This is a genomic window from Helicobacter sp. T3_23-1059, assembly GCF_053654515.1.
This window is the reverse complement of sequence record NZ_JBSIUV010000018.1, coordinates 1-51,408: the sequence shown is the minus strand read 5'-3', so window position 1 is coordinate 51,408 and position 51,408 is coordinate 1. Positions and strand designations below refer to the sequence as shown.

The 51,408-nt window shown below is 37.9% G+C and carries 49 protein-coding genes and 4 pseudogenes; 33 read left to right on the top strand and 20 right to left on the bottom strand.

What is annotated here, in order from left to right; genetic code table 11:
- The 11 genes and pseudogenes from ACWIX0_RS06785 to carA all read left to right on the top strand — a co-directional run.
- The coding region (locus ACWIX0_RS06785; RefSeq protein ID WP_454173048.1) for an MBOAT family O-acyltransferase at nt 1-906 on the top strand (906 nt) is incomplete at its 5' end.
- An 11-nt stretch (nt 907-917) separates the two neighbouring features.
- Nucleotides 918-2,543 (top strand): hypothetical protein, encoded by a 1,626-nt coding sequence (locus tag ACWIX0_RS06780; protein ID WP_454173046.1) that lies wholly within the window; start codon nt 918-920, stop codon nt 2,541-2,543.
- Between the two features lie 57 nt (nt 2,544-2,600).
- Nucleotides 2,601-2,849 carry a hypothetical protein gene (locus ACWIX0_RS06775; protein WP_454173044.1) on the top strand — a complete coding sequence of 83 codons (249 nt, stop codon included), beginning with the start codon at nt 2,601-2,603 and terminating at the stop codon, nt 2,847-2,849.
- Nucleotides 2,839-3,108 (top strand): type II toxin-antitoxin system RelE family toxin, encoded by a 270-nt coding sequence (locus ACWIX0_RS06770; RefSeq protein ID WP_454173043.1) that lies wholly within the window; start codon nt 2,839-2,841, stop codon nt 3,106-3,108. Before ACWIX0_RS06775 ends, ACWIX0_RS06770 begins: the two co-directional genes overlap by 11 nt.
- Nucleotides 3,109-3,632: 524 nt before the next feature.
- A pseudogene (gene carB / locus ACWIX0_RS06765) lies at nt 3,633-5,273 on the top strand (carbamoyl-phosphate synthase large subunit); the annotation flags it as partial.
- A 234-nt stretch (nt 5,274-5,507) separates the two neighbouring features.
- Nucleotides 5,508-7,154: pseudogene (carB, locus tag ACWIX0_RS06760) on the top strand (carbamoyl-phosphate synthase large subunit); the annotation flags it as partial.
- A 322-nt stretch (nt 7,155-7,476) separates the two neighbouring features.
- Nucleotides 7,477-8,787: a radical SAM protein gene (locus ACWIX0_RS06755; RefSeq protein ID WP_454173042.1), complete on the top strand. Its 1,311-nt coding sequence runs from the start codon at nt 7,477-7,479 to the stop codon at nt 8,785-8,787.
- The gene (locus ACWIX0_RS06750; RefSeq protein WP_454173041.1) at nt 8,777-10,993 is read left to right on the top strand and encodes a DEAD/DEAH box helicase; all 2,217 of its coding nucleotides are present in this window, start codon (nt 8,777-8,779) and stop codon (nt 10,991-10,993) included. The genes ACWIX0_RS06755 and ACWIX0_RS06750 overlap by 11 nt, the downstream gene beginning before the upstream one ends.
- Before the next feature lie 244 nt (nt 10,994-11,237).
- The gene (locus ACWIX0_RS06745) at nt 11,238-12,464 is read left to right on the top strand and encodes an NAD(P)/FAD-dependent oxidoreductase (protein WP_454173039.1); all 1,227 of its coding nucleotides are present in this window, start codon (nt 11,238-11,240) and stop codon (nt 12,462-12,464) included.
- A 192-nt stretch (nt 12,465-12,656) separates the two neighbouring features.
- Nucleotides 12,657-13,208, top strand: a complete 552-nt coding sequence (locus ACWIX0_RS06740) for a DUF507 family protein (RefSeq protein ID WP_454173037.1) — start codon at nt 12,657-12,659, stop codon at nt 13,206-13,208.
- Between the two features lie 27 nt (nt 13,209-13,235).
- The gene (gene carA, locus ACWIX0_RS06735; protein ID WP_454173036.1) at nt 13,236-14,414 is read left to right on the top strand and encodes a glutamine-hydrolyzing carbamoyl-phosphate synthase small subunit; all 1,179 of its coding nucleotides are present in this window, start codon (nt 13,236-13,238) and stop codon (nt 14,412-14,414) included.
- Between the two features lie 55 nt (nt 14,415-14,469).
- Here the strand turns inward: carA and argB are convergent, their stop codons facing one another.
- The 3 genes from argB to ACWIX0_RS06720 all read right to left on the bottom strand — a co-directional run bounded on the left by argB (nt 14,470) and on the right by ACWIX0_RS06720 (nt 16,398).
- On the bottom strand, nt 14,470-15,330 hold the full coding sequence (gene argB, locus ACWIX0_RS06730; protein ID WP_454173034.1) for an acetylglutamate kinase: 861 nt from the start codon (nt 15,328-15,330) through the stop codon (nt 14,470-14,472).
- A 118-nt stretch (nt 15,331-15,448) separates the two neighbouring features.
- The gene (locus ACWIX0_RS06725; protein ID WP_454173032.1) at nt 15,449-15,781 is read right to left on the bottom strand and encodes a histidine triad nucleotide-binding protein; all 333 of its coding nucleotides are present in this window, start codon (nt 15,779-15,781) and stop codon (nt 15,449-15,451) included.
- A gap of 149 nt (nt 15,782-15,930) precedes the next feature.
- Nucleotides 15,931-16,398, bottom strand: a complete 468-nt coding sequence (locus ACWIX0_RS06720) for a hypothetical protein (RefSeq protein WP_454173030.1) — start codon at nt 16,396-16,398, stop codon at nt 15,931-15,933.
- 156 nt (nt 16,399-16,554) lie between these two features.
- On the opposite strand from ACWIX0_RS06720, the gene ACWIX0_RS06715 reads away from it, so the two are divergent.
- The 12 genes from ACWIX0_RS06715 to ACWIX0_RS06660 all read left to right on the top strand — a co-directional run bounded on the left by ACWIX0_RS06715 (nt 16,555) and on the right by ACWIX0_RS06660 (nt 24,451).
- Entirely contained in the window at nt 16,555-16,701 is a 147-nt protein-coding gene (locus ACWIX0_RS06715) for a hypothetical protein (RefSeq protein ID WP_454173028.1), read from the top strand.
- A gap of 118 nt (nt 16,702-16,819) precedes the next feature.
- Nucleotides 16,820-17,731, top strand: coding sequence for a beta-ketoacyl synthase chain length factor (locus ACWIX0_RS06710; RefSeq protein WP_454173026.1), 912 nt, complete (start codon nt 16,820-16,822; stop codon nt 17,729-17,731).
- Between the two features lie 22 nt (nt 17,732-17,753).
- Nucleotides 17,754-18,611: a lysophospholipid acyltransferase family protein gene (locus tag ACWIX0_RS06705; RefSeq protein WP_454173024.1), complete on the top strand. Its 858-nt coding sequence runs from the start codon at nt 17,754-17,756 to the stop codon at nt 18,609-18,611.
- Between the two features lie 17 nt (nt 18,612-18,628).
- Nucleotides 18,629-18,910: a phosphopantetheine-binding protein gene (locus ACWIX0_RS06700; protein ID WP_454173022.1), complete on the top strand. Its 282-nt coding sequence runs from the start codon at nt 18,629-18,631 to the stop codon at nt 18,908-18,910.
- A gap of 40 nt (nt 18,911-18,950) precedes the next feature.
- Nucleotides 18,951-19,208: an acyl carrier protein gene (locus ACWIX0_RS06695; RefSeq protein WP_454173020.1), complete on the top strand. Its 258-nt coding sequence runs from the start codon at nt 18,951-18,953 to the stop codon at nt 19,206-19,208.
- A 27-nt stretch (nt 19,209-19,235) separates the two neighbouring features.
- A complete protein-coding gene (locus tag ACWIX0_RS06690) occupies nt 19,236-19,880 on the top strand; it encodes a hypothetical protein (RefSeq protein ID WP_454173019.1) in 645 nt (214 codons plus the stop codon).
- Entirely contained in the window at nt 19,873-20,184 is a 312-nt protein-coding gene (locus ACWIX0_RS06685) for a hypothetical protein (protein WP_454173017.1), read from the top strand. Before ACWIX0_RS06690 ends, ACWIX0_RS06685 begins: the two co-directional genes overlap by 8 nt.
- Nucleotides 20,157-21,734: an AMP-binding protein gene (locus ACWIX0_RS06680; RefSeq protein ID WP_454173015.1), complete on the top strand. Its 1,578-nt coding sequence runs from the start codon at nt 20,157-20,159 to the stop codon at nt 21,732-21,734. Before ACWIX0_RS06685 ends, ACWIX0_RS06680 begins: the two co-directional genes overlap by 28 nt.
- A 1-nt stretch (nt 21,735) precedes the next feature.
- Complete coding sequence (locus ACWIX0_RS06675; protein ID WP_454173013.1) at nt 21,736-22,914, top strand: hypothetical protein; 1,179 nt, start codon at nt 21,736-21,738, stop codon at nt 22,912-22,914.
- A 58-nt stretch (nt 22,915-22,972) separates the two neighbouring features.
- On the top strand, nt 22,973-23,443 hold the full coding sequence (locus tag ACWIX0_RS06670; protein ID WP_454173011.1) for a hypothetical protein: 471 nt from the start codon (nt 22,973-22,975) through the stop codon (nt 23,441-23,443).
- 31 nt (nt 23,444-23,474) lie between these two features.
- Entirely contained in the window at nt 23,475-23,984 is a 510-nt protein-coding gene (locus ACWIX0_RS06665; protein WP_454173010.1) for a hypothetical protein, read from the top strand.
- A gap of 47 nt (nt 23,985-24,031) precedes the next feature.
- Nucleotides 24,032-24,451 carry an acyl-CoA thioesterase gene (locus ACWIX0_RS06660; protein ID WP_454173008.1) on the top strand — a complete coding sequence of 140 codons (420 nt, stop codon included), beginning with the start codon at nt 24,032-24,034 and terminating at the stop codon, nt 24,449-24,451.
- Between the two features lie 567 nt (nt 24,452-25,018).
- Here ACWIX0_RS06660 and ACWIX0_RS06655 read toward each other — a convergent pair.
- Both ACWIX0_RS06655 and ACWIX0_RS06650 read right to left on the bottom strand, forming a co-directional pair.
- Nucleotides 25,019-25,144 (bottom strand): hypothetical protein, encoded by a 126-nt coding sequence (locus ACWIX0_RS06655; RefSeq protein ID WP_454173006.1) that lies wholly within the window; start codon nt 25,142-25,144, stop codon nt 25,019-25,021.
- A 332-nt stretch (nt 25,145-25,476) separates the two neighbouring features.
- Nucleotides 25,477-25,620, bottom strand: a pseudogene (locus ACWIX0_RS06650) (IS1595 family transposase); the annotation flags it as partial.
- A 401-nt stretch (nt 25,621-26,021) separates the two neighbouring features.
- On the opposite strand from ACWIX0_RS06650, the gene ACWIX0_RS06645 reads away from it, so the two are divergent.
- The 3 genes from ACWIX0_RS06645 to ACWIX0_RS06635 all read left to right on the top strand — a co-directional run bounded on the left by ACWIX0_RS06645 (nt 26,022) and on the right by ACWIX0_RS06635 (nt 28,623).
- Entirely contained in the window at nt 26,022-26,552 is a 531-nt protein-coding gene (locus ACWIX0_RS06645) for a hypothetical protein (protein ID WP_454173004.1), read from the top strand.
- 79 nt (nt 26,553-26,631) lie between these two features.
- Entirely contained in the window at nt 26,632-27,720 is a 1,089-nt protein-coding gene (locus tag ACWIX0_RS06640) for a hypothetical protein (RefSeq protein WP_454173002.1), read from the top strand.
- 303 nt (nt 27,721-28,023) lie between these two features.
- Entirely contained in the window at nt 28,024-28,623 is a 600-nt protein-coding gene (locus ACWIX0_RS06635) for an ion transporter (protein ID WP_454173000.1), read from the top strand.
- A gap of 286 nt (nt 28,624-28,909) precedes the next feature.
- Here ACWIX0_RS06635 and ACWIX0_RS06630 read toward each other — a convergent pair whose 3' ends face one another.
- The 4 genes from ACWIX0_RS06630 to ACWIX0_RS06615 all read right to left on the bottom strand — a co-directional run bounded on the left by ACWIX0_RS06630 (nt 28,910) and on the right by ACWIX0_RS06615 (nt 33,098).
- The gene (locus ACWIX0_RS06630) at nt 28,910-29,362 is read right to left on the bottom strand and encodes a pseudoazurin (protein WP_454172998.1); all 453 of its coding nucleotides are present in this window, start codon (nt 29,360-29,362) and stop codon (nt 28,910-28,912) included.
- A 398-nt stretch (nt 29,363-29,760) separates the two neighbouring features.
- Nucleotides 29,761-30,453: a uracil-DNA glycosylase family protein gene (locus tag ACWIX0_RS06625; RefSeq protein WP_454172996.1), complete on the bottom strand. Its 693-nt coding sequence runs from the start codon at nt 30,451-30,453 to the stop codon at nt 29,761-29,763.
- Nucleotides 30,454-32,028 (bottom strand): NAD(P)H-hydrate epimerase, encoded by a 1,575-nt coding sequence (locus ACWIX0_RS06620; protein WP_454172995.1) that lies wholly within the window; start codon nt 32,026-32,028, stop codon nt 30,454-30,456.
- A gap of 116 nt (nt 32,029-32,144) precedes the next feature.
- Nucleotides 32,145-33,098, bottom strand: coding sequence for a D-2-hydroxyacid dehydrogenase (locus tag ACWIX0_RS06615; RefSeq protein WP_454172994.1), 954 nt, complete (start codon nt 33,096-33,098; stop codon nt 32,145-32,147).
- Nucleotides 33,099-33,333: 235 nt separating this feature from the next.
- On the opposite strand from ACWIX0_RS06615, the gene ACWIX0_RS06610 reads away from it, so the two are divergent.
- Nucleotides 33,334-33,561 (top strand): hypothetical protein, encoded by a 228-nt coding sequence (locus tag ACWIX0_RS06610; RefSeq protein ID WP_454172992.1) that lies wholly within the window; start codon nt 33,334-33,336, stop codon nt 33,559-33,561.
- A 231-nt stretch (nt 33,562-33,792) separates the two neighbouring features.
- Here the strand turns inward: ACWIX0_RS06610 and ACWIX0_RS06605 are convergent, their stop codons facing one another.
- Entirely contained in the window at nt 33,793-34,284 is a 492-nt protein-coding gene (locus ACWIX0_RS06605; protein WP_454172990.1) for a peptidylprolyl isomerase, read from the bottom strand.
- A gap of 248 nt (nt 34,285-34,532) precedes the next feature.
- Here ACWIX0_RS06605 and ACWIX0_RS06600 point away from each other — a divergent pair, with 248 nt between their 5' ends.
- Nucleotides 34,533-35,765 carry a hypothetical protein gene (locus ACWIX0_RS06600; protein ID WP_454172988.1) on the top strand — a complete coding sequence of 411 codons (1,233 nt, stop codon included), beginning with the start codon at nt 34,533-34,535 and terminating at the stop codon, nt 35,763-35,765.
- Nucleotides 35,766-35,986: 221 nt separating this feature from the next.
- Here ACWIX0_RS06600 and ACWIX0_RS06595 read toward each other — a convergent pair whose 3' ends face one another.
- The gene (locus ACWIX0_RS06595; RefSeq protein ID WP_454172986.1) at nt 35,987-36,487 is read right to left on the bottom strand and encodes a hypothetical protein; all 501 of its coding nucleotides are present in this window, start codon (nt 36,485-36,487) and stop codon (nt 35,987-35,989) included.
- 47 nt (nt 36,488-36,534) lie between these two features.
- Nucleotides 36,535-37,119, bottom strand: a complete 585-nt coding sequence (locus ACWIX0_RS06590; RefSeq protein ID WP_454172985.1) for a hypothetical protein — start codon at nt 37,117-37,119, stop codon at nt 36,535-36,537.
- A 112-nt stretch (nt 37,120-37,231) separates the two neighbouring features.
- Here ACWIX0_RS06590 and ACWIX0_RS06585 point away from each other — a divergent pair, with 112 nt between their 5' ends.
- From ACWIX0_RS06585 to ACWIX0_RS06570, 4 genes are all read left to right on the top strand, one after another.
- On the top strand, nt 37,232-37,495 hold the full coding sequence (locus ACWIX0_RS06585) for a helix-turn-helix domain-containing protein (RefSeq protein ID WP_454172983.1): 264 nt from the start codon (nt 37,232-37,234) through the stop codon (nt 37,493-37,495).
- A 407-nt stretch (nt 37,496-37,902) separates the two neighbouring features.
- Entirely contained in the window at nt 37,903-39,126 is a 1,224-nt protein-coding gene (locus ACWIX0_RS06580; protein ID WP_454172981.1) for a hypothetical protein, read from the top strand.
- Between the two features lie 179 nt (nt 39,127-39,305).
- Nucleotides 39,306-39,686, top strand: coding sequence for a ClbS/DfsB family four-helix bundle protein (locus ACWIX0_RS06575; RefSeq protein ID WP_454172979.1), 381 nt, complete (start codon nt 39,306-39,308; stop codon nt 39,684-39,686).
- The gene (locus ACWIX0_RS06570; RefSeq protein WP_454173049.1) at nt 39,652-39,828 is read left to right on the top strand and encodes a ClbS/DfsB family four-helix bundle protein; all 177 of its coding nucleotides are present in this window, start codon (nt 39,652-39,654) and stop codon (nt 39,826-39,828) included. Before ACWIX0_RS06575 ends, ACWIX0_RS06570 begins: the two co-directional genes overlap by 35 nt.
- Before the next feature lie 364 nt (nt 39,829-40,192).
- Here ACWIX0_RS06570 and ACWIX0_RS06565 read toward each other — a convergent pair whose 3' ends face one another.
- The 5 genes and pseudogenes from ACWIX0_RS06565 to ACWIX0_RS06545 form a co-directional block, all read right to left on the bottom strand.
- The gene (locus tag ACWIX0_RS06565) at nt 40,193-41,437 is read right to left on the bottom strand and encodes a sodium/glutamate symporter (protein WP_454172977.1); all 1,245 of its coding nucleotides are present in this window, start codon (nt 41,435-41,437) and stop codon (nt 40,193-40,195) included.
- Nucleotides 41,438-41,614: 177 nt separating this feature from the next.
- Nucleotides 41,615-41,789: pseudogene (locus ACWIX0_RS06560) on the bottom strand (IS1595 family transposase); the annotation flags it as partial.
- Nucleotides 41,790-42,046: 257 nt separating this feature from the next.
- A complete protein-coding gene (locus ACWIX0_RS06555) occupies nt 42,047-43,177 on the bottom strand; it encodes a hypothetical protein (RefSeq protein ID WP_454172975.1) in 1,131 nt (376 codons plus the stop codon).
- A 46-nt stretch (nt 43,178-43,223) separates the two neighbouring features.
- On the bottom strand, nt 43,224-44,231 hold the full coding sequence (locus ACWIX0_RS06550) for an HAD family hydrolase (protein WP_454172973.1): 1,008 nt from the start codon (nt 44,229-44,231) through the stop codon (nt 43,224-43,226).
- Nucleotides 44,224-45,711 carry an MATE family efflux transporter gene (locus ACWIX0_RS06545; protein WP_454172971.1) on the bottom strand — a complete coding sequence of 496 codons (1,488 nt, stop codon included), beginning with the start codon at nt 45,709-45,711 and terminating at the stop codon, nt 44,224-44,226. The genes ACWIX0_RS06550 and ACWIX0_RS06545 overlap by 8 nt, the downstream gene beginning before the upstream one ends.
- 267 nt (nt 45,712-45,978) lie before the next feature.
- Between ACWIX0_RS06545 and ACWIX0_RS06540 the strand changes: the two genes are divergently transcribed.
- Nucleotides 45,979-47,097 (top strand): Gfo/Idh/MocA family protein, encoded by a 1,119-nt coding sequence (locus ACWIX0_RS06540; protein ID WP_454172970.1) that lies wholly within the window; start codon nt 45,979-45,981, stop codon nt 47,095-47,097.
- 8 nt (nt 47,098-47,105) lie between these two features.
- Here ACWIX0_RS06540 and tcuB read toward each other — a convergent pair whose 3' ends face one another.
- From tcuB to tcuC, 3 genes are all read right to left on the bottom strand, one after another.
- Nucleotides 47,106-48,287 carry a tricarballylate utilization 4Fe-4S protein TcuB gene (gene tcuB, locus ACWIX0_RS06535; protein ID WP_454172968.1) on the bottom strand — a complete coding sequence of 394 codons (1,182 nt, stop codon included), beginning with the start codon at nt 48,285-48,287 and terminating at the stop codon, nt 47,106-47,108.
- Nucleotides 48,288-48,317: 30 nt separating this feature from the next.
- Nucleotides 48,318-49,754: an FAD-dependent tricarballylate dehydrogenase TcuA gene (gene tcuA / locus ACWIX0_RS06530; protein ID WP_454172966.1), complete on the bottom strand. Its 1,437-nt coding sequence runs from the start codon at nt 49,752-49,754 to the stop codon at nt 48,318-48,320.
- Between the two features lie 151 nt (nt 49,755-49,905).
- Nucleotides 49,906-51,216 (bottom strand): tricarballylate/proton symporter TcuC, encoded by a 1,311-nt coding sequence (tcuC, locus tag ACWIX0_RS06525; protein WP_454172964.1) that lies wholly within the window; start codon nt 51,214-51,216, stop codon nt 49,906-49,908.
- Between the last annotated feature and the right edge of the window lie 192 nt (nt 51,217-51,408).

Sequence of the window (51,408 nt, the reverse complement as noted above, 5' to 3'; positions counted from 1 at the left end):
CATTTAAACATATTAGAATCTTGGGCGACTTCGCTATCTTACACATTTCAACATTATTTTGATTTCAGTGGATACGCAGATATGGCAATAGGATTAGGGTTAATGTTTGGGATAATGTTGCCTTGTAATTTTAATTCTCCATACAAAGCCTTAAATATCGCAGAATTTTGGCGCAGGTGGCATATCACTTTGGGTAGATTTCTAAAAGAATGCGTGTATATCCCGCTAGGTGGTAGTCGTGTTGGCAAGATTCTAAATTTGCGTAATCTCTTTATTGTATTTTTTTTAAGCGGTATTTGGCACGGCGCAGGGTGGGGATTTGTGATATATGGGATTTTGCACGGCATCGCAATTATAATATATAAAATCTATGGTTGGATTTATAAAAGTTTGGATAAAGCAAATATATTTTTACGATTTATGCAAACAGGTTTTTATGTTTTTTTATGTTGGTTTATTACATTTAACTTTGTAAATATAACTCGAATATTTTTTAGGGCAGATAGTCCAAGCGGAGCGGTAAATCTACTCAAAGGTATGTTTGGGATTGTGTGGGTGGATTTGCCACAAAAATGGAGCAAAATTTGTGGAAATCTAAACGCCCAACTAGCCCAAACAGGACAAAATAGCGTTGGGACAAATGAAATCATTATTTGGATTTTATGTGCGTTTATCGTGTGCCTTGCGTGTAAAAATAGCTTTGAAATGCTAAAAAATTTCGACACCAAAATCCTAAAATTTAGCATTTCAGCGCGAATTTTTGGCAAAAAGATTTGGCTAAAAGGTGGCGCGGTATTCACGCGATTTGCGCTCACTCTTGCGCTGTTTTATGTAAGCATTTGGATAATGGTGCAAAATCTACTTAATGCAAATACATATCAAGCATTTATTTATTTTAATTTTTAGGGAGGTTTAGCGTGAAAAAAGATGATTTTAGCCCGTCATTGAGAGATGAATCGCAAGATTTGTCGAAGCAATCAAAGGATTCCCCCTCCCTTGCGAAAGACACCCCACCCCAAACCCCTCGGCTAAGGGGGGCTTACATAACTTCCCCCTCCCTTGCGGAGGGGGATACAGGGGGTGGGTTAAAAGTGCAAAAAAATGTTAGCGCACAATTTTTAAATAATAAATCTACCCACCCCCTAACCCCCTCCGCAAGGGAGGGGGTAGATTTGGGATTGCCCTCCGCAATGGATGGGGGACAAAATGTAAAAATCTCCGCAAGGGAGGGGGAACAAGAGATTGGCAACTCTGCAAGGGATGGGGAATTTTTGAAGTTGCTATCAGCAATGGAGGGGGAATTTTTGGATTCAAACTTTGCAAGGGAGGGGGGACAGGTTAGCAAGCCTCGCAATGACGATAAAAACTACAAAAATTTCTCCATTTTCTTTGCGATAATCTTATGCGTGGCGTGTTTTATAAGCGCGTTGCTTGGGATTTTGCTTTATATTTATGACCCATTTATGCTATTTCATAAGCCGTATTTTCGCGCTACGACTTACCATAGCGATATGCGACTTCAAGCAAAGGGCATTATTGATAATGTGGATTTTGATAGTGTGATTTTAGGCACTTCGATTTTGGAGAACACTTCGGCAAAAGAAACAGGGCAAAAGCTAGGTGGTAAGTGGGTAAATCTAAGTCTAGCAGGCAGTGATTTTAACGAGCGCAAAATCGTATTTGAATACGCAATAAAGCACAAAGATATTAAACATATCTTATTTTCTATTGATGGTTTTATTTTACGAAATGGCGATAGAGAAAACTTTGATTCTTGGCGTATTGATTTAAAAATCTATACAGACGGTTTATTTTGGCAAAAATATAAGCGATATTTGGATAAAAAATTCATTCGTTGTGCTAGAAAATGGAGCAAAGATAAGGATTGTGTGGGCGATAAAAAAGATTTAGAAACATTAACGCAAGATGAATATCGCTCATCTAAAAAGCATTTTGGCGGATTTGCAAATTGGAGTGAGTGGCAAAAAAATGAAGCCATAAAGCAATATAATGAATATGTAAAAAATGATTTTCATCCAAAAAGTGATGAAACAAAACGGCTAGATTTTGAGGGACAAAAAGCATATCTGCAAGAAACTATCCTAAAAATGATTAGGCAAAATCCGCAAGTAAAATTTAGCCTTATTTTCCCCCCGCATTTAAGAGTTTATTATGCGCTTTTTCCATTTAGTCAAGCACATCACAAAGGAATAAATGGCAAAGAAATATTTGCTGAAACAAGGGCGATTTTAAAGTGGCTAGTGGCAGAAGTTGCGAATCTAAAAAACGCTAAAATCTATGGATTTGATGATTTAGATTATGCGGATAATATCGCAAATTATATTGACCACGAGCATTATTGGTTTGATATGAATCAAATGCAACTTGATGCAATCGCAAATGGGACGCACATTTTAACGCCCCAAAATATCGATAAATATTTAGCCACAATGGAATCTAAAATCAAAAACTACGATTTAGCCCCACTTATCGCCGAAATCAAACAATGGGAAGCGCAAAGCAAGGAATATTTAGCTCAATAAAGCGCGTTTTTAGGATTTTTGGGTAAAATGTCGCATTTTTATTTTAAAGGACAAAAAATGACTACGATTTTGACACTAGAAAACCCTAGCGATGAGCTTTTGAGGGCATTTAAAAATATGGCAAAAGCCGCAAATGTCAAATGCAAAATAGGCAAAAAATCAAAAGAACCAAAATACTACACGCTAGAGGACGCCCCTGCGATACGAAAAATCACAAGAGATTTTGAAGCATTGCCAAAAAATAAGCAAGATGAGATTAGAGCGGAGCTAGAAGCTGAATTAGCAGGATATGCTAATGGAAATTAGGCTATCAAATCAAGCCGATAAGTTTTTGGATAAGCAATACAAAGGCGACCCAAATGGAATCCACTTGGTGCGACTATTTATCAATGAGAAATTACCACAAGCGACAAATTCCACTGCCTTGCCAAACTGCAAGAAAATGCAAGGGACTAAAGATTTGTGGCGGTGGCGCGTGAGTAACTATCGAATCATAGGGCGCGTAAAAAATGCCGAGCTAATCATTGAAATTATCAAAATCTCAACGCGTGAGGGCGCGTATTAAGCGAATCTAGCAAATAAGCCTTGTTGCTGACTATTTAAGAAATGGCTTAGAAATGGGCTTTGTAAGCGGATTTTGGTGCGAATATAGCGCTTTGAATCTATCGCTATACATTGTCGTATTTGTCCTTTATTTGTCATTAAGATTGTGAAGTAAAATGTAAAAATATAAAAGCAATGGTAGCAAAATCGATTTTTTTAATGTGAATGTTTAAACAAATTTAATCTATTTTATATTTGCTACATTGTTAGCATTAGTAGGACTTGTTGAAATTTTAGCTTTTTTTATTATCCAAAATCCCTCACAAAAGCAGATTTTTCAAAGATTTTACATTTGTTGTTTTTCTATGATTTTAGATAAGTTTTTGATAGATTCGCGCAAAATCTAAAGGCTTTTTAAGCACATTTTGTATAAAATGCTGAAATTTTGCTTAAAAATTGAATCAAGCAATAAAGCAAACGCACAAGCGTTAAAAGCAAGCAATACAAGCATAAATGCCATATTGCAAGCACATTAAAAGGACTCAAATGCCACAACGCACCGACATTAAAACTATCTTACTCATCGGCTCTGGACCCATTGTCATCGGGCAGGCGTGCGAGTTTGACTACTCTGGCACACAAGCAGCAAAGACGCTTAAAAATTTAGGCTACCGCGTAGTGCTGATAAACTCAAACCCCGCTACGATTATGACAGACCCTGACTTTGCCCACCGCACTTATATCGAGCCTATCACGCAAGAAGTTATCGCAAATATCATAAAAGCCGAAAACATAGACGCGATACTGCCTACTATGGGCGGGCAAACCGCGCTCAATGTCGCAATGGAAATGTATGAAAGCGGAGCGTTGGAGGGCGTGAAGTTTCTCGGTGCAAACCCTAGCGCAATCAAAAAAGGTGAGGATAGGCAGGCGTTTAAAGAAGCTATGCTAAAAATCGGTATGGATTTGCCAAAGAGCCATTACGCCTACACGATTGATGAGGCAGAGCTTGCAGCACAAAGCATTGGATTCCCGCTTATTATCCGTGCGAGCTACACGCTAGCAGGCGGTGGCAGTGGCGTGGCGTATAATATCGAGGAGTTTAAGGCATTGGCAAAAGCGGGGCTAGAAGCAAGCCCGATAAATGAAATCTTAATCGAAGAAAGTCTTTTGGGGTGGAAAGAATACGAAATGGAGGTAATCCGCGATAAAAATGACAACTGCATCATCGTGTGTAGCATCGAGAATCTCGACCCTATGGGCGTGCATACGGGGGATTCTATCACGATTGCCCCTGCGCTCACGCTCACTGATAAAGAATATCAGCGAATGCGCGATGCGTCTTTTAAGATTTTGCGTGAAATCGGCGTGGATACTGGCGGGAGCAATGTGCAGTTTGCCATAAATCCGCAAAATGGGCGAATGACGGTAATTGAAATGAATCCGCGTGTCTCGCGTAGTTCGGCACTTGCGAGCAAGGCGACAGGCTACCCCATAGCCAAAGTGGCTACAATGCTAGCCGTTGGATTTAGCTTAGATGAGATTACAAACGACATCACAGGCACGCCTGCGAGCTTTGAGCCTAGCATTGATTATATCGTTACCAAAATCCCGCGCTTTACTTTTGAGAAATTCCCGCTCGCAGATTCTAGCCTCACTACTTCGATGAAGTCTATCGGCGAGGTGATGGCGATTGGCGGGAGTTTCAAAGAGAGTTTGCAAAAGGCGTTGTGTAGCTTGGAGAATGGATTTTGCGGGCTAGATAGTATGACGAGCGATATTGAGCTAGCAAAAAAAGAAACACGCAGGGCAAATGCAAATCGAATCCTGTATGTGGCAGATTGCTTTCGGCTGGGGCTTAGTGTCGATGAAGTCGCGGAGCTTAGCAAAATCGATAAGTGGTTTTTGCACCAAATCTATGAGTTAGTGGAGGCTGAAAGGAGCGTGAGTAGCAAGATTTTGCGTGATGAGGGGGCTATGCGCACTCTCAAATCACAGGGCTTTAGCGATAAGGCGTTGGCTAGGCGTTTAGCACAAAATGAGGGCGTGGAGATAAGTGAGGGCGAAATCTACACGGCTAGAGTGGCGATGGGCGTGGTAGCGAGATATGAGGAGGTGGATACTTGTGCGGCGGAGTTTGAGGCACTCACGCCTTACTTATATTCAACGATTCCTGTGAATCCTTTAAGCAATTCGCTCCGTGGTAATCATTCCGTTGTAGATTCTGCAAATGCAGAATCTAGCTCTACAAACGACAGCGTGGAATTTCAGGATTCTGAATCTAATGTGCCACTAAAAATTAGAGCAACAAATGGGCGCAGTATTTTGGAGGAAAAATCGGGGTTGTGTAGCCACGAGCGAGGAAATAAGACTAAAGCGTCTATTGACGAAGCGAGTGGCAAACTCCACGATTTTTACCCAAAAGACAAGCCCAACACAAAAAAAGTCTTAATCATAGGTGGTGGTCCAAATCGCATCGGACAGGGCATCGAATTTGACTACTGCTGCGTGCATTCTAGCTTCGCGCTCAAAGATTTGGGCGTGCAAAGCATAATGTATAACTGCAATCCTGAGACTGTGAGCACGGATTATGACACAAGCGACACGCTTTATTTTGAGCCTATCGACTTTGAGCGCGTGAGGGCGGTGATAGAGAGGGAAAATCCAAATGGCATAATCGTGCATTTTGGGGGGCAAACGCCACTAAAACTCGCTAAAAATCTCACCACCATCGGTGCGAATATCATCGGCACAAAGGCTTCTGTCATCGACACCGCAGAGGATAGAGAGAAGTTTGCCGCATTTGCCAAAAAACTTAAACTTAACCAACCTCAAAATGGTATCGCGTATAAAAAAGAGGAAGCGTATGAAATCGCGCGAAATATCGGCTATCCTGTGCTTGTGCGCCCTAGCTATGTGCTAGGTGGGCGCGCTATGCGTATCGTGCAAAGCGATGATGAGCTAAAAACCTATATGGACGAGGCGGTAAGAGTGAGTGAATCTAGCCCCGTGCTTGTGGATAAATTTTTAGACCACGCCACCGAGCTTGATGTCGATGCGATTTGCGATGGGGAGGAAGTCTATATCGGGGGGACTATGCAGCATATCGAGGAAGCAGGCGTGCATAGCGGGGATAGCACAAGTGTCTTGCCTAGCATAAATATCGATGAGAAAATGCTTGCAACCATTCGCACCACCACTGAAAAAATCGCCATAGAGTTAGGAATCATAGGCTTATTAAACATTCAATACGCAATCCACCAAAATACGCTTTATATCATTGAGGTAAATCCCCGCGCTTCACGCACCGTGCCTTTTGTCAGCAAAGCCACGGGGGTTCCACTTGCCAAAGTCGCCACACGCGTAATGTGGAATCACGCGCAAAATAACACAAATCAAAATCCTGTGCAAAAAGGCACTCTTAAAGAAGCATTGAAATTTTATGATAGCTTTAATCGCATTGATTTTAGCGCAAAGCCACTTTGCCACAAGGCATTAAAACATATCGCTGTGAAAGAATCTGTGTTTCCATTTAGCAAACTAAGCGGGGCGGATTTGATTTTGGGACCAGAGATGAAAAGCACGGGCGAGGTTATGGGGATTTCGCGCAATTTTGGGATTAGCTTTGCTAAGGCGCAAAATGCGAGCAAAAATACTCTGCCAAAAGGGGGCAAGATTTTTATCTCGCTTGCTGATTGTGATAAGCAGTTTGCACTTAGCGTGGCTAGGGCTTTTGTAGAGTTAGGGTTTAGCGTGTGCGCGACAAGCGGGACGCACAAGATTTTGCAATCTAAGCAAATCCCATCTAGCTGTGTGCTAAAAATAAGCGAGGGGCGTCCAAATATCAAAGATCTCATCACAAATAAAGAAATCGCCCTAGCGATAAACACAAGCGATGGTGCTCAAAGCAGCAATGATGCAAAATCTATCCGCAGAGAAGTGCTAAAAAACTCGATTCCATATTTTACCACCATAGCCGCTGCCCTAGCTGCCGCACAATCCATAAAAGAAATCCAAAAACAAGATAGCAATATCCCAAAACCTTTGCAAGAATTTATGCAAGATTAGGGCGATTTTAGCGTCATAAAAAAGTATAAAACGCTAGCAATATGGCGCAATAAACTTTGATTTAGCGTTTAATAAAGTATGGTTTATTGTTTTTAAGTTTTTTATTAAGTATTGCATTTACTTTTTTTTTTAGAATGCTGACTTTAAAATTTTGTAAAGGAGCATTGTGATGAGAAGTTTTACTATCGCTAAACGAGACATAAAAGATGAGGTTGTATTTTATTATTGCTTCAAAAACTGCTCTGTTAATGGCAACTAATCATAACTAGCAACTCTTAAAGAAAGAAGATTTTAAGAGTTGCGCTTCTTTTTGGACTCTCTAATGACAACTTCGACTAAACAAATCAACGAAAATGACATATTGCCACTGCCTAAAACACTCGAATTTTATGAGATTGAAAATGAAGTGCTAGTGATTGCTAGTGATTGTGGAAATACGCTAGGGCTTTTTAATGCAAATCAAGTAGAGATTTTTAAAAACTTGCAACAATACTCCATTGCCAACGCTGAAAGAATGGCGACAAATCAAATGGATTTTCATTTTGTCGTAGCACAGATTTTGGATAGAGAGTTTTTTGATACACCGCTTGAAATGTGTGATGAATACGATACCGCACAAATTTATTTAACCAATGCTTGCAATTTATCCTGCCCACATTGTTATATGGATTCTGGCAGGGCAAATGAAAATGAGCTAGATTCTACGCAATGGTTTGAATTACTTGATAGATTAGTCAAGCACGGCATAAAAGAAGTGATTTTTAGCGGTGGGGAAATATTGCTACATAAACAATGCTTAGATATTATCAAGTATGCCAAAAATCTTGGAATGATAGTAAGGCTAAAAAGTAATGGCGTGCTATGGAAAAAAGAGTGGATTAGTGAGATTGTGCCATTTATCGATGATATACAAATCAGCATTGATGGAGTCAATGAGGAAATGAACGCAAAAGTGCGAGGTGCTTCAAATTTTAAAAAAGCATTATCTAGCGTGGAGGAGTTTTTAAAATGTGGGGCAAAAGTCATCATCGCCACAACGCCAACCTATGAAAATATCGATGAAATGGAGGCTAAATTTGTGGATTTTGCTACAAATTTACTAAATAAATATGGGGACAATTTAAAATTTATCGTTTCACAAAAAATGCTTGGCGGGCGCGGTATAGCGATGAAATATGGCGATGAAGCAAGACAATATGCTAAAAAAGCGGATTTTATAATGCAAAAAATTTATCCAAACTATACAATCAAAAATCTAGCGATAAATATGGAGAAAAAACAGCGCGTTAGAAATTGTGGCTATGGGAATCTAAGTTTTTCAAGCAATGGAAATATTTATCTTTGCAATCGTGTTGATGAACTAAAACCATTTGCAAATATCAATGATGATTTGGGGGAAGTTTTGCGCAAAGCAAAAGAGTTTAATAAACAAAGTAGCGTGGATTTTATAACCCCTTGCAAAGATTGCAGTGTGAGGTATATTTGCGGGGGTGGGTGCAGGATTGATGAATATAGTTTTAGAGGTAGGCAAGAATTATTGCATAAAGAATTAACCAAAAAATGTGATGAAAACTTTAGAGCAAAATTTAAGCAATCATTACTAGATGGGTTAAAATACATTTATGCAATATAGTTTGCGACTTAGGTTTAGCATTATCAGTGATAAAATCTGCGTAGAATTTCAAAAATGCGTAGATAAATTAGCACCTGCGATAAGGACAAAAAGCGTCATCACAAATGCAAATCTTAGCGATAATGAGAGAGAACTGCTGATATTTTTGCAACAGATTTTGGGTAAAAATCCGCCATTTGTAGTAGAAAAGGATTTGTTTTGTGATTTGTTGTTTAAAAAGATTGAAAATCTTAATTTTTTATTTATGCAAAACAAAAATAGGAGTCTAAAGCGGATTTATAAAATCCCATTTGAAATACCACCATATAAATTTGGCACGCTAAAACCGACAAATATCAAAATCTACATTCAACATATTTACAAACATAAATGTCGCGTGGAATCTTATTTTGATTTTAGTGGCAATGAGATTCCGCTAGGATATAATTTTTTGATAATCAAAGACAAAATGCTTTTCAAAATGGATACAGCAGAGATTATCAGCAAGGCAAACTCTATTGTCTCAAATATATTTGATAACTCTTTTTCTTTTGATGAATTACATAGTCTTAAAAATGAATTTATCGTGCTTATAAAATCGCTAGATAAAAAACAAAAAAGCGTTAGTTTTGGGAGCAATTCTAATGGGTTTTTGTCATTTGATAGGGATTTAGAATACGATACAGATTTGTATAGCAATCTATTAGAAGCGTATTTAAGAAATAGAAATTATGTAGAATTAGATGATAGGGTGTTGTTTTTTAAAGATAGTGATTTGAGTGAAAAGGCTATCTTGCAGATAGTCCAAAAATCAAATATGCAAGATAGCAATATTGCAGAGTTTTTAGAAAAAATCAAAAATCTTGCGCTATATCCTTGCGATTACGCATTGGAAAATATAAAAAATAGCATTAAAGTGGAGTTAAAAACTTATCAAATCGAAGGTGTTTTGTGGCTATGCAATCTATACAAAAACAATGCTTGGGGTGGGTTATTAGCCGATGATATGGGGCTAGGGAAAACCCTGCAAACTATTTGCTTTTTTGTGGCTAATCATATTGATAATATTCTTATTATCTCCCCCGCTTCGCTTGTGCAAAATTGGAAAAATGAAATTTTAAAATTTACACACATAGATGAAAATGATATTTCTACGAGTTTGCAACTCTCTAAAATCCAAATCATTTCTTATGAAAGCGCAAGAATCAATTTTTTAAAATTGCCTAAATATCAACTTATAATTTTAGATGAATCCCAAAAAATCAAAAACAACAAAACACAAATTTTTAACGCTATCAATCAAATCAACCGTGATTTTACTATCATCATAAGTGGCACGCCTATCGAAAACTCTTTGCTTGATTTGTGGAATATGATGAGCGCGGTTAATGCTAATTTTAAATGGCTATATGAGCGCAACATTGCTCCATTTATGCAAGATTCTCAAAATGCTATCCATTTAAGTATCAAATTACTAGCCCCATTTATCAAAAGACGCAAAAAAGATGAGGTGTTAAATCTACCCCATAGGCACGATGAGATGGTGTTGGTAGATTTTAGTGATAGCGAAAAAGAGGCATATAATGACATTTATAAAATCTTTTGTGCCGCGTTAAAATCTAAATTATCAGCTAGGGCAAATTTTGTTATACTGCAAGGACTTTTACGGCTTAGGCAATTTTGTAGCATACATCATACGATTCCAACCACGCTTTATAATTGCCAAAATCTGCACGATTCTAAATTAAACGCGCTGTTAAGATTAGTCAATGATATACTTGATAGACAAGAAAAAGTCATCATTTTTTCACAATTTACAAAAAGTTTGGAAATACTAAAATCTATGCTAGATAAAACAAATTTTTTGTATTTAGATGGCAGTGTTTCTAAGAACAATCGAGTAAGATTAGTCGAGCAGTTTCAGGCACAAAATAGTCCATTTAATGTGTTTTTGGTAAGTCTAAAGGCTGGTGGTGTCGGGCTAAATCTCACAAATGCGCAAAATGCCATTATGCTAGAGCCTTGGTTTAATCCTGCGATTGAAGAGCAAGCCTTTAGCAGAATCTATCGCATAGGGCAAAATAAACAAGTGCATATTTATAGATTGCTTTATGCAAATAGTATAGAAATGCAAATAAATAGCCTTATAAATCATAAACTTAACCTTTCTCAAAATCTAAACAAAGAGCTATTAAAAATGGCTAAAAATATGTTTAGCTATGATTAGCCCAAACATTCTAGTCAATCTTTGCTAGTCAATCTTTGCTAGTTGATTTTGCGTTTTTAGCCCTATTTATGACATTTTAATGCCAACTACTTAGATTCTAACTAGCAATAAAATTTGGACAAAACTTTATAAAACTTTACACAAAATCCTTAAAAATCATTGATTTTTTTAAACTTTTATCAACTCTTTTTTATTATCATTAGTGCAAAAAATCACTACAAAATCAACAAATCAAGGAGCAAAAATGCAAAGCACCACACCGCAAAATCCACCCAAAATCCTAATCATCGGCGGAGGCTATGGAGGGCTAAAAGCCGCGCTAGGATTGCAAAGAAAGCTAAAATCTAAAGCCCATATTACGCTTATTTCAAAGCACGACTACCATTATCAAACGACATTGCTTCACAAAGTCGCCATAGGCACGCTAGGTTCGCGCAAAGCTAGAATCTTTTATCGCAAAATCTTAGATCCGCAAAAAGTAGGCTTTATCAAAGACAAAATCATAGAGCTATGCCCGCAAGAAAACAAAGTGAGAGGAAATGGAGGGGAATACCACTATGATTATTTAGTCATCGCACTTGGGTTTAAGCCAGATAGCTTTGGCGTAAAAGGCGTAGATAAGCACGCTTATAAACTATCCTCGCTAAATGCAGCCCTAAAGCTAACCAAAAATATCGAAAATAAGTTTAAAGAATATACGCATACCAAAAATCAAAAAGACTTAGAAGTCGTGGTGTGTGGCACGGGATTTACAGGGATAGAATTTACCGCTGAGCTAGCCACTCAACTTGATGAGCTATGCCTTATTTGTGGGATTGATAGGAGTTTGCCAAAACTCACTTGCATAGGCAGGGCAAAGCAGATTTTGCCTGTGTTTGAGCCTAGCCTAGCAAAAATCGCTCAAAACAAGCTAGAAAAATACGGCGTAAATGTCCTAACAGGCACAGATATAAAAGAAATCCAAGAAGGCAAAGTCCTAGCCCAACGAGATGGCATAGACATAGAAATAGAGGGCAATACAATCATTTGGAGCGCAGGGGTAAAGGGTAGCGACATCATTGAAAAATCCATAATCCCAAACAAAAAAGGCAGAATCCCCGTAAATGCCCAACTCCAATGCGAACCATACCCAAATATCTATGTAGTGGGCGATAGCGCACTAGCCACCGACAAAGATGTAATCCACGCTCCAACCGCCCAACTATCAGCGCAAATGGGAGACTACATAGCAGAGCTACTTATCGCCAAACTCAAAGGCAAAGATTTTAAAAAACCATTTAAATTTAACCACAGAGGCACGGTGTGTTCTATCGGGCATACCGATGGCGTGGGCGTGGTATATCACAAAAATGTCAAAGGGGAATTTGCAGCATTTATGAAAAATACCATAGAAAATAAATGGCTATTTAGCTTAGGCGGACTCCCTATGGTATTTAAAAAAGGGCAGTTTAGGTATCGCACGAGCAATTAGGGAGGATTTTTGGCTGTGGCTTTGCTTGCGAGCGTTTTTGCAAGCATTTTTGCTTCATTGTAGATTTTTTGCATTGCGCGTTGCTATCTTTTTGTGCCAAAACTTTACCCGCTTAAAAAGAAATTTATCAAAAAACGCTACAATACGCTATTTTATTTATACGATTTTAACTTCATTCTCAAGGTTTATACAATGCGCTTACGACTAAATCATATCAACTACATTGCAAACAAAATCGCCCTAGAGCTTTACAACGCTAGCTTTGTAACGCTAAATGTCCCTCTAGAATCCATAGCCAAAATCGCCCAAGAAATCCTAGAATCTGATACCAAACAAGAACTAGCAATCGATAAAAAAGCCCAAGAAATCGTAGAGGAAAACCAACAAGAAGTGGATTTTATCCGCGCTGATGAGAGGCGACTTTTTGGGCTTATCAAAAAACAAATCGCTAATGATGAGAAATTTTTGCTTTTTTGGGACGATAGGTATAACGCCCTCTCTCATAGGATTTTAGACGCCCTTGTGGCAAAACAATACATTAGTTTTAATGTCAGCAACAATCAAATAAAAAATGTAATTTTTAGGGCGATTGATTCTTTTGCAAAGCTCCACGATAATATCCAAGATGAAGTGATGCAAAAAATAAAAAGCTATAAACGAAAGCTACTTGCAGGCACTGATGAATACGAGCTAATCTATGAACGACTATATGATGAGGAACTACGCAAAAAAGGATTTTTATAACGCGTCATAAATAAGGGACGAAGTATAATGAAACAACAAAGCACGCAAAACGCAGAATCAAAAAACAAACAAACAAAGAAAAAAGTTTGGATTTATTGCGCAAATGGCGCATTTTTTAGCGGGCATTTATTTGCAGGTGGTGGCACAAGCGTAGGGGAGCTAGTGTTTAACACTTCTTTATGTGGCTACCAAGAAATCATCACAGACCCAAGCTATGCGGGGCAGTTTATCACTTTTTGTATGCCAGAGATTGGCATCATAGGCACAAATCCAAAAGACTGCGAAAGCAGGGGGGTTTTTTGCAGAGGTGTTATCGTGCGACATTATGAGGATTTTGTCTCAAATTTTCGCTCAAATCAAAGTTTAAAGTCATTTTTGGATTCTGCAAATGTGCTAGGGATATGCGATATAGACACTCGCGCTATTGTCAAAATGCTACGAAAAGACGGGGCAATGATGATGGTGGCTTCTAGTGAAATAAGCGACAAAGATGAGCTAGCAAAGATTTTAGGCAAATCTACTCCCATAGAGTGTGAAAATCTAATTAAGCAAGTAAGCACAAATACGCGATATACACACGGTGAGGGGGTGTTTGATTTTGCTAAAATGGACTATGTAAAATCTAAACCCAGCCAAAAAATCATCGTCATAGATTTTGGTGTAAAGCGAAATATATTAAATGAACTTGCAGAAGTGGGGCTAGAACCTGAAGTATGGGGGTATGAATTTAGCGCAGAAGAGATTATCTCTTTATTTAAAAAAAATGAGATAGGCGGGGTTTTTCTCTCAAATGGACCGGGGGACCCCAAATTTTTACGCCCACAAATAGAGGAAATAAAAAAACTAATCACAGCAAAAATCCCTATTTTTGGCATTTGTCTAGGGCATCAGCTTTTATCTATCGCGCACGGACACGACACGCATAAGCTAAAATTTGGACATCACGGGGGCAACCACCCTGTAAAAAACCTAGCCACCCAAAGCATAGAAATCACTTCGCAAAATCATATCTACTCCGTGCCAGAATCTATCGCAGAAGTAGCAGACATTACGCATAGAAATCTTTTTGATAGTAGCATCGAGGGAGTGCGCTACAAAGACTCGCCGATTTTCTCCCTCCAGCATCACCCAGAATCAAGCCCTGGACCCAAAGAATCCCGCAGTATTTTTGCAGATTTTGCAACACTGATAAAAAAGAATAAATAGCTTGTAAATGTGTCTGTTTGCGTTTGTGGCAGGCTATGATTTGCCCTCTTAAATACTAATCACGCAAAATTGCCGTGCCTATGCCCTTGTCTGTAAAAAATTCTAATAGCAAACAATGCTCTATCCTGCCATCGATGATATGCACGCGAGATACGCCATTTTCTATCGCTTCTATGCAGTTTTGTAGCTTTGGGAGTATGCCACCACTCACGCCATCACTTTTTAGCAGATTTTTTGCTTCGCTTGTTTTTAGGATAGGGATTAGGCTTTCTTTGTCGCTAAAATCGCGATAGATTCCCTCTATATCGCTTAAAAATACGAGTTTTTCGGCATTTAGCCCTTGAGCGATAGCACAGGCTGCATCATCGGCATTTATATTGTAGCCCTGCCCGCTTTTATCCGCGCTTATAGGGCATATCACAGGGACAAAATCACTATCAAGCAAACTCACAATAAGCCGAATATCCACAGATTTGACATTCCCTACAAATCCTATATCTTTGCCATTTATGAGCTTTTTGCTAGCATTTAGAGTGCCTCCGTCTTTTCCACTTATCCCCACAGCCCTAACCCCAAAGCTACCCATATAGCCCACTAGCGATTTATTGATATAGTTTAGCACCATTTCAGCTACTTGCAATGCACCCTCATCAGTGATACGAAATCCATCTTCAAACTTTGCTTCCCCGCCTAGCTTATTTATCCATTTGCTAATTTCTTTGCCACCGCCGTGAATGATGATGGGCTTAAATCCTATGGATTTAAGCAATGCAATATCAAGCACCACGCTTTTTTTTAGATTTTCATCTTCCATAGCACTCCCGCCGTATTTGATTACGATGATTTTGCCACTAAATCGCTGAATATATGGCAATGCTTCAATAAGGACTTTTGCTTTTTGTTGGAGGGTTTGCATTTGTAGGGATTCCTTAAAATGTTTGTTTTTATTTATGGTTGTAGATTTTGTATGCCTAAAATCTTTTAGATTTTAGACAATATTTTAGATAGCATTGTAGCTAGCATTGCAACGCGACTTAGGCGAAATTGCCACCAAGTCGCTCACCACCTAAAATGTGAAAATGCAGATGGGGGACTTCTTGCCCGCTGTCTTTGCCTATGTTTGTGATTAGGCGATAGCCACTATCTTTTATGCCGACTTTTTCTACGACTTCTAGGATAAACTCACTCATTTTTCCCATAAGACTAGAATCAATCTCATTAAAATCTTTTAGCTCTTTTTTGGGAATGGCTAAAATATGCACCTTTGCTTTTGGGGCAATATCATAAAACGCCAAAAATTCATCATTTTCATAGACTTTGTTGCAAGGGATTTCGCCTCGCACGATTTTGCTAAAAATTGTGCTCATTTATCGCTCCTTATGTGGTTTTGGATTATATGTTATTTTAGGATTTAGATAGCTTGCAAAGCATTTTATATTCCTTATAAATCCGTTATTTAGTTTAGATTTTGCTATGTTTATTATGTAGATTTTAGCTTTTTTGTTAATGCAAAATTTTAGTGCAAAAAGCGAGATTCTTGGGCTTGCAAGATTCGCTTGCTTTCTTTTTTTAGGCTATATGCTTCATCATAGGATTTTTGTATGATGGAGTGTAGCATTTCTAGTTTGGAGGCATTTTCTTCGCCCTCCAACATATCTAGGGCAAATCCATATAACTGTATGTTTTGCACAATATCAGCAAAAGCCCTCTCCCTTGCGCGGATATACTTACTCTCATCTTCGATAAACTCTCCCACCTCTACGATTACGCGCTCTAGCACAAATCCAGCTAAAGAGCCTAGTTTTAGTCTATCATAGAGGATATGTTTTGTAGTTGCTAGTTGTGTATCTATGTGGTCTTTATCACTTTTGCTCATATAGATAAGCACACTTAGCACTGTAATCACTGCATCTATATCAGGTCCCAAAGAGCGAGATTTCCACCGAATGATAAAGCGTTGGAGCTTGGAGAATTGTGGCAACATAATAAACCTTGCGTATCAAAAGATTTTAGCAAATCATTTTAGTTGGCTATCGCTGTTATTCCACATAAAAATGCCAACAAACACGCCAAATGCTACTAACAACAAAAGAAAATCAAACATTTATCAATCTCCTAATTTTGTTTATAAACCCGTTTTTTGCGCCATTTATCCCCACAAAATACCCCAAAACCAAAATCTACCAAAATGTTTAGGCTTGCTAGCTTTTTCTCTATCAAAATCAAAACTAGCCACTTCCTAAAAAAGCTCAAATCCCAACATAAAATCCACAACAAACGCGCATAAAGCGCATATTATAACATATAAAATAAAAAATGCACATCATCAATTCAATGTATGATATAATCTAACCGCTTTTTACGCCCTATTTGCGCCCCATCTTAAACTTCCTAAGGCTAACACAATGCAAGCACAAAAACAAAAATCTATGACACTTAGCCTACAAATGACAAATATCCACGCCATTATCTCGCCAAATGTCAATTTAGATGCTTTTGTATGCCAAAAATCTAATCAACAAAATCTTGCTACTTCCATAGATTCGCTAAAATCCTACCAACAAGATTTTCATTTGTCGCACTTGCCGCCCTTAGAGCGCAGGAGGCTTAGCAATGCTAGCAAATGTGTCTTTAGCCTTTTATCGCCACAGGAGCATACAAATAAGCCAAAATCTACACCGACAAAATCTCTGCCAATCGTTTTTAGCTCTACTTTGGGCGAGATAAATCGCTGTTTTGATATGCTACTAAATTTGCAAGATAGCTACTTGCTATCGCCTACTAGCTTTTCTATGTCCGTGCTAAACGCCACTCCAGCCCTGCTAGCAATCGCCACAAAAAACAATGCCGAAATAAGCGCGATAAGCGCAAACCCAAGCCTAGAATACGGCATAATAAACGCCTACACAAAGCTAAAAGATTCTGCTAATCACATAGATGAAGTCCTTGTGCTAAGCTATTATGAGGGATTGTGCGAAGCGTATAACTGCTACAAAGAAAACCAAAAACAACCCCCTTTGCAAAGTATCTCTACAAACGAGCCACCATTTTTACTCCTAGCCCTAAAAATAAGCCTGCCAAGACAAAACCAAACAAACCAAAATCCACAAAATCCCACATACAACGCCACGCTAGAAATAACCCACGACAATAAACCTGCCAATAATCACAAACACGACTCCCTAGAAATCATCACAAGCGAGCTAGATTTTTTGAGTGCCATAAATGCGCTAGATTCTGCAAAAAGTTTTTCTTATTGCATACTGCCAAAAGAAAATGATTCTATGATTTTTAAATGGCATATAACCAAAATCTAAATATACAAAAAAAAACACCAAAATGCAAAATCTAACATATATTTTTATGAAAATCAAAAACACTGCAAACAACGCATTAGATAGATTTTGCAGGTTTTTTGTGGCAAGTTTTTCGTTTGGGATTTTTGGGATTATTTGTGGGTGTGGAAACCTAATCTTTATCCCGCTTATTTTGCTAAGACTTCATCGCTACAAAAAAGTGCAGTATTTTAGCCGTGATTTGGTGCGATACGCGTGGAGATTGTTTTTGTGGATTTTGTGTTTTTCTAAGCGATTGCAATATCGCTTCACCATATCTAGCCAACTACAATCTAGCAAAAAACTAAGCAAGACAGAATCTAGCAAGACAAAAACCCTAGATAATGTTGGAAATCCTAGCGAGATTATCATCGCAAACCACCCATCTTTGCTAGATGTAGTCTTGCTTATTGCGCATATCCCGCGTATAAATTGTGTGATAAAAGCATCTTTAGCAAAAAATATCTTTCTTTTTGGAGCGATAAAAGCAAGCGGATATATCCTAAACACCGCAAATGAGGAACTATTGCGCCAAAGCATAGACGCGCTAAAAATGGGCGAATCTTTGCTGATATTCCCTGAAGGCACGCGCACAAAAGACAAAATCATTTTGCATAAAGCTGCTAGCTACATAGCCATTCATAGCGCGAAAAATCTAAGCGCGATTTTTATCAAAATGTCCCCAAAAAGTTTGCAAAAAGATTCAAAATGGTATAATACCACCACTCAAACACTGCGATATGAGCTATCTTTAGAAGCGCAAATCACACTAGATGAGTTTGAAAAAGATAGGGTAGATTCTATGCGTGTGCGATATTTACACGAAACTCTAAGCAATCTATATCATTCGCTAAATCACTAACTTAACAAGGAGCATAAATGCAACCAAACCACCTACAAACACTAAAAGATGCGCTAAAAGAGCTAATCATCACAGCCCTAAATTTGCCCGATATGAAGCCTAGTGATATTGATGAAAAAAGCGCGTTATTTGGCACGGAAAATAATGGCTTAGGGCTTGATAGTGTCGATGCGCTAGAGCTAGGGCTAGCTATCCAAAAAAAATATGGGCTAAAGCTAGATAGCAAACAGGGGAATCTAAAAGAGATTTTTTATAGCATAGATAGCCTCTCTGCATATATCGCAGAGCAAACCAAATAATACAAAATCTAAATCCAAACAATAACAAAAAGGAGCATAAATGGAGCAACAAGAAATTTTTAAGATTCTAAAAGACGCGTTGATTGAGCTATTTGAAATCGATGAGGCAAAAATCACGCCAGAGGCGAAAATCTATTATGATTTAGAGATTGATAGTATTGATGCGATTGATTTGCTTGATTTTATCCGCAAAAAAACAGGCTATCGTATGGAAGCCCCAGATTTTAAAGAAGTCCAAACCCTGCAAGACATTATCCAAATCGTCCATAAACAGCTTCTAGCAAACGCAAAATCTTAAAATCTAGTTTTTTTACCAAGCGCGTATATGAAAAAATATGCTTTAGTAGCGTTTAATGTGGCATTTGTAGCATTAAGTGTGTGCTATCCATTTGCGCTATATTTTGGGGAATATATCGATTTTAGCGTTTCTAGCGTAATGTGTGCTTTAGCATTTGCGTGGGGGATAAAAGCGTTTTTAGGATTTAGGGCAAAAAATAGATTTTGGATTTTTGGTTTGATTTTTTGCGTGCTTTTTACACTGCTTTTTTTGCAAAAGATATTTTCATTGCATAGCTTTGGGGTGGAGTTAGCATATTTTTATCCCGTAGCGGTGTATGTCTTGCTTTTAGTTGCATTTAGCTTTAGCCTTAGAGATGAGGCGATTATTACTAGATTTGCCCTTATCTCGCACGGCGTAAAGCGCGCTAGCGATTTGCCAAACGAAGTGCGCTGTTACCTTGTGCCTTACACGCGCACGCTTACAAAGATTTGGGCTAGCTATTTTGGATTTTGTGCTTGTGTGGCGTTTGTCTTAGCCTGCTTTGAGGATAAATTTTTGTGGAGTGTATTTTGTGGCGGAATCTGCTATGTGGCATTGGGGCTACTTTTTGGCATAGAGTGGATTTATCGATATGTTTTTTTACTTCCTAAAAAAAACATAACAAAACTAAAAAGGCTAGATAATGTTTAGACATTTTCATCAAAAAGTCATATTTAGCGATTGCGCTCATACAAAATCTCATCAAAACTTGCAAGATTTGCAAAATGATTCTATGCAAATCGCTTATGCTTTGAGCGATATTTCGCAAGATAAAATAGGCTTATTTTTAGATGATACATATCATTTTGTCGCTAGCTTTTTTGGCATACTTTTAGCCCGCAAAACCCCGTATTTGCTAAACTCCCCTCAAATAAGCACAAATGATATGTTTTTGCTAGATGATAATATATATAGCAAAAATCTAAAATGGGGGGGGGCAAGCAAAAACACTTAAAACAAGAATCACTAAACCCGCAAAAATCAATAAGCCACACTGCAAGCACAGATATTTCTCTATCAAATGCGCAATTTTTTATCCAAACTTCAGGGAGTAGTGGCGAGCCAAAATTTATCGCAAAAAATCTATATCAAATGATTTGTGAAGCGAAATTTTTAGCAGGATTTTTTAGGCTTAATGACATTACAAAAAATGGCAAAAGCACGAGCGAAGTTGTATTTGTAGGAGCGATTCCGCATAGACATTTATTTGGGCTTACTTTTAAGGTATTTTTGCCTTTAGTGTGCGGAGGAGTGGTTTTAAAAGAGCAGATTTTATCTCACCATCTATTAGTAGAAGTGCTAAACACGCACAAAAACGCCATCTTGCTAGCCTCACCAACCGTGCTAGAGATAATGCTAAAAGATGAAATCAGCCATATAAAATCCCCCAAAATCATCATCTGTGCTGGCTCGCCACTAGATAGCCACACAAGAGATGGGCTACAAAAACGATTCAACGCAAACAAACAAACGCTACAAAACATTATCTCCATCTATGGCAGTAGCGAAACAGGCGTCATAGGCTATCAAGATAGCAAAACCACTGTCAATGCCATAGACAAAATCCAAAACCAATCTAGCACTTTTTATGCGTTTCCACCTGTGAGATTGGAGCTAGATTCTACGCAGAGGCTTGTTATTTCTAGCGATTGGCTTGATAGTTTTGAAGGGGAAAATGCGAAGTTTCTTAGCAATGATTGTGCAAAAATCTATGACAACAATAACGCTAAAGAGGTAGTTTTTACGCTTTTGGGGCGATATGATAGGATTATTAAGCTAAATGAAGTGCGGATAAGCCTTGATTTTGTAGAATCGATTTTAAAAAATCATAGCTTTATAGAAAATGCCCGCGTAGGCGTGCTAAAAGGACAAAACCGCCTAAGCGCGATAATCACACTAACGAATGAAGGCAAAAACGCCTTTAGAATCTCAGGCAAAAAAGGCATAAAATCCGCGCTAAAACCCCTGCTAGATTCTGCCTTTTTAGGACAATCTGCCTCGCTTGTAAGTGCGCTTAGGTATTTTTATATCCGCTCTAAAATGCCATACAACGCGCAGGGCAAAATCACGCTAAAAGATTTTGAGATGTGCGCTAGGGAAAAAGTCGTGCCAGAGTTTAGGATTATGCAAGGTAAAAAGCCAAAAATGCAAATACAATCTAGCAAAACTTGCGCTTCTAGTGAGATAAAATCTTGCGTGTTAGAAAGTTATATTGATGAGGGGTGTTTTTATTTTGATGGGCATTTTAGTAGTTTTCCGCTTGTCCCGGGATTTGTCGAGATAGGATTTGCCCTGCAAAATGCGAGCAAACATTTAGGCATAAAGCTAGAATCCATAAGTCAAATCCAAAGCGTGAAATTTTCAGCATTTTTGCGTCCTTGTGATATGGCTAGATTAGAATTAGTGTGCAGTCAAAATCGGCTAGATTTTAGCCTCTATGCAAATGATAAAATCTGCTCTAGCGGAAAAGTGCTACTAAAAAATCAACCCCAAAATGAGTGCTAAAATGAGCAAAAATCTACAAAATCTAAAAATCCCAAAAGGGCAAAATCTATCAAATAACACGACACACAAAGATGAAAATCCGTCTAAAAAATGTCAAAGTTCGCAAAAATGGCAAAATTCTCAAAAATGGTATAACAAAAATGAATGTGCGGGTAGATTTTGGCTAAAGGTTACTTTGGTGCTTGTAAGTGTTTTTTACCACCCGATTTTGCGCCCGATTTTAAAACTCTGCATAGCGTTTGTAACGAGCGTGTATTTTATTTTTTCGCCAAATGAGCGGCGAAATATCGCTAGATTTTATGAGAATTTAGAGGATTTTATCACAAGCCAAAATCCGCAAACAAGGCTTAAGCCAAAATCGTGGCTACAAAGACAATGGCAAATCTATGGCAATTTTTATGAATTTGGAAGTGCGATATGCGATAAAATCGCCTCTTGGCTAGGCAAAATGTCCCACAAAGACATAGAAATCATCAATATGGATTTCATAAAAAATGAGCTAATGCCAACAAACAATAATGCAGAATCTAAAAAAGGGCAGATTTTGGTTGTTAGCCATTTTGGCAATATCGAGGTTTGCAGGGCGTTGCGCAACGAAATGGGTGAAATGGGCAAAATCCCTCTAAGCATACTAATGTATGAAAAAATCGCAAAAGATTTTATCGCGCTTTTGCGACATATCAGCAAAGACAAAGAATGCCACAATAATAGCCAAAACCCCACCACAAACTCTCTCCCAAAATCCTATCAAAGCATAATCCTTGTGGATAATTTGGATATGGATTCTTTGTTGCAAATCAAAGATTTGCTTGATAATGGGGTAAATATCGGCATTATGGGCGATAGGGTAGCCATACAAGATGGGTTTATAAGCAGGGGCAAAAATGCGAAATTTCATTTTTTAGGCAAGCCCTGCTATTTCCCGCAAGGCGCGTTTTTTTTAGCAGGATTGCTAAATGTCAAAATCTCAATGCTATGGTGTGAAAAAATCAATGGCAAATACCAAATCGAGCTAGAAAATATCAGCAAAGAGCCTGTAAAATTTATGCGCGATAAATCTAGCCTATCCAAAGAGTCGCAAGTAAGAGAGCTAGCACAAAAATATGTAACTTCTCTACAAAAAAGAGCGGTAGCAAATCCAAAATCGTGGTTTAATTTCTATGATTTTTTTGCTGCATAGAAATGCTTTTAGTATAATTTCTAAAATCTACCAAAATGGGCAAAAAAAAGGAGTAAAAATGCAAAAATCGCTAAAATCTTTTATCATAAGTCTTGTTTTATGTGGCGTGCTAGCACCTAGCGCGTTTGTAATAGCAAAATCAGGCGCACAAAAAGAAAAACGAGGTAAATCAAAGCATTACCAAGAATACAGCATCGCAGATGCCCTAAAAAGCGATGAGGCAAACGCTAGACTAACGCCAAAAATAGAGCTTTATTTCGGGCTAGGAAATACAGGAGATAAAGAGCTTGTCGCAGGTTTTGCGCAAGTAAATCACAAAAACGCGCTAAAACATTTTGATAGTATCAAAGAGGCGTGTGATAATGCCTTTGTCATCGCGCTAACCAAAATCCAACAACAAGCCCAACAAGCAGGTGGCAACTCCGCGCTACATATCGTAAGCCTAACTAGCAATAGCGCGCAAACTTATGAATGCTTAGTTCGTGCATTAGATGTCAAAGTAACGCTAAAAAGTTCATTTGGCAAGTAAGATTAGCATACCAAAAGACAAGGAAAACAAGATGAAAAATCTACCAAGAATAGCGTTTATTTTATGGTGTCTAAATAGTTTATTATCTTGCCTAAATGCAAAAAGTGAATTGCACTACTTTGACTTGCAAAAGGCTCTGCATAGCGAGCAGGTAAAATCAACATTGCCAAATAATATCGAATTTCGCTTCGGGCTAGATAGTGGCAAAGACACCCACATCATCTCACAAAATCTACAAATAACCAAACGACATAAACGCGCGTTTTCTAACTCTTTAAGTGTCGAATATTCCTGCCAAATGGCACTAGCAAAAGCACTTGTATCCCTTGCAAAAAAAGCAAGCACACTGGGCGCAAACAAAGTCGTAAATATCATAGGCATAAGAAAATCTAAAAGCGCAAAAAATATGTTTGCAAAAGATTTTTTTGATAGCAGAGAAAAGTTTGAATGTTTAGTAAGAAAAACGGGTAGCAAATCTAGGGTGTCTTTGCAAGCGGATTTTGGACAAAATGATTTTGACAAGCAAGATTTTGTCAAGTGATTTATCAAAATCCACATAAATCTAAAACGCACCAAAAGGCTCAAACGATGACAAATCTCAAGCGAACATATCATTTTATTGCGGAGTTTTTCGATGTGGATTCTATGGGGGTTATGTGGCACGGGAATTATGTGCGATATATGGAAATGGCAAGGTGTAGATTTTTAGATGAATTGGGGTTTAATTATCTAGCGATGAAAGAGGCTAGATTTGCCCTGCCAATCGTAAAGCTAGATTCTAAATTTATCGCTCCATTAGAGTTTAATCAACGCTTTTGCATAGAAGTAGAATTGCTAGAATTTGAATGCTTTTTTAGACTTAAATATACATTTTTGGATTTAGATGGCAAAAAGCTATGTCAAGCCCACACTTCTCAAGTAGCGATTTTGCTAGAATCTAAAGAGACTTGCTTTTATCTGCCAAATGATTTTATAAAGGCATTAAAGGCGTTTGTAGATTCTCACTAAATCTATAAAAATCCATAACACAAATGAAGTTAGATTGAATTTTTAGTCATTGTAAGGATTTTCATATTGTGTATTATCAAAAACTTGTCATTGCATGCGGGTTTGTCAAAAATCTCGTGGCAATCCACATAAACCCCTCCCTTGCGGATGATAATTCCACACTTTTCCTCCTCCCTTGCGGAGTTTGAATTAACTTGTTCCCCCCTCCCTTTGCGGAGGGGGTTTGGGGGTGGGTATCAGTCATTGCGAGCGAGTGCGTAAGCGCGAGCGTGGCAATCCATTATCCCCAAAACTTTTTTTTGTCATACTAAGCAAAGCGAAGTATCCAAAAAGTAGCACAAAATCGAGATTTTGACTTCTTGTAAAATTTTAAAGTAATGGCAAATAAAAGTTTGAGATATTTCGCTCAATATCACAAAGAATCTGTGCTCAAATGACAATAGATTTGCATTATTGCGAGAATTTGCGTAGCAGATTCATGGCAATCCACATAATCCCCCTCCCTTAGCACGAGGGGGTTTGGGGGTGGGTTTTTGTCATACTTAAGCGAAACGAAGTAACTCTTTATTAAAATCTAAAATCTAGAGATACTTCGGCTTCTAGCGAAACCTCAGTATGACAATTTGTAGCAAGTAGATTGCCACGCGCAATAAATTGCGCTCGCAATGACAACACACAATTACTTAACTTCATTTCATCTTAACCACACTTACTTCAAATCCTTAAAAACGCCTTGTTTAATGTTCGTTTTTTTGTATTCTGGCGTTTTGATACCAAAAAACACTTTTTGTCAATAATCATAAAAATAAGGAGTTAAATAAATTGGTGAAAGTTATATAAAAAAGGAGGCTCAAAACAACTTAAGCGGTTGATTTCTTATCATTTTTAGTAAGATTTTATACAAATCTTGCTGTTTAATTTGGGTATTATACCTAAATTCTGCTTCTTTTAAGTGAAGCAAAAAATTCTCTTTGCCCTCTTTTGCCTCTCACTCTTTTAGCACCCAAAATCTATATCAAAAGATTGCTTTCATCAATCTCTATTTCGCCATTTAATTTAGATATTTTCTCACATTCTTTTGTGATTAAGATTTTAATGTTTTTGCAAATTTTATTGACACTTTGGCGAGAAATTTTGCTTAATTTTGCAATTTTAGCAGCCTCAATATCAAGACTTCTTGCAAAGCTACGAGTGTAAGCAAAGTAGAAACATATTTAAGAATCTTTTTTTAAAATCTATCTTGTTTTTGATTCTCTTAGCCTCTTAAATTCTTGCAAAGGTTTTTATTATGTGGTGATATACTTGTTTTTTATCTTGTGCAATCGACACAATCATAACTTAAGACTCATTTATGTGAGATTAAGTTGGATTGAGCCAAGGTTTTTAATGTTGAATAATATGCTTATTTTTATCAACACAGTAATAGATTAAGGCTTTTTTATGAGAAATGAAGTTTAAAAAAACTTCATTTTTTTTGCAGTTTTTTTGAGTTAGCATAGATTTTTAAGTATAGTTTAAGGGGGGGGGGGCAGTAAAATAAGAAAATCTTTTTTATTCAAGCGGGGTTAGAATGGGTAATTTGCAAAAACTTGTCATACTAGGTGTTACATTGTTGTCTGTATATTTGTTGCTGACTTATGTTACAGATGGTAAAGTCGCAGACATAGCACAAACAATGAGAGAAAAAGAATATAGGAGTGCTTCTTTGGTAAATAGCATTGAAAGAATCTACTATGGCAATAATCCTAGATTGCCGTGTGGTGGTCTAAGTTGTGCAGTCAAGTTGCTAAATGGGGAACAATCAGCGGAATTGGTGCGTATTGGACAAGATTTAAGAAAACAGATTGATGAGTTAGAACGCCAACTAGATGTATCAATGAACGAAGCTGAAAAATTAGAGAAAACAGCTAAAACATCTATGAAAAATGCAATACGCAACTCAAATTTTTGGGAGGAACAATTATCTCGAAAAAGATTCAAATCAAATGCGGAAGAATACATAGAATCTCTTGATAAACAGATAGAAATATTAGAAAAATATTTAAAAGCGAGTCAGCAACTTGAAGAAATGATTATGGGGATTGTGAGGACGGATTTTTGATAATAACTACAATCTTACATAGTTTTATGTTTGCGGTTAATACTGCTTATACTATTCAACTCTCTTAAAAGGATTTGTTATGGAAGTCGAACTAAAACCAGATATTACCTATCAAAAAGGGCTAAATGCAATATCTTCTTATTGCGACAACTCAATATCTTATGATGATATACTTTTTTTATTAGATGACACAATGTTTGGTAGTGCAAAAGATGGTATAGTCGTTACGCGAGACTATTTATTTGCAAAAGAGAGCTACGAATCACCAGAAAGCATAGAAATAAAAAACATAAAAACACTCGAACTAAAAAAGACTTTTACAGGAATGTCAAAGCTTGTAATAAATGGTAAAAAATTTGGTTCTTTTAGCATAGACTATGATGAATTATCCCCTTTCTTAAGTTCTCTAGAGACATTGCAAGAAACAATAAAAATTAGGAAGATGGATTCTAATGCAGATGGCAAGCAAGAATATGATGGCGTGGTGCAAGCGGATAGTATTTTTAAGCGAATACACCAAGATAGATTGATACAATATTTAAGAAGCTCCAAAAACACAAAAACAGTTATGGGGTTGGCTGGCATAGCTATTGACTTATTGACAAGTGGCAACACAAGTTTTTCACAAAAAAATGCTTCGGAGCAGGTAAGAGAAGAGGTTTGCAAATTCCTTGCAAGTGTTACAATACAAATGCGAGAACAAATTGAGCGATTAAATGTCATTGGACTACAAAATGATGTTGCCACAAGAGAATTTTTGATTTATAGCGTTGCATTACTTGGGCTTGAAATGCAACGAAGAAGGATTGATGAGGAAATTATTTTAAATGTTTTAGCAGAGGGGTTACGAGAAGTATTTGACAATGAGCCACAAGTGGATTTTTTTGTAAATATTGCTTTGGAAAATGCTATGAATATAAATGATACCGATGACTTGATGTTTTCTTTTTATACGCGTTTGTTTTTAACTAATTATATAGAGAGAACTATTAGCGCAAATATGTATGAAGTTGCGGAGGTTGTGCAAGAATTATATGAACAATTTGAAATTGATATTGATGAGTATGATGACGATGAAGAAAGAGGAGCGGCTCTAATGATGCCAATATTTGAAAAAATTAGTGATATATTAGTCAAAAAATATTGCGCTAGAAAAAGAATATTTTAATAAGGCTAGATATTGTGTGGATAGGCTTTTGCAAGGTTAGTTTAATCACTTTTTATAATGTCATACAAAAATTTATATTGCATTAAAAACATAAAAGCAACCAAAACACAGGGCAAAATCCTGCAAACAAAGTTTGGAATTATAAAATCTAGCACAGGAATCTAAAGGTGTAAAATGTGTCGGCAAATGTGCAATGCTAAAAAGATTTTAGCTAAATTTTTTGACACCAAAACCTACACTTTTATCATTGGCTTTATTATCGTGCTAAATGCTATTGCGCTTGGGCTATAGACTTCTGCGTATTTGCAAGATTTTAGTGGCATTGGCTTTGTGCTAAATATTATTGATAAAATCTGTCTAGGGATTTTTTCTATTGAATTAGCGTTGCGACTTTTTGCCTTTGGGCTTGCGTTTTTTACCGACAAAAATCAACGAGGGTGGAATCTATTTTATTTTATCATCGTAGCAGTTAGTTTATTGGTGGAAAGTGAGATGAGTATTTTGCGCTCGTTGCGGATTTTTCGCGTACTACGACTTGTGTCGATTTTTTCACAAATGCGCCTTATCACAGAAGCAATGCTCCACACTCTGCCTAGCCTTGCTAGCGTTGTGGTGCTGATTTTGGTATTTTTTTATATGTATGGCGTGCTATGTGTCAATCTTTTTGGCGAGGCATTTCCGCAGTTTTTTGGCAATCTTGGGGTAAGTTTTTATACGCTATTTCAAGTGATGACGCTTGATGGCTGGAGATCTATGGTGGCACTGCCGATAATGGCGGTGTATCCTTATGCGTGGATAGTTTTTGTAAGCTTTATCATCATCATAAGTTATATGGTGCTAAACCTTGTCATAGGTATAGTCGTAGAGGCTATCGCTGAAATCAAAGGGCGAGATAGGCGTTAAAAAAAGCGTTAGAAAGCTAGATTATTCGCAAGGGGGTTTTATAAAGATTTTGCAAGGATTGTTGAAAATCAATATTTTTTACAAAAATCGTTGAAAGAAAAAACATAACAAGCTATTTTTTGAGGGATTTAGCAAAATCCAAAAAACAATAAAAAGAAATCTAGCCACTTAGAATCTAATAGATTTTGCTTACAACAAGATTATAGATTCTAAGTAGTGGGAGTAAAATCGCTAAAGGCGATTTTACAGAGAATACAAAACGCCGACAAAACGCGCTATATTCAAGCTATTTTTTGATTTGCTGGATATATTTGCCTAGTCGCTCTTTTGCTTTTGGTTGCTTAAAGATTCCATCATTGATTTGAGACATATTAGTCGCTTTGCCTACTTGAAAAACCCCTACCATACCCATAGGTGTGTGTGGTATGCACTCATAGACATACACGCCCTCTTTTTTTGGCGTGATAGTAAATTTTTCACCCTTGTTTCTCATCATTGTTTGTGGTGTTTGAAACTTCTCTGCACCTGCTGGGATTACCACACTTCGCGCATTGTGCGTAGGGTCAGTCGCCACAAAGGTAATAGTATCTCCGGGCTGTATATGCACAAACGCTGGCTCAAATACCATAGGTCCCTCCGCGCCTTTGTTAAGCATTTTGATTTCATAGTCCTTTGCAAATGCAAGGCTACACACCGCTAGAAATGCCAAAGCTAGAAGCTTTTTAGTAGTCATAAACATACTAAGTCCTTTTGAAGTAGATTTCTCATCATCACCACAAATTTTTGCATATTTTTTATGTGGATTTTAGAGAGCTAAAATCTACTAAAAAACATAGCAAAATCAAAAAATGGCTAGATAGATTGGATAAGACTTTATCAAAAATTCAGTTAATATGCCGTTAATATGCTTAAGAAAAGATAGAAAAATTCTATATTTTTGATTGTGCTAAATGCGACAAGGCTAAAAATGGCTACAAACATTGCCCACGCTACTAACGCAAGCAGCGCAATAAAAACGCATTGCCGAGTAAAAAACACTTAAAAATTTGGTTTGCCAAAAGGCAAAATCATATATAAAATCGCTAAGAAAATCTGTTTTTACATTAACTCTAGCAATGCCTAAGCAATGACATAACTTTACGCGATTTTGGCAAGTAGGGCTTGCAAATGCTCTAGGGTTTGTTTTTTTAGCGATGGATTTCGCAGGAGCTGGGGCAGCGAGTAAGTAGCGATTGTTTTTTTGCCTAGCAAATCTAGCACTACGCCTTTGTGGCTAAAATCTAACCCTAGCACCGCTTCGCACACTACCTCTCCAAAAAGCACTACAGCTTTAGCGGGGCTTTGTGATAGTTGAGAGATGAGGTAGGGTTTGCAAGAAGTTATTTCTTCTTGTGTGGATTGTTTGGTAGCGCATTTTAGAAGTGAAAATATACTAAAACACTCGGTTTTAAATACATTTTGCGCGATATTTTGGAGCATTTGCGCTCCTTTGGAGTCAAATAAAAATGGCATTACAGAATGTGATTTTGGTGGATTTGTCATATCGCCCATAGCAAATTCACTCACAAACGCCACCACACTATCATTTCGCACATAATCTAGCTTTGGTGTATCTAGCTTGCTCCTAGCGCAGAGATGGCAGCTTTTGATTTGCTGGTTTAGGCTAGATTCTAGCTGTTTGCTAGGCACTATGCGTGGGGTATCTTGGGCGATAAACTCCACTCCAAAAGATTTGTTAAGATAGAGTTCGTAGAGTTTTTGTAGATTTTGCACGCTATTTTGCGTATTTTGAGCTTCTTGCGCGGATTTACTTTGAGAAATATTTGTCATTTATAGATTCCCCAAATGCTCTATAAGCCCTAGCGGAGTTAGCGCGTAGGAGTTTTTTTCTTTATGAGAGGCGAGCGCGTGAGCAAGAGAGCCATTTATAGCAGAATCTATCGGGGAAAATCCTTGCGCTAAAAATGCTGCGATCACCCCGCAAAGCACATCGCCACTGCCTCCTTTGGCAAGGGCTTGACTACCTAGATGGTTTATGTAGATTTTGCCTTGATTTGCGATTATGGTATTTGCACCTTTTAGTAGCAAGGTAGCCTGTGGATAGGTTTGGCTAAATTTTAGCGCAAGGCTAAAGCGATTTGCCACCACTTCTTCTATGTCAGCAGAGGGGCTAGTAGCTTGCAAAATCCCACAAATGCTTGCAAGACTTGCAAACTCTTTTGGGTGCGGGGTAAGCACGACTTTGCCCTGCAATGTAGAATCCTCTAAGATTTCGCACAATACTTCCGCATAGCACATATCCGCATCAAAAAGCCCAAATGCGCAATCTTTTAGCGCGGATTTTATGGCATTTTGGGTATTTTTATGTATTGTGCCAAATGTGCTTTTATCAAGCGAATTAGGATTTTGCGCACTAGAAAATCCTAGCCCCATTCCTGCCACTAGCACGCATTTATGATTTGGCAGGACAAAATCAAGCATTATTTCAGGGTTTGTAGCGATGACTTCGCGCATTTGGGTAGAATCTAGCGCAAAATCTTTGCTAGATTCTACATTTGTTTGCTTTGTAGAATCATCGCTAGATTCTTGAGTGCTAAGGCATTTAGCAGGCAATAAACTAGCTTTGCCAACGCCCATTTTTAGAGAGGCTTTGCACGCTAAGATACTAGCTCCTATCTTTTCTCCACACACGCACACGATATGCCCAAAATCCCCCTTATGCACGGCTTTTTTATCTCTAGTTGGCAGGGCTAAATCGCTTTTTTCTAGCAAAAAAAACGGGCTTTGCACCTCATACTCGCTACTAGCTAGTCCCAAATCCCCAACTAAAACTTCGCCTACAAAATCTTTTGCATTATCGCTAAAAAGTCCCACTTTTAGCGCACCCATACTAAGCGTATAATCCGCCTTAAAAGCCTCTTTTATCCGCGCATCAAAACCATTGCTTATATCTATTCCGCTTGGAATATCGCACGCGATTTTTACCCGCGCACAAGATTGCATTTGCTTAATAAGAGTGATAAACGCGCTATCTAGTTCCCCGCCAAACCCGCTCCCAAACAAACAATCCACCACCACATCGCAGGGCAAAATCTTTTTTATCCACTGCACACCGCATAATTGCGCCCTTTGGGCTTGGAGTTTGCAAAGAGTAGATTTTGGCTCTTTTGCCTCATAGATGCGCACTAGATAGTCGCCTTTTAGCCTGCGTGCTAGCGCATATCCATCGCCTCCATTATCCCCGCTACCACATACTATGGTGATTACGCTTTGTTTGTGCGTTATGCGTGAGATGAGCGAGGCTAGCGCGGTTGCGGCATTTTCCATTAGGATTTCTTCGCTTAGCAAAAACTTGCTAATCGCTCGCTTGTCAAGATTGGCACTGCTTTGGTAAAGTCGTTTCATTTTGGCTTCTTTTTAGATTTTTTATTTGCTAGATTTTGGTGTGGAGTTTTTAGGTTTTGCTAGATAGATTTTAAGCGATTTACTAAAATCTATTTGACAAATGCTTTAAGTGGCGTTTATTTGTTATGTTCCACAAAATCAACGACATTTTTTATGCTTAGTCGCACGAGTTCTTTTAGCGAATCGCCATAAGCCCACGCGATATGTGGCGTGATGATTAAACGATTAGAAATTTCATTTGCAAAATCTAAAAATGGGTGATTTTCCCTCATAGGCTCTGCTTCTAGCACATCTGTGCCATAGTAAAAATCCGCCCCATTTTTTAGCGCGTTTGCTACGCCCTCTTCGCTTACGATTCCGCCTCGTCCTAGATTTAGCAATATCGCGCCTTTTTTTAGCAGGGCAATCTTACTAGAATCTATGAGGTTTTTTGTCGCGGGATTTAGCGGGGCGTGGATAGAGATAATATCGCTTGTTTTTAGCAACTCATCTAGCTCGACTTTTTTTGCGTTTTTATTGTCATTTTTGCCACTTGTGGAGGTGTAGCACACTTGTGCGTCAAATGCTTTTGCTAAATGCGCTACCCTCTGCCCAATACTGCCAAACCCTATGATTCCCCATTTTTTGCCTGCTAGAGATTCTCTGCCCGCGCCTAGATGAGTGAAAATATCGCTTTTGCACCATTTGCCACTTTTGACATAGCTATCATAGTAGCGCATTTGACTAAGAAAATCTAGGGCTAGAGTAAGCGTATGTTGCGCGACACTTAGGGTGGAGTATCCAGCGACATTTTTTAGTTTGACTCCGCGTGAAGTAGCGTAATCAGTGTCGATGATATTTGTGCCTGTGGCGGTTACACAGATGAGTTTTAGGTTTGGTAGATTTTCTAAAATCGACTTATCTAAAACGACTTTATTTGTGAGGATAATATCTGCTTCTTTGGCTCGCTCTAGGGTTTGGGCATAAGTGGTGGTGGGGTATTCTATGTAGTTGCCATACTTGTTTAGCTCGCTTAAATCTGCTCCGCCTAAAGTCTTTGCATCTAGGTTTATGATAGTTAGATTTTGCATTGTTGCTCCTTTTTGGTGTGTTTGTTTTATGGTGTGGTTGGCTTTTTGTGGGGGTTTATTTTGGTTTTAGGCTTGGCTTATGCAAATGTGTCTTGTCAAAGCTATTTTGGAGTATTTTATAGAAAAATTAACAAAATATGAGTTTTTTATACAAATATTTCGCAAATTTATTTGGATTGATTAACCTTTTTTATGTTATAACTTCAGTTCTATTTCATTTTTTGAGGAGAATCCCATGAAAAAATTGGCTCTTTTTGCATTTGTAGCGGCTCTAGGCGTATTGTTTACAGGTTGTGGCGATGACAAACCAAAACAAGAAGCTACTTCCACAGAAGCTCCAGCAACTGAAGCTACACCAGCTCCAGAAGCTACCACAGAAGCTCCAGCAACTGAAGCTACACCAGCTCCAGAAGCTACCACAGAAGCTCCAGCAACTGAAGCTAAGACAGAAGAAGCTAAATAAATTTTAGTCTTTTTTAGTTTTTTTTACCTAGCTTAGAATCTTTTAAGATTTTAGGCTAGGTTTTTTTATGCACTTTTTTAAGTGATTGCTAGGCGTTTTTAAGATATTTTAGATTCTCTAAAGATTCTTAGAATATTTATAAGCAATGCTTATAAATATTATCTACGCTTTATCTTGCTTTATTTGCTACACATTTTATTTGTTTCCCCTCCACATTTTTGCTAGCTAGACTCATTCACTCAAAATCTCAATATGCACAATACTATCGCCTTGCTTTAGACTATCTAGCACTTCAAAGCTATCTTTATCCTCCGCGTCTATGCTACCAAACACCGTGTGCTCTCCATCTAAATGTGGCAAATCCACAAAACATAAAAAAAACTGACTTCCTCCCGTGTCGCGTCCAGCGTGTGCCATAGATAGCGCACCTCTTTTGTGTTTGTGTGGATTATTTGCCACTTCACATTTGATAGCATATCCAGGACCCCCCGTGCCATCGCCTTTTGGGCAGCCACCTTGTGCTACAAATCTCGCTATCACGCGATGAAACAATAAACCATCATAAAATCCGCTACTTGCTAATGAAGCAAAATTGCTAACTGCTTGAGGTGCAGCCTCCCCAAAAAAGCGAATAATAATATCGCCTTTGCTCGTGCTAATCTTTGCTTTTTGGTAGGATTCTAGCTCCTCTTTGCTTGGGTTAAATGTCTTTATCTCTTTCATTTTTTGCTCCTTTTTTATTTTTTTGCGCGATAAAGAGTGCTTAAAGCAACGCGTATTTTACCGATTTTGTCCTTAACTAGATTTTAATAGCGGGGTTTTAATGACTACATTTTAGCCCGACTAAGCCCGATTAAAAGATTTTGCTAGCCTACGATTTTGCTTAAAGATATTTATTAAGACTTTTTGCAAGATTGTCTTAGGTTATGTTTGATTATCGTGGTTTTAAAATGCTTGATTCAAGGACGAATATGCGCACTAAAAATAGATTTGATATGGTTGTTTTATTAGGAATTGTTTTTGTGCTACTTGGGAGTTTTGCAAACGCGGATTCACGCTTAGATTCGCACGCTACTTCACAAAATCCAACCGCTTCTAAAGCAGATTCTACCACGACAAAAATAGAATCTAAAACCAAAGAAAAATCCCAAATCGCCAAGCAATTTGAGGCGATAAAAGAGCCACAAGCAGCCCCCCAAACTCCAACGCCAAAATCCCCTCCCAAAATCCCAACCCACACGCCAAAATCCCTAAATCTCCCAGCCCCCAAAAAAGGCTTGCAAGACTTGCTAGTGATGCAAACAAGCCTGCCAAAAGATTTCCAAGAAGTGCAAAAAAGTTTCCCGTGGATCCGCTACATAGGACTTGCTATGGTAAGTTTTGATGATGGTAGCTATCGTAGCGGATTTGGGCTATTGTTGCCTGACAAAATCTTTTTGACTTCTGCTGAGCTGGCGCATAATGCCTCTGCCTACCCAAAAGAAATGCTCCTAAAAATGCGCGATGATAGTGCGGGAAATCTCATCTGCATAGCCAAACTTCGGCTAAAAGCCCTTGACAAAGGGCGTGGGCTAGCACTTTTTGAAGTGGAGCAATACACTGATGATTATTGCAATATCCGCGAAGAGAGTTTTTATCACGCAAGGCTTATGAAAAATAACGCCTACAATATTGCTAAGCCTTACACTCAAGCGAGCGATTATTTTACCGTTACTACGACTTTTAACAACCCTGATATAAGCGTGCTACGCGTAGGAAAGGTAGTGGCAAGCTCCATAGAGCTACCGATACAAAATGAGCAAAGAATCATTTTTGGGCGTCCGTTTTTTAGCCGAAGTGGCGTGCTACTAGGTATGGCAAGTATGCAAGAAAACGCCTTTAAGCCGATGATTATTAGCAATGCCAAAATCAAAGAGTTTGTATGCGCGATGAGTGCTAGCGGAGTGCGACTCCCCGCAAGTATTAGCCAAATATGCGCAAAAACCCCCGTATATGCTAGCAACTCAAAATCTAGCATTGCCAATAAACCACAATCTATCAAAAATTTTGTCCCAAAATCCAAAACCGATGTGCAAAAATTTAAAGAATATTTAGAAAAACAAGATGCCTGCCTAAGCGAGAAAAACGCAAACGAGGCAAGCTCTTTTAAAAATGGCACTTCTGCGACAAAATCTAGCGATTTTTATGAATGCAAAATCAATTAACGAATTTTTGTTTAATTTAAGGTTTTAGCAAAAAAGCGTTAAGCTATACTCACGCGATGAAATAAAATATATCGCCACGCTTATAGCTACGCATAAGGCGTGTAAATAGGCTATGCTAAACATAGAGTAAGCAATTTTAAGTGAAGCAAAACATTCGCTTTTTTGATTCCATTTGGACAGCAATTTTTGTATAAAATCTTGACATATTAAGGTGGATTGAGTCAAAAACCAAACAAAACATCGCGAGAATCAAATTTCCAATTTCCCATATCTGTAACTACTTCAATTTCTACGACATCTGAAATTTCACAACCGCTAAATAAGCTAGTAAATATATTTATCATACCTATTGTAACTTTAGTTTTTTGTCCAAAACCAAGATTTTTTTCAATTTTTTCGCTTTTACAATTTCCTTTATTAACAATTACTTTTTCTATCCTAATAGAATCTACAACGGATTGAACTTCAACTATATGTTCAGGTAGATTTGTCAAAGGATTTATATCCATCGAAGTTGTAACCTTAACAGTGGTTTTTTTATTTTTTTTATCTACATCGCCACAAGCATTGAGGATAAAAATGCTAATAAAAGCAAAGATAAAAAGTTTAAAAAACCACATTATAAAATCAAAAAAAACATAGCGGGCTGTCTTTTGTTTTAAAGAAATTTTATATTCCCTTTCTCGTAAAAAATATCTTATTTTCTTTTTCCAACTTGTCATTTTAAATCCTTTTCAAAGTAGTATCAAAAGTGTTTTAGCGTTTTTTGTCATTTTTCATCTATATTCTTTTTTTCTATATCAGGTTTTGTGTCTTGTTTCTCGCCCTCTAAGTTTAATACAGAATCCATTTCCTCACTTTCTTTTTCATCTATATCAATATCTATTATGTAGCCCATTGTTAGCCCCACTATTGCGACTACCAACATTATGTAGAGAAAATAACCTTCTAAATCAAGCATTTTAAGTCGCTCCATCGCTGATGAACCAAATATCAGTCCTAATATTCCACCTAGCAATGCAGCAACAAATACAAACAAACCTGCCCCATAACTTTTTCCTTCTTCTTGATTTTCTGTTTTTTCATCTTGAAATATTGCTCCTACACCGCCAAGTCTTGCTTCAATTCTTTTTAGTAGCGTATTTCTTGTATTTTCATCAAATACAACAACACCAAACAGCGTTACAACTACTACCATACCCAACATTAGCCCATAAAAAAATCCTAATTCTGGAAATTTACCCCATATAAATGAATAAATTGGCGATATTCCAACCGCTATCATTCCTCCCGCTATTGTCCAAGTTATTTTTGGTGATATAGGTTTTTCTAATTTTGCCTCTTTTTTTGCCATTTTTACTCCTTTTTGGTTTTTTGTCCCCATAAATTTATCCCATAGGATATGTAAAAAAGGATTTTATCTTAGTAAAGTTAATCCCATAGGATAAATTTATGGGGTAGCGATAATGCAAAAAAACTTCAGCAATGCCACCGATGAGGAAATCGCCTCATTTTACGCGCTAGTCTCTGCAAATGTCCGCTACTATCGCGAAAAAAGCGGAATCTCACAGCTAGACTTAGCCCTAGAGATAGGCATAAAATCTGTAGCGTTTTATTCAAATTGCGAAAACAACCGCTATGGCAAGCATTTTAATTTAGAGCATATCTACAAACTCTCAAAAGCCTTGCAAATCCCTATATCAGCCCTTTTTGAGCCTTTTGAAACTTAAAATTATTTGATAAATCTACATTTTGCTTTTTAACTAAAATCTATTTGATAAATCCAATAATTTGTGTAATCTTACAAGCATAAAAAGCGGTGTTTTGTCCTTATCGCCCTTTTTATCGGCATTATAAGAATCTATCTAGGATTTTTGGAAGTCTAATGTTGCGTGGTTTATTTAGATTTTGTTTTGTTTTAAAGTAGCTATATGAGATAAAACAAAGCTAGATAAAAAAGCTAGTAAATCAAACAAAAATTTTGATTATTTCATTTTATATAAAGTAGTCAAAATTAGGCATAATGCAAGGATTTTAAGGATAAATTTATCTAAGATTTACCTAAAATCGTGTTAAAAAGCTAGAAGCCAATCGCGCTTCAAGTTGCATTAAAATCAAAAAACATAAAGGGGACAAAATGAAATTCTCTAAACAAATACTCTCTCTACTATGCTTGATATGCTTTGCAATGTATTGCGCTGGGTGTGCCAAAAACAAAACTGCTGCTAATGCAAATCCCCAAAATAAGCCGATTTCACAAGATTTGCAAAATCCACAAACACAGCAAACTTCGCAAAATCAACCACAAAGTGCGACTACTTCAAAAGATTCGCAAAGCCCGCAACATAAGCCAACTACGCAAGTTTCACAAAGCCAACCTATGCTACAAAGCCCATTGCAAAGATCGCAAAAAAGCGTAATTTTTGCAAAAAATGGCGATACCATTGACGCTAATAACTACCCAAACACCCTATATTTGAATATTATTTTTGATAATGATTTGCTTGTTGGGGGGATTTTTGATGAAGCGCAAAATCTCTACAAAAGCCCCGATAGAGAGCTACTCTACACGCTAAATGGCGACACACTAACCATAAAAAATATCCCACAAAATCAGCACTTCACAATCACGCATTTTAGCGATGGTGATTTTAACATCTACCTTAGCAAAAATCCCACCAAAGAAGTCGCAATCGTGCTAAATACCAACAAATCGATGGGTGCATACATTAACGCACTAAAGGACATCGCGCCATTTGTGGGGGGGCATATTTTAGGCGATAGAAACAAGCAGTTTGCCAAAATCTCGCTCGTAACTTTTACATACATACGACTTAGCGAGAGAGGGAATTTTTATGATGCGCAAGATTTTGCAAATACCCTAAATGGCGTGAGTGCAAACAATATCGCTTCTAGCGATAATATGGTAAATTTGTCGCTCATTATGGGTATGCGACATTTCACCAACGCAAATGGACTAAAAAAAGAGGTATTTCTCATCACAGATGGTGCGCCAGATGACCCGCAAAATTTGCAACGCGTGCTATCCATCGCAAAAAATCTAAAAGCAAATCTCACAAGCAAAGACAAAGATAACTTGCTAAAGATTCATATTTTTGCGATAAAGCCGTTTAATTCGCGCAAATCTGTGAGCGAAAATGTAAGGCTTCTAAAAAATATCGCAAATACCACAGGTGGCACATATAACGAAGTAGAAAATGTAGTCGAGCTAAAAGAAAAAATCTTGCTTTTTAGCAATGATGGCAAGCCGTTTGACAAAAAAGAAATAGGCAATGAGATTGCTATCATAAAAACGCACAAAATCGATGACCCTGATAAAACAAATGGAGATAAAAAGTAGCGTGTGATTGACACAATACAAACGGATTTTGGAATTTATAAAAAATCGTGTAGATTCTCTCAAATCGCACAAAATCTACAAACAAAAAATTTGACTAGATTTTGCTAAAATCGCGTTTTTAAAATTTAAAACAAAAATGTCTGCAAAGGAAATGATTATGCCCACTCCGCGCACTAAAGATGAGTGATGAGTTTGCCAAACTTTTAAGTATTATAGAGCGCACGCCTAGCGAGATTTTGGAGCGCGATTTTTTGAATACTTTGCCAAATAATTGCCGTGATAAAAATGCCCGAGATGTGCTTATCCACCTCTATGAATGGCACAAAATGCTAGAGCGTTTTATCGGTAATAATTTGGAGGCAAGCAAGGCGGGATTTAAGGATAGATTTAGCGCAAAAAGCGAGATTATGCCGTTTTTGCCACCCCCGTATAATTGGCGCACTTACCCAGCACTAAATATGAAAATATGGCAAAGCCACCAAAGCACGAGATTAAAATCCGCACTAAAAAAGCTCAAGCAAGGTCATAGCGCGGATTGTAAAACAAACATTAGATTTTAGCGATAATGAGCTGTTTGACAAGGGGTATTTTGCATTCACGGGCAACAATACGCTTGGCTCTTATGTGATTTCAAGCACTTCTAGCCATTATGCGTGGGCGATAAAGCAACTAAAGAGCGGGCTAAAAAGCAAAAACCCCTAGCATAATCCTAGAATAGCTTTTTATCTCAAAAAGGATTTGGTGTTGGCTGATATTGTTTGGCTTTGGTTAGAAATCCTTACACTTTTTTATAGGCGTGGGGGATTGACAAAATCCTAACTATAAGAGCGTAGCGCAAAAATGCGTGGAAAAATTTGACAAAACTCATTGCCATTGCAATAAATCTAGGCGATAAATGTTGCCTAGCGTTTTTTATGCAAAACTATAAAATTTTTGCGTTTTTTTGTGTGAAGTTTTATCATTTTTTGCCAAATCATTGCGTTTTTGGCTTAACACAACTAACCCAACTTAAGCCCACATAATCAGCATAGAACTACAAATAACGCTTATAAATAACATGCAAAATCTAAAGCATAGATTTTGCGATATTTAGAAATGCTGTGATAATGATAGCATTTGTGATATTGCTGATAAATCCGCCAACCAAAGGCACGACAAAAAACGCGATTTTTGAATAGCGGTATTTCTCACAAACCGCGCTCATCGTAGCCATAGATACAGGCACAGCACCCAGCCCAAATCCACAATGCCCTACGCTTATAATGGCAGAATCATAGTTTTTGCCACAGCATCTAAAAGTAATCAAAACGATGAAATAATAAATAAACACACATTGCAAAAGTAAAATCGTGATTAAAGGCAATGCCAAAGAGGCTAACTCCCATAATTTCATAGTAATGATTGACAAAGATACAAAAAGACTTAGGCAGACTGCACCTACGATTTGGATACTCTCATATAGTGCTTCTCTCTCTTTGATTGCTTGTGTTTCTTGTGGATTGATTGTTTGCCAATCCAATATGAGTCTTAGCAAAATACCACCAAACATACTCATCAAATGTATAGGTAGGTTTATTGCTGGCAACAATGTATGAAATATCACAAAAAACACTTCGCCAATCCCACACGCCAAAAGCAAAATAAATACAGCATTATGCGCTCTTTTTGCGCTGACAAAAGATTTGATTTTTTCATTTATGCTTTTGTTGCTATCATTTTCTACAATGGAATCTTTATCCAATCCGTATTTTGTTATTAGTTTTTTGCCAAGTGGTCCTCCCATTATACATCCACTTATAAGTCCAAAAGTTGCCGCTGCGATAGCCACTTCTAATGCTCCCTCACCTCCCATAGAAACAGCGATGGGCGCAAATGAAGCAGAGTTGCCGTGCCCTCCTGTTAATGGGGTGCTACCTGCCATAAGTGCAACAAGTGGATTCATACTCATTGCATATCCTACGCCAAGTGCTAGTATGTTTTGAAAAATTGCCAAAATAGCTGCCAAAATCGCAAATATAATCACTAGCTTGCCGCCCTGTTTTAGCAACACCAAAGAAGCACTTAAACCCGAAGCCGCAAAAAATACATTGTAAAAAAACCTATTTATCACTTCATAGTCAAATCTAAATTGCAAGATGTTGCTTGAGTAGCAAATTGCTGTGAATATAGAAAAAATTGTCCCACCTACCACAGCAGATGGCAGACACCAAGTTTTTAGAATCTTTATCCTGTCTCTAAAAAATTCTCCTGCATAAATCGCCAAAACAGCCAACATTAGCGTGCTAAAAATTCCAATATTAAGAGTTTGCATAAATATCCTTTCGTGCTTTTTGGTATTGTTAGATATGCTTAAAATCATAGACTATCATAATATATTTGCTGTTTTTTTTTTTTTTGGATTTGCTTATTTTTGCGCTGATAAATTACGATAAGTAACATTTAAATGCAAAATCTTTAAAAATTAAGTTGCGAGTGAAACGAAACAAAAAAACACAGGTGTTTTTTTGCCTGCTACTAAACCTCTTGTGCCTCTCACTCTTTTAGCACCAAAAAATCTGTATCAAAAGATTGCTTTCATCAACTTCAATTTCGCCTTGCATTTTAGATATTTTTTCGCATTCTTTTGCGATTAAGATTCTAATATTTTTGATGATTTTATTTATACCTTAACGAGAAATTTTGCTTCATTTTGCAATTTTTACCGCTTCAATATCAAGTCAAAAAAGTTTAATATCTCTAAATGTTTTTGATTTTATAAATTTGTTTAGTGATTATCAATAGTGTGCCTCCTGTCGTGTGTATTGCGTGTTTATAGCGCGTGATAGCGTGCATATAGCGTGTGTAGCCACATATAGTGTGCTACAAACTACCCTGTGTAGAATCTAAATTAACAACTGCGCTCCACTCAAATGCTTTGTAACTACAATCCCTCATCATCAAGTGCAAAATCAATAAAACTTTGGATTTCATAGTCTTTGTGTTTGTGGCTATGCTCTATGCTGATAACGATGACTTTTTTATACGCATTTGTTAGTTTATCAAGCCTTGCTTTTAGGAGCGTTTCATTGGGAAAAGGCATTGCCAAATACGCAATATCATTTATCAAAAAATCACACTCATCATTGTATCTTATGGCAGTTTTAGAATGCTTATCTTTAGAGTCAAAAGCATAGCCAAACGCCCCATATTTGATTAGCAATTCACAAAATATCATATTTTCAAATATATGCTGAAAATTAGGCGTTTTTATAAGGCTATAAGGCAGGGCAAAATTATACAAATATAGCTTAGATTTTGTGCCACTAGAAAAATCGCTATGTGGGAGCAAAAAAATACTACCTTGCGCTTTTAGATTCTCTACAAAGGCATAAACCGTGTCTTTGGAAGTTTTAAAATATGGCTTTAGCTTGGCTAGAAGTCCTAGCGTGCTAAATACCCTCCCTTGAAATCTAGCCAACTCTAAAAAAATCTTTGTGTGTCTTGGATATGCTAGTCGGATTATTTCTTGGTTTCTAGCAGAATGTTTTGATTCTAGCAAAAAAGGCATTTCAGGCAAGTTGCCACTTTTTAGAAATGTCGAAAAAATCCCCTCTAATCTTTGTGTCTTGCTAAAGCTTACAAACTCCCTAAAGCTAAGGGGTAAAATCATTTCTTTGCGCATTGTTTCTTTGGGCGATGCAAAGGGGATATTCAAATCATCTGTGTTTTTTGCGTGAGAATCACTAGCAAAGGGCATATTTGTGATTAAAATGATATTGCTAAAATTTGGCAGGGTTAGATTTTTATCATAATTATCCACCACTAGCAAATCAAAACCTTTTTCTAAAAATAGTTTTAGTAAATCCGTCTTTGCCTCCTGCACCCCAAATCTCATATCCGCACAATCAATAAACACAGGATTTTTTGCGACTTTAGCGTATTGCAAAGCAAGGGAGGTTTTGCCACTTTTTGGAGGACCATATAGCAGGAGTGGAGTGTCTTTTTGCGGATATGAGCGGGGGAGTAAGTTTGTATATTTACTCTTTTCATACAAGATATTTGTTTCAAACATTGGTTAGATTTTGCTTTTATGATTTTGCGTGGTTTTTTTGTAGTGGCTAAATATCTTTTATGTAAGACACTGCTTCATACACGGTATCAAAACTTTTATCCGCTTCCCCCTCCAAATGTTCTCCATAGCCACAGCGCACCCATAGCGCATTTACTCCTGCGTTTTTGGCTGATTGTATGTCTAGTATGGTATCGCCTATCATATATACTTTTTGCTTAGGCGTGATAGGTAGCAAGCTAAGTGCGCGTAAAATCGGCTCTGCATCGGGTTTTGGCTCGCTTACATCTTCGATACCGATGACTACGGCAATATATTTTAACAGCTCAAAATTCTCCAAAATCTGCTTTGAATAAAGCCCTGTTTTTGTCGTTACCACACCTAGATTTGCAAACTTACTTGCCATCGCTAATGCTTCTCGCACTTGTGGATATAGCCTAGATTGCTCTATGCAGATTCTGCGGTAGTGGTTTTTGTAGCGCGTTATGCGTGATTGGATTTCGCTCTTTTCATAGCCTAATCGCAAAAACATTTCTCCCAAAGGTAGCCCTATCATTTTTCGCACTTCTTCTATGCTAGGGATGCGTGATTTTACCCCCTCCTCTTCCTCGCACGCCCTGCAAAAACTCGCATATATCCCCTCCAAAGAATCTAAAAGTGTCCCATCTAAATCAAATAAAATAATCTTTTTTTCTTGGGTGATATGTGCGTTTTTATCATTTGGATTTTGTGGCAGTGGGTTTTGGTGGGCGATGATTTTTGAGGTATCATTTTTAGGATTTTGGGAGGATATATCAGGTTTTAGCTCGATTTTTTCGTTTGTAGATTTTGGTAGATTTTCAGGGGATAGCTCAAAAGTGTCTTGTGAGATGTTATCGCTTGGATTTTGGCTGATTTTTGGTGCAAAATCCCTCTTAAAATCACCTTTTAATCCATCTTGCAGATCATTTTGCAAATCATTTTGCAAACCCTCATCTTTTGGATTTTCTACAATGCTTTTTGTCTTATTATTTTTTGCATTTTTATCACTTAAAAATCTATCCAAAATACTAGGCATAATTTTTTCTCCTTTTCCATAATGTCGCACCGCTAGGAATGCTACCTGAAAAAATGCCATACCTCCACTCATAGCACATCACTACAAACGCCACCACAAACGCACACGCTTGAGACAAAGGGTAGCTAGCCCACGCACCATCTATGCCATAGATATGACTTAGTGTAGGCAATAAAACCACCAAAAACAAAATCGTATAACAAATCGTAATGATAAAAGAGCTTAGCGTGCGTTGCACGGATTGCAAAAATATCGCACATACGATATTTATCCCAAAAATAACATACCCTGCATAATACACATTCATAGCATTGATGGTTTTTTCTAGCAGGGCATTATTTGACACATTTGCAAAATCTTGCGACTCTTTTTGCAAAAATAGCTCCACTAAATGCCTATCAAAGCCATAAAAAAGCGCGTATATACATAAACCTATGGACACCACCATAAAGCAGGCAAAAACAAATGCTTTTTTAAGCCTAGCAAAATTCCCTGCCCCATAATTAAAACTAGCGATTGGTTGCAAGGCTTGAGATACGGATAGCAAAATCGTAAAAAACACGATTCCACAATACATCATAATGCTATAAATTTTTACCCCCTCATCGCCTGCGATTTGGATAAGCGTTACATTAAAAAGTAGCATTACCACCGCAGCAGATAGCTCAGATACACTCTCTGGGATACCGCTTTTTGATGAGGAGAGAATCGCTGCAAAGGAAAATCTAGGGATAAAAAATAGTTTGCCTTTGCGCAAGAAAAAATGACTAACAAGCACGATAAAACCTATCGTATGTGCGCTAACCGTGGCAAGTGCGCTACCTTCTATCCCCATATCGCACACAAACAAAAATATATAATTTAGAGCGATATTGCTAGCAGAGCCTACTATCATAGCGATACTAGCCAAAATGGGGCGTTTGTCATTGATGACAAAAATATCACATAATGGGTGCAAAATCAGCATAGGAGTGCCGATAAAAATAATGCGAATGTAGCTAGAAGCAAGCTCTTTTATCTCGCTTGAGATGGGCTTGTCCGCCGTAAGTGCGGTAATGATAGAATCTGCAAAGCAAAATCCAACTATGCCAATGAACACCGAGCTAATCGCCACAAAATAAAAAATCGAGCAAAAAACAAGCCTAGCCCTATATCCGTGGTCTTTGCCCAAAAAATACCCCACAATAGCCGCCCCACCAAATCCAAAAAGTAGCTCATAAGCAATAAACGCAGGAAAAATAGGCCAGCAAATGCCAATCGCAGCCAAGCCATTTTCGCCTATTTTTTTACCTACAAAAATGCCATCTACTGTGGAATATGTGGAGAGTGCTAGCATAGCAAGAAGCGCGGGGATAAAATAATAAAAAAATAATCTAGGGATAGAATCTGTTTTTAAATCGATTTTAGATTTTGGAGTGGGGTGTTGTTGGGTAGTGTTGTGAATAATTGTTTGCTCTTTGATATGCGTTGTATTTTTCATTATGTGCGTCCCTTTTTTGGTATAGCTTTTAAGCAAAGTAAAATATATTTGTGCGGTTTTTGACAAATTATAACCAAAACTCTAAAAACGAACGCTAATAATATTGTTTCTAGTGTTTTTGATTCTATGATTTTGCTATGATTGTTGTTGATTTTATGCACCTAAATGTCGATAAAATTTTGATTTTATCCCCTGCGTGTTGTAAATGTGTGTTGTAAAATAAAAAAATTTTTGCCTCATATTTTGTGCTTTATAAGGATATGTATAATGACACGGCAAACTAACCATACAAAAACAACAAAAACAGCGAAATCACGCATTAAATGCGCGGTTGTGGGGTATGGGTATTGGGGTAGAAATGTGCTAAAGGCACTTTGCAATCAGCATAGATTTTGTCTAAAAGGCGTATATGACAGCGACAAGGCGCAAATGCAAAACGCGCTAAAAGATTTTGCCCTACTAAAATCTATCAAAGCAAAATCTAATACTCAAAAAAAATTAAGCGTGCAAAGCCCATATCAAAATCCACAAAACTTGCTAGATTCTACACCATCTATCAAGGCATACAACTCTTATGAAGAGATTTTGCAAGATAAGCAGGTAGAAGCGGTATTTATCATTACGCCACCAGATACGCATTTTGCCCTTGCCTCTTTGGCATTGCAAGCGGGCAAACACGCATTTGTAGAAAAGCCACTAGCCACAAGCACAAAAGACGCACGCACACTTTACGCGCTAGCAAAAAGCAAAAATCTAACACTTCATTGCGACCATATTTTTTTGTATTCACCTGCGGTGAAATGGCTAAAGCAAAATCTATCTAGCTTTGGCGAGATACTTTATGTAGAAGCCCGCAGAATCAATCTAGGGCTTTTCCAAAATAGCGTAAATGTGGTGTGGGATTTGGCATTGCATGATTTAAGTATTTTAGATTTTCTTTTTGGGTTAGAGATAGTATCACATAGCGTGCATTGCAAGTGTTATCAGGGGTTTGAGGCATTGGCAAATATCCAGCTAGAGTGCAAAAAATTTAGCGCAAATATCACTGCTTCGTGGCTATCGCCTATAAAATCGCGTGAAATAATGATAGGAGGGACGAAAAAAAGCGCGATTTATGATGAGACAAAGGCGCAAAAAATCGCACTTTTTGATTGTGGGGTGGTGGTGAGTGAGAGTGTAGAAAAGTCCTCTTTATATCAAAAAATGGTGCGCTATCATCTAGGAGAGGTAAGCTATCCTAGCATCGATGATGAGTTGCCACTTGATGCTTCTGTCCGCGCTTTTGGCGAGCAGATACGAAGCGGTGGCAGTGATATATGGCTAGAAAAACACACCTTGTGCGTGATAAGCGCACTAGAGCGGATTTGCCGCAAAACTAAAGGCTAAAATCCTTTTTATTTATGCTCCATTTGGGCATAAAATTCATCAGTATTGTATTTTAGCAATGCGATGAAGCGATAAAAAATATGCACAAATTTAGAATAAGGCATCATTACAAAAAATGCTAGAACACTGCTTAGATGAAAATACAGCATATATGAAATCAAAAAAGTCTCTTTTAGCACCATAAGTGCTAGCCCGCTAAAGCTTGATACAAAAAGCATAGCAATAAGTGCATAATCCATCGATATGGAGTTTTTATCTTTGATTTCCTCATCTGCTTCGATTTTAGCAAAAAGCAATCCTATCGTGCCAAGACATAGCAGTATCCCACCTATAAAGCCAAAGATTTTGGGGGCTTGGGTAAAATCATACGGGGCGTGCAAATCCAAACAATGCGTCCAAACTGCGCCTAAATTTGTCGCTATAAAGCAAAATAAAAATCCATAAGCGGTTAAGTGATGATAGATTTTGCGTATGTTTGTTCGTTTGTCGTGTGGGTAGGTGCAGCCCTCATCTTTGTGTCCGCCTAAATATTTTAAAAAAATCGTATCTTTTATGCTTTGTAAAAACGCGCTTACAGGGACTCTTTGCAGCTCTATCGCCCTGCTAAATCTAACAGAGCCAACCACTAAGGCTAAAAAGCTAAAAGCCCCCACAACCCCAAAAACTCCCACCATATAGTCATAAGGAATCACAGCAAAAAAATCTCCTCTATTGCTTATGTTAGAGTATTCAAACCCGCTTGCAAGCACAAATCCTAAAAATAGCGCAAGCACTAGCACTACGGTTGTGAGAAAAGCATTTTTATCAAAAGCACGGCTTAAAAATCCTAAAAATGCGTATTTTTTGTAGCTTTCTTGGCGGATAGTGGCAAATTGTTGTGGAATAGATACATTAAATTCGTGTGGTGGGGCGTATTGGCAGTCATAAAAGCATTCGCTACATTGATGGCAAAGATTTGCTAGATAATCCATATCACGCAAATCAAATTCTCTCTTTTTTTCCATCGCGGGAAACACCGCGCATAGCCCCTCGCAATAGCGACAAGAATTGCAGATGATGCACGATTGTAGGGCGTCTGTGTAATGTTTCTTTGTGGCTAAATCTAGCGGGGTTGTTTGCCATTTTGTATTTTGGCTAGATTCTAGTTTGTTAAATGCGCTTACGCCTATGGTTTTGTTAAATTCTTGCATTGTGCGTCCTTTTGTTGCGTTATTTGTGTTTTATTTATGTGCTAGGGCGACTTTTGCAGCACCCACCCCGCATAATCGTCCAAAAACTGAGCCTATACTCATACCAAACCCTGCTACATAGCCTTGTGTAAGGATATTTCCTGCCATTATCTCTCCTGCGGCAAAAAGATTGCCAAAGAGCGAATCATCATCTTTATGCACTTGCCCATCCATATTTACTTTGACACCCATATAAGTGAAAGTAACGCCCGGGCGCAATGGATAGCAATAATACGGCGGAGTGTCGATTTTTAACGCCCAATGTGTTTTTTCGATACTTAGTCCTTGCGTGTGGCAATTATCTTGGACTGTGTGGTTAAATTCGCCATCTATGACTTTTTGGTTATATTCTTTGATAGTGTTTTCTAGCTCTTTTTCATCAATATTCATCGCTAGATTTTTGTCATTGTTTAGCTTGCTTGCAAGTTCAGCGATAGAATCCGCTACGATAGGCGGAAAGAGTGATGGCATATACGCGCTTTGGACTTTAGAATCCGTGATAGAATACGCGATTTGCCCCTCTTGCTGTGCTACTAGCCGTCCCCATATCGCATATCTTTTAGGCCAAAAATCCTCCCCCTCATCATAAAATCGTTTCCCAGCAGAATTTACCACGATTCCAAGCGATACGCAATCTACCCTTGAAGCGATACCCCCGTCATATTTAGGAGTGCGAGCATCTATGGCTACCATATGTCCTTGTGTGGGGTCGCCTATGATTTTGGCATTGATATTTTTTAGAGCGTTTAGCATTTTGCCTTGATTAAACTTTGTCCCACGAATGATAAAGTTTCTAGCGCATTCTCCCCACGCATTTTCAAGCATTTCTAAGTTTGACTCAAAGCCTCCACTTGCGATTACAAAGGCTTTTGCGTGGAATCTAATCTGCGTATTTTGCTCTTTGTCAAAGACTAGCACTTCGCTAATATTTTCACTAGAATCAGATTTTAGCTCCAATGCCTCGTGCTGATAAAAAATCTTTATCCCTAGATTTTCTGCGGTGTGATAGTAGGCATTTACGAGGCTTTTGCCTCCGCCTAGAAAAAACGCATTTGTGCGTCCAAGATGGAGCGTGCCACGCATAGATGGCTGGAATCTAACACCATTTTTTTTTGCCCATTCTACGATTTGAGGGGTTTTTGAAATGACAAAGCGAGCGTATTTTTCATTTGTCTGCCCTTTGGTAACCTTAAACACATCATCAAAAAATTCATCTTCGCTATAAGTAGAGGTAAGCACATCTGTTGGAGCATCGTGCATAGAGCGGAGGTTGCGCGTGTGTTGGGAGTTGCCACCGCGCCATTTTTTTGGCGAACTCTCTAGCAGGGCGATTTTTAAGCTAGAATCTTGCTCTTTTGCGCTAATCGCTGCGCATAATGCAGCATTGCCTCCGCCGATGACTACTATGTCAAAATCCCTAGATTCCATTTTCTCTCCTTACATCTCACATTATCGCTATGGCATTTTTATCGTTTGATTGCCTTTTGCTTGCATATATAGATTTTGTGTTTATTTTGTTTTGATTTAGCGTTAAATAGCTTTGTCTAAAATCTATCAACGCTAGTTTGGTGTGTGATTACTATTCTGCGGGGGTTTTTGGGTTGTTGCGCTCATAGATTCCACCTTTTCTAAATAAAATCAATGTCGCAATAAAAGAACAAATCGCAGCAAAACTAAGCCACAAAGCAGGGCTAGCCTTGCTACCTGTGTATTGGATTAGGATAGTTGCCATAGTGGGGGTAAATCCACCAAAAATCCCAACAGCTAGCGAATAAGAAAACGAAAATCCAAGTGCTTTGACTTGTTTTGGCATTATCTCAGATAGTGAGACTATCATCGCGCCATTATACGCACCAAAGATAAAACTAAACCATAGCTCAACTAGCACGAGGTTGGTAAAAGAGACATTATTTACAAGGAAAGTTAGCATAGGATACGCACTAACCATTCCTAAAAATGTCATCGTAAGCAAAATCGGTTTGCGCCCGATTTTGTCCCCCAAAAACCCTGACACAGGTAGCCAAAAAAGATTGCTAACACCCACAATCGCCGTAACGATAAAGCCATCAAGTCGCGTGAAATTTAAGATATTTTTGACATAAGTAGGAGTGTAGGAAGTGATGAAATAAAATGTAACTGTCGTCATCATCACAAACATAATGCCTAGAATGATAATAGGATAGTTTTCAAGCATATTTTTGACAATCGCACCGATATTTTTACCTGCGTTATGTTTGCTTAGCTTGTCTTTAAACTCTGGCGTCTCATCTAGCGTCCTACGAATGTAAATGATAAATGGAATCACAAGACAACCAATGATAAAAGGCACTCTCCACCCCCAAGCCTCCACAAGCGCATCGCCTATGAAATAGTGAAGCGCGATTCCTATCGCCCCTGCGAAAATCGTGGCGATTTGTTGAGAGCCACTCTGCCAAGACACATAAAATCCGCGTAAATGTTTGGGAGCGATTTCGGATAGATACACGCTAGCACCGCCCACTTCTGCGCCCGCGCTAAATCCTTGCAAAAGCCTGCCAATCACTACGATTAGCGGTGCAAAAAAGCCGATAGTATCATAGCCCGGACAAAGTGCGATGATTAGCGTGCCTGCTGCCATTATCGACAAAGTCAGCATAAGCCCTTGTTTGCGCCCGTGCTTGTCCATATACGCACCTAGCAAAATCGAGCCTAGCGGACGCATAAGAAAACCTAGTCCAAATGCGACAAAACTTTGTAAAATAGAGACAAACTCGCTCTCTGCGGGGAAAAAGACTTTCGCTATGATAGCCGCATAAAATCCATACACGGCAAAATCATACATTTCTAAGAAATTGCCACCTGCTACTTTGCAGATATTTTTAGCATCTTGCTTTGCTTTTTGGGAAAACATTTATTGCTCCTTGTATGTAGTTGTTGTAGTTTTTACACAAAAAAGGCAAGAAGATTTTGTCTATTTACCTCTTGCCCTGCTTTGTAGTCGCCTTGTTTGGCTTTTTTTGTTAGTTGTTGTGATTTGTTTAGATGACAAAGCAGGGGCTTATTTTACAATTTAAATTTGTATTTGTGTTTATTTTTTTGCTTT

Excerpts from the sequence above, each read along its gene's own strand:
- ACWIX0_RS06555 (WP_454172975.1), bottom strand. The coding sequence starts at position 43,177 with ATGTTTGAAACAAATATCTTGTATGAAAAGAGTAAATATACAAACTTA.
- ACWIX0_RS06545 (WP_454172971.1), bottom strand. The coding sequence starts at position 45,711 with ATGAAAAATACAACGCATATCAAAGAGCAAACAATTATTCACAACACT.
- ACWIX0_RS06690 (WP_454173019.1), top strand. The coding sequence starts at position 19,236 with ATGAAAAAATATGCTTTAGTAGCGTTTAATGTGGCATTTGTAGCATTA.
- ACWIX0_RS06710 (WP_454173026.1), top strand. The coding sequence starts at position 16,820 with ATGCAAGCACAAAAACAAAAATCTATGACACTTAGCCTACAAATGACA.
- ACWIX0_RS06625 (WP_454172996.1), bottom strand. The coding sequence starts at position 30,453 with ATGACAAATATTTCTCAAAGTAAATCCGCGCAAGAAGCTCAAAATACG.
- ACWIX0_RS06615 (WP_454172994.1), bottom strand. The coding sequence starts at position 33,098 with ATGCAAAATCTAACTATCATAAACCTAGATGCAAAGACTTTAGGCGGA.
- ACWIX0_RS06660 (WP_454173008.1), top strand. The coding sequence starts at position 24,032 with ATGACAAATCTCAAGCGAACATATCATTTTATTGCGGAGTTTTTCGAT.
- ACWIX0_RS06595 (WP_454172986.1), bottom strand. The coding sequence starts at position 36,487 with ATGACAAGTTGGAAAAAGAAAATAAGATATTTTTTACGAGAAAGGGAA.
- ACWIX0_RS06565 (WP_454172977.1), bottom strand. The coding sequence starts at position 41,437 with ATGCAAACTCTTAATATTGGAATTTTTAGCACGCTAATGTTGGCTGTT.
- ACWIX0_RS06610 (WP_454172992.1), top strand. The coding sequence starts at position 33,334 with ATGAAAAAATTGGCTCTTTTTGCATTTGTAGCGGCTCTAGGCGTATTG.
- tcuC (WP_454172964.1), bottom strand. The coding sequence starts at position 51,216 with ATGTTTTCCCAAAAAGCAAAGCAAGATGCTAAAAATATCTGCAAAGTA.
- ACWIX0_RS06770 (WP_454173043.1), top strand. The coding sequence starts at position 2,839 with ATGGAAATTAGGCTATCAAATCAAGCCGATAAGTTTTTGGATAAGCAA.
- ACWIX0_RS06750 (WP_454173041.1), top strand. The coding sequence starts at position 8,777 with ATGCAATATAGTTTGCGACTTAGGTTTAGCATTATCAGTGATAAAATC.
- ACWIX0_RS06695 (WP_454173020.1), top strand. The coding sequence starts at position 18,951 with ATGGAGCAACAAGAAATTTTTAAGATTCTAAAAGACGCGTTGATTGAG.
- ACWIX0_RS06580 (WP_454172981.1), top strand. The coding sequence starts at position 37,903 with ATGAAATTCTCTAAACAAATACTCTCTCTACTATGCTTGATATGCTTT.
- ACWIX0_RS06775 (WP_454173044.1), top strand. The coding sequence starts at position 2,601 with ATGACTACGATTTTGACACTAGAAAACCCTAGCGATGAGCTTTTGAGG.
- ACWIX0_RS06620 (WP_454172995.1), bottom strand. The coding sequence starts at position 32,028 with ATGAAACGACTTTACCAAAGCAGTGCCAATCTTGACAAGCGAGCGATT.
- ACWIX0_RS06605 (WP_454172990.1), bottom strand. The coding sequence starts at position 34,284 with ATGAAAGAGATAAAGACATTTAACCCAAGCAAAGAGGAGCTAGAATCC.
- ACWIX0_RS06670 (WP_454173011.1), top strand. The coding sequence starts at position 22,973 with ATGCAAAAATCGCTAAAATCTTTTATCATAAGTCTTGTTTTATGTGGC.
- ACWIX0_RS06740 (WP_454173037.1), top strand. The coding sequence starts at position 12,657 with ATGCGCTTACGACTAAATCATATCAACTACATTGCAAACAAAATCGCC.
- ACWIX0_RS06675 (WP_454173013.1), top strand. The coding sequence starts at position 21,736 with ATGAGCAAAAATCTACAAAATCTAAAAATCCCAAAAGGGCAAAATCTA.
- ACWIX0_RS06685 (WP_454173017.1), top strand. The coding sequence starts at position 19,873 with ATGTTTAGACATTTTCATCAAAAAGTCATATTTAGCGATTGCGCTCAT.
- ACWIX0_RS06600 (WP_454172988.1), top strand. The coding sequence starts at position 34,533 with ATGCGCACTAAAAATAGATTTGATATGGTTGTTTTATTAGGAATTGTT.
- ACWIX0_RS06640 (WP_454173002.1), top strand. The coding sequence starts at position 26,632 with ATGGAAGTCGAACTAAAACCAGATATTACCTATCAAAAAGGGCTAAAT.
- ACWIX0_RS06705 (WP_454173024.1), top strand. The coding sequence starts at position 17,754 with ATGCAAAATCTAACATATATTTTTATGAAAATCAAAAACACTGCAAAC.
- ACWIX0_RS06680 (WP_454173015.1), top strand. The coding sequence starts at position 20,157 with ATGGGGGGGGGCAAGCAAAAACACTTAAAACAAGAATCACTAAACCCG.
- ACWIX0_RS06745 (WP_454173039.1), top strand. The coding sequence starts at position 11,238 with ATGCAAAGCACCACACCGCAAAATCCACCCAAAATCCTAATCATCGGC.
- ACWIX0_RS06540 (WP_454172970.1), top strand. The coding sequence starts at position 45,979 with ATGACACGGCAAACTAACCATACAAAAACAACAAAAACAGCGAAATCA.
- ACWIX0_RS06550 (WP_454172973.1), bottom strand. The coding sequence starts at position 44,231 with ATGCCTAGTATTTTGGATAGATTTTTAAGTGATAAAAATGCAAAAAAT.
- ACWIX0_RS06585 (WP_454172983.1), top strand. The coding sequence starts at position 37,232 with ATGCAAAAAAACTTCAGCAATGCCACCGATGAGGAAATCGCCTCATTT.
- ACWIX0_RS06575 (WP_454172979.1), top strand. The coding sequence starts at position 39,306 with ATGAGTGATGAGTTTGCCAAACTTTTAAGTATTATAGAGCGCACGCCT.
- ACWIX0_RS06755 (WP_454173042.1), top strand. The coding sequence starts at position 7,477 with ATGACAACTTCGACTAAACAAATCAACGAAAATGACATATTGCCACTG.
- ACWIX0_RS06655 (WP_454173006.1), bottom strand. The coding sequence starts at position 25,144 with ATGAAGTTAAGTAATTGTGTGTTGTCATTGCGAGCGCAATTTATTGCG.
- ACWIX0_RS06630 (WP_454172998.1), bottom strand. The coding sequence starts at position 29,362 with ATGTTTATGACTACTAAAAAGCTTCTAGCTTTGGCATTTCTAGCGGTG.
- carA (WP_454173036.1), top strand. The coding sequence starts at position 13,236 with ATGAAACAACAAAGCACGCAAAACGCAGAATCAAAAAACAAACAAACA.
- argB (WP_454173034.1), bottom strand. The coding sequence starts at position 15,330 with ATGCAAACCCTCCAACAAAAAGCAAAAGTCCTTATTGAAGCATTGCCA.
- ACWIX0_RS06590 (WP_454172985.1), bottom strand. The coding sequence starts at position 37,119 with ATGGCAAAAAAAGAGGCAAAATTAGAAAAACCTATATCACCAAAAATA.
- tcuB (WP_454172968.1), bottom strand. The coding sequence starts at position 48,287 with ATGCAAGAATTTAACAAAACCATAGGCGTAAGCGCATTTAACAAACTA.
- ACWIX0_RS06725 (WP_454173032.1), bottom strand. The coding sequence starts at position 15,781 with ATGAGCACAATTTTTAGCAAAATCGTGCGAGGCGAAATCCCTTGCAAC.
- ACWIX0_RS06700 (WP_454173022.1), top strand. The coding sequence starts at position 18,629 with ATGCAACCAAACCACCTACAAACACTAAAAGATGCGCTAAAAGAGCTA.
- ACWIX0_RS06645 (WP_454173004.1), top strand. The coding sequence starts at position 26,022 with ATGGGTAATTTGCAAAAACTTGTCATACTAGGTGTTACATTGTTGTCT.
- ACWIX0_RS06720 (WP_454173030.1), bottom strand. The coding sequence starts at position 16,398 with ATGTTGCCACAATTCTCCAAGCTCCAACGCTTTATCATTCGGTGGAAA.
- tcuA (WP_454172966.1), bottom strand. The coding sequence starts at position 49,754 with ATGGAATCTAGGGATTTTGACATAGTAGTCATCGGCGGAGGCAATGCT.
- ACWIX0_RS06665 (WP_454173010.1), top strand. The coding sequence starts at position 23,475 with ATGAAAAATCTACCAAGAATAGCGTTTATTTTATGGTGTCTAAATAGT.